This is a genomic window from Bacillus siamensis (genome assembly GCF_051628075.1).
GTDB lineage: Bacteria > Bacillota > Bacilli > Bacillales > Bacillaceae > Bacillus > Bacillus siamensis.
This window is the reverse complement of the sequence record NZ_CP155579.1, coordinates 744924-802594: the sequence shown is the minus strand read 5'-3', so window position 1 is coordinate 802594 and position 57671 is coordinate 744924. Positions and strand designations below refer to the sequence as shown.

At 47.3% G+C, this 57671-nt stretch carries 56 protein-coding genes and 2 pseudogenes (2 of these 58 cut by a window edge); 23 read left to right on the top strand and 35 right to left on the bottom strand.

Going from position 1 to position 57671, the window contains the following annotated elements:
• The 17 genes and pseudogenes from ABDB98_RS04085 to ABDB98_RS04005 form a co-directional block, all read right to left on the bottom strand.
• Positions 1-621 carry the start of an ABC transporter ATP-binding protein gene (locus ABDB98_RS04085; protein ID WP_438421446.1) on the bottom strand. Its footprint begins 1197 nt before the window's first position, so 621 of the gene's 1818 nt are visible here — the first part of the coding sequence; its start codon is at positions 619-621; its stop codon lies beyond the left edge, outside the window.
• Positions 602-2335, bottom strand: coding sequence for an ABC transporter ATP-binding protein (locus tag ABDB98_RS04080; protein WP_438421445.1), 1734 nt, complete (start codon positions 2333-2335; stop codon positions 602-604). The genes ABDB98_RS04085 and ABDB98_RS04080 overlap by 20 nt, the downstream gene beginning before the upstream one ends.
• Before the next feature lie 296 nt (positions 2336-2631).
• The gene (locus ABDB98_RS04075) at positions 2632-4959 is read right to left on the bottom strand and encodes a peptidase G2 autoproteolytic cleavage domain-containing protein (RefSeq protein WP_438421444.1); all 2328 of its coding nucleotides are present in this window, start codon (positions 4957-4959) and stop codon (positions 2632-2634) included.
• A gap of 197 nt (positions 4960-5156) precedes the next feature.
• Complete coding sequence (locus ABDB98_RS04070) at positions 5157-6743, bottom strand: alpha-glucoside-specific PTS transporter subunit IIBC (RefSeq protein WP_438421443.1); 1587 nt, start codon at positions 6741-6743, stop codon at positions 5157-5159.
• A gap of 16 nt (positions 6744-6759) precedes the next feature.
• Positions 6760-7521 (bottom strand): MurR/RpiR family transcriptional regulator, encoded by a 762-nt coding sequence (locus ABDB98_RS04065; RefSeq protein WP_016936741.1) that lies wholly within the window; start codon positions 7519-7521, stop codon positions 6760-6762.
• A 67-nt stretch (positions 7522-7588) separates the two neighbouring features.
• Positions 7589-8938, bottom strand: coding sequence for a maltose-6'-phosphate glucosidase (gene glvA, locus ABDB98_RS04060; protein ID WP_060963313.1), 1350 nt, complete (start codon positions 8936-8938; stop codon positions 7589-7591).
• A 171-nt stretch (positions 8939-9109) separates the two neighbouring features.
• Positions 9110-9292, bottom strand: a complete 183-nt coding sequence (locus tag ABDB98_RS04055; protein WP_438421442.1) for a small acid-soluble spore protein H — start codon at positions 9290-9292, stop codon at positions 9110-9112.
• Positions 9293-9357: 65 nt separating this feature from the next.
• The gene (locus ABDB98_RS04050) at positions 9358-11166 is read right to left on the bottom strand and encodes a sigma-54-dependent Fis family transcriptional regulator (protein ID WP_438421441.1); all 1809 of its coding nucleotides are present in this window, start codon (positions 11164-11166) and stop codon (positions 9358-9360) included.
• Between the two features lie 107 nt (positions 11167-11273).
• Positions 11274-12653 (bottom strand): dihydrolipoyl dehydrogenase, encoded by a 1380-nt coding sequence (lpdA, locus tag ABDB98_RS04045; protein ID WP_438421440.1) that lies wholly within the window; start codon positions 12651-12653, stop codon positions 11274-11276.
• Between the two features lie 14 nt (positions 12654-12667).
• On the bottom strand, positions 12668-13861 hold the full coding sequence (locus ABDB98_RS04040) for a dihydrolipoamide acetyltransferase family protein (RefSeq protein WP_438421439.1): 1194 nt from the start codon (positions 13859-13861) through the stop codon (positions 12668-12670).
• Between the two features lie 14 nt (positions 13862-13875).
• Positions 13876-14904 carry an alpha-ketoacid dehydrogenase subunit beta gene (locus ABDB98_RS04035; RefSeq protein ID WP_438421438.1) on the bottom strand — a complete coding sequence of 343 codons (1029 nt, stop codon included), beginning with the start codon at positions 14902-14904 and terminating at the stop codon, positions 13876-13878.
• Positions 14889-15909: pseudogene (locus tag ABDB98_RS04030) on the bottom strand (thiamine pyrophosphate-dependent dehydrogenase E1 component subunit alpha). The gene ABDB98_RS04035 and the pseudogene ABDB98_RS04030 overlap by 16 nt, the downstream one beginning before the upstream one ends.
• Positions 15910-16180: 271 nt before the next feature.
• Positions 16181-16633 (bottom strand): DUF6884 domain-containing protein, encoded by a 453-nt coding sequence (locus ABDB98_RS04025; protein ID WP_438421437.1) that lies wholly within the window; start codon positions 16631-16633, stop codon positions 16181-16183.
• 202 nt (positions 16634-16835) lie between these two features.
• Entirely contained in the window at positions 16836-17819 is a 984-nt protein-coding gene (locus tag ABDB98_RS04020) for a tRNA dihydrouridine synthase (protein WP_060965068.1), read from the bottom strand.
• Between the two features lie 567 nt (positions 17820-18386).
• On the bottom strand, positions 18387-18686 hold the full coding sequence (locus ABDB98_RS04015; protein ID WP_438421436.1) for a YfzA family protein: 300 nt from the start codon (positions 18684-18686) through the stop codon (positions 18387-18389).
• Between the two features lie 524 nt (positions 18687-19210).
• Complete coding sequence (gene rlmD, locus ABDB98_RS04010) at positions 19211-20611, bottom strand: 23S rRNA (uracil(1939)-C(5))-methyltransferase RlmD (RefSeq protein WP_060963320.1); 1401 nt, start codon at positions 20609-20611, stop codon at positions 19211-19213.
• 144 nt (positions 20612-20755) lie between these two features.
• Positions 20756-21619 carry a DNA-3-methyladenine glycosylase family protein gene (locus ABDB98_RS04005; protein ID WP_438421435.1) on the bottom strand — a complete coding sequence of 288 codons (864 nt, stop codon included), beginning with the start codon at positions 21617-21619 and terminating at the stop codon, positions 20756-20758.
• Between the two features lie 106 nt (positions 21620-21725).
• On the opposite strand from ABDB98_RS04005, the gene corA reads away from it, so the two are divergent.
• From corA to ABDB98_RS03990, 3 genes are all read left to right on the top strand, one after another.
• Positions 21726-22685, top strand: coding sequence for a magnesium/cobalt transporter CorA (corA, locus tag ABDB98_RS04000; protein WP_016936755.1), 960 nt, complete (start codon positions 21726-21728; stop codon positions 22683-22685).
• A 63-nt stretch (positions 22686-22748) separates the two neighbouring features.
• On the top strand, positions 22749-23396 hold the full coding sequence (locus ABDB98_RS03995; protein WP_438421434.1) for a hypothetical protein: 648 nt from the start codon (positions 22749-22751) through the stop codon (positions 23394-23396).
• A gap of 50 nt (positions 23397-23446) precedes the next feature.
• Positions 23447-24307, top strand: a complete 861-nt coding sequence (locus ABDB98_RS03990; RefSeq protein ID WP_438421433.1) for an NAD(P)-dependent oxidoreductase — start codon at positions 23447-23449, stop codon at positions 24305-24307.
• Between the two features lie 34 nt (positions 24308-24341).
• Here ABDB98_RS03990 and pdaA read toward each other — a convergent pair whose 3' ends face one another.
• Complete coding sequence (gene pdaA, locus ABDB98_RS03985) at positions 24342-25133, bottom strand: delta-lactam-biosynthetic de-N-acetylase (RefSeq protein WP_438421432.1); 792 nt, start codon at positions 25131-25133, stop codon at positions 24342-24344.
• 101 nt (positions 25134-25234) lie between these two features.
• The gene (locus tag ABDB98_RS03980; RefSeq protein ID WP_003155558.1) at positions 25235-25420 is read right to left on the bottom strand and encodes an SE1561 family protein; all 186 of its coding nucleotides are present in this window, start codon (positions 25418-25420) and stop codon (positions 25235-25237) included.
• Positions 25421-25565: 145 nt separating this feature from the next.
• Between ABDB98_RS03980 and yfkAB the strand changes: the two genes are divergently transcribed.
• The gene (gene yfkAB / locus ABDB98_RS03975) at positions 25566-26687 is read left to right on the top strand and encodes a radical SAM/CxCxxxxC motif protein YfkAB (RefSeq protein ID WP_438421431.1); all 1122 of its coding nucleotides are present in this window, start codon (positions 25566-25568) and stop codon (positions 26685-26687) included.
• 6 nt (positions 26688-26693) lie between these two features.
• Positions 26694-27527: a mechanosensitive ion channel family protein gene (locus ABDB98_RS03970; RefSeq protein WP_438421430.1), complete on the top strand. Its 834-nt coding sequence runs from the start codon at positions 26694-26696 to the stop codon at positions 27525-27527.
• Positions 27528-27555: 28 nt separating this feature from the next.
• Here the strand turns inward: ABDB98_RS03970 and ABDB98_RS03965 are convergent, their stop codons facing one another.
• Together ABDB98_RS03965 and cax are read right to left on the bottom strand one after the other, a co-directional pair.
• Positions 27556-28350 carry a YfkD family protein gene (locus ABDB98_RS03965; protein WP_438421429.1) on the bottom strand — a complete coding sequence of 265 codons (795 nt, stop codon included), beginning with the start codon at positions 28348-28350 and terminating at the stop codon, positions 27556-27558.
• 70 nt (positions 28351-28420) lie between these two features.
• Positions 28421-29476 (bottom strand): calcium/proton exchanger, encoded by a 1056-nt coding sequence (cax, locus tag ABDB98_RS03960; protein WP_438421428.1) that lies wholly within the window; start codon positions 29474-29476, stop codon positions 28421-28423.
• A gap of 160 nt (positions 29477-29636) precedes the next feature.
• Between cax and ABDB98_RS03955 the strand changes: the two genes are divergently transcribed.
• Positions 29637-30815 (top strand): MFS transporter, encoded by a 1179-nt coding sequence (locus ABDB98_RS03955; RefSeq protein WP_438421427.1) that lies wholly within the window; start codon positions 29637-29639, stop codon positions 30813-30815.
• 185 nt (positions 30816-31000) lie between these two features.
• Here the strand turns inward: ABDB98_RS03955 and ABDB98_RS03950 are convergent, their stop codons facing one another.
• From ABDB98_RS03950 to ABDB98_RS03940, 3 genes are read right to left on the bottom strand one after another with little or no spacing between them, the layout of a single operon-like run.
• The gene (locus ABDB98_RS03950) at positions 31001-31840 is read right to left on the bottom strand and encodes a YihY family inner membrane protein (RefSeq protein WP_438421426.1); all 840 of its coding nucleotides are present in this window, start codon (positions 31838-31840) and stop codon (positions 31001-31003) included.
• 11 nt (positions 31841-31851) lie between these two features.
• The gene (locus tag ABDB98_RS03945) at positions 31852-32178 is read right to left on the bottom strand and encodes a hypothetical protein (RefSeq protein WP_438421425.1); all 327 of its coding nucleotides are present in this window, start codon (positions 32176-32178) and stop codon (positions 31852-31854) included.
• Between the two features lie 13 nt (positions 32179-32191).
• Positions 32192-32665: a low molecular weight protein-tyrosine-phosphatase gene (locus tag ABDB98_RS03940; protein WP_438421424.1), complete on the bottom strand. Its 474-nt coding sequence runs from the start codon at positions 32663-32665 to the stop codon at positions 32192-32194.
• Positions 32666-32821: 156 nt separating this feature from the next.
• Here ABDB98_RS03940 and ABDB98_RS03935 point away from each other — a divergent pair, with 156 nt between their 5' ends.
• From ABDB98_RS03935 to ABDB98_RS03915, 5 genes are all read left to right on the top strand, one after another.
• Entirely contained in the window at positions 32822-33037 is a 216-nt protein-coding gene (locus tag ABDB98_RS03935) for a DUF1128 domain-containing protein (RefSeq protein ID WP_003155571.1), read from the top strand.
• A gap of 314 nt (positions 33038-33351) precedes the next feature.
• On the top strand, positions 33352-34545 hold the full coding sequence (locus ABDB98_RS03930; RefSeq protein WP_438421423.1) for an MFS transporter: 1194 nt from the start codon (positions 33352-33354) through the stop codon (positions 34543-34545).
• A gap of 27 nt (positions 34546-34572) precedes the next feature.
• Positions 34573-35334 carry a type I 3-dehydroquinate dehydratase gene (gene aroD, locus ABDB98_RS03925; protein ID WP_438421422.1) on the top strand — a complete coding sequence of 254 codons (762 nt, stop codon included), beginning with the start codon at positions 34573-34575 and terminating at the stop codon, positions 35332-35334.
• A gap of 64 nt (positions 35335-35398) precedes the next feature.
• Positions 35399-36283 (top strand): shikimate dehydrogenase, encoded by an 885-nt coding sequence (locus ABDB98_RS03920; protein WP_438421421.1) that lies wholly within the window; start codon positions 35399-35401, stop codon positions 36281-36283.
• A 137-nt stretch (positions 36284-36420) separates the two neighbouring features.
• Positions 36421-37452, top strand: a complete 1032-nt coding sequence (locus ABDB98_RS03915; protein ID WP_438421420.1) for a LacI family DNA-binding transcriptional regulator — start codon at positions 36421-36423, stop codon at positions 37450-37452.
• A 20-nt stretch (positions 37453-37472) separates the two neighbouring features.
• Here ABDB98_RS03915 and ABDB98_RS03910 read toward each other — a convergent pair whose 3' ends face one another.
• Positions 37473-37988 carry a type 1 glutamine amidotransferase domain-containing protein gene (locus ABDB98_RS03910; RefSeq protein WP_003155578.1) on the bottom strand — a complete coding sequence of 172 codons (516 nt, stop codon included), beginning with the start codon at positions 37986-37988 and terminating at the stop codon, positions 37473-37475.
• Positions 37989-38208: 220 nt separating this feature from the next.
• On the opposite strand from ABDB98_RS03910, the gene ABDB98_RS03905 reads away from it, so the two are divergent.
• The 3 genes from ABDB98_RS03905 to ABDB98_RS03895 all read left to right on the top strand — a co-directional run bounded on the left by ABDB98_RS03905 (position 38209) and on the right by ABDB98_RS03895 (position 44573).
• Positions 38209-42495 (top strand): multifunctional 2',3'-cyclic-nucleotide 2'-phosphodiesterase/3'-nucleotidase/5'-nucleotidase, encoded by a 4287-nt coding sequence (locus ABDB98_RS03905; RefSeq protein WP_438421419.1) that lies wholly within the window; start codon positions 38209-38211, stop codon positions 42493-42495.
• A gap of 180 nt (positions 42496-42675) precedes the next feature.
• Entirely contained in the window at positions 42676-43815 is a 1140-nt protein-coding gene (locus ABDB98_RS03900; protein WP_438421418.1) for a YibE/F family protein, read from the top strand.
• Positions 43812-44573: a YibE/F family protein gene (locus ABDB98_RS03895; RefSeq protein ID WP_060963337.1), complete on the top strand. Its 762-nt coding sequence runs from the start codon at positions 43812-43814 to the stop codon at positions 44571-44573. The genes ABDB98_RS03900 and ABDB98_RS03895 overlap by 4 nt, the downstream gene beginning before the upstream one ends.
• A 39-nt stretch (positions 44574-44612) precedes the next feature.
• Here ABDB98_RS03895 and ABDB98_RS03890 read toward each other — a convergent pair whose 3' ends face one another.
• The gene (locus tag ABDB98_RS03890) at positions 44613-45278 is read right to left on the bottom strand and encodes an NAD(P)H-dependent oxidoreductase (RefSeq protein WP_016936776.1); all 666 of its coding nucleotides are present in this window, start codon (positions 45276-45278) and stop codon (positions 44613-44615) included.
• A 133-nt stretch (positions 45279-45411) separates the two neighbouring features.
• Positions 45412-45540: pseudogene (locus ABDB98_RS03885) on the bottom strand (trehalose operon repressor); the annotation flags it as partial.
• 70 nt (positions 45541-45610) lie between these two features.
• Here ABDB98_RS03885 and ABDB98_RS03880 point away from each other — a divergent pair.
• The 3 genes from ABDB98_RS03880 to ABDB98_RS03870 are packed head-to-tail and all read left to right on the top strand — an operon-like array spanning position 45611 to position 46575.
• Entirely contained in the window at positions 45611-45871 is a 261-nt protein-coding gene (locus ABDB98_RS03880; RefSeq protein WP_007408496.1) for a spore germination protein, read from the top strand.
• 14 nt (positions 45872-45885) lie between these two features.
• Positions 45886-46128, top strand: a complete 243-nt coding sequence (locus ABDB98_RS03875) for a spore germination protein (RefSeq protein WP_003155595.1) — start codon at positions 45886-45888, stop codon at positions 46126-46128.
• A gap of 15 nt (positions 46129-46143) precedes the next feature.
• On the top strand, positions 46144-46575 hold the full coding sequence (locus ABDB98_RS03870; RefSeq protein WP_016936777.1) for an Hsp20/alpha crystallin family protein: 432 nt from the start codon (positions 46144-46146) through the stop codon (positions 46573-46575).
• Between the two features lie 9 nt (positions 46576-46584).
• Here ABDB98_RS03870 and ABDB98_RS03865 read toward each other — a convergent pair whose 3' ends face one another.
• Positions 46585-46962 carry a DUF1992 domain-containing protein gene (locus ABDB98_RS03865; protein ID WP_016936778.1) on the bottom strand — a complete coding sequence of 126 codons (378 nt, stop codon included), beginning with the start codon at positions 46960-46962 and terminating at the stop codon, positions 46585-46587.
• Positions 46963-47209: 247 nt separating this feature from the next.
• Here ABDB98_RS03865 and ABDB98_RS03860 point away from each other — a divergent pair, with 247 nt between their 5' ends.
• Complete coding sequence (locus ABDB98_RS03860; protein WP_438421417.1) at positions 47210-49147, top strand: LTA synthase family protein; 1938 nt, start codon at positions 47210-47212, stop codon at positions 49145-49147.
• 41 nt (positions 49148-49188) lie between these two features.
• On the opposite strand, the gene ABDB98_RS03855 is transcribed toward ABDB98_RS03860, so the two are convergent.
• Both ABDB98_RS03855 and nagE read right to left on the bottom strand, forming a co-directional pair.
• A complete protein-coding gene (locus tag ABDB98_RS03855; protein WP_007408492.1) occupies positions 49189-49632 on the bottom strand; it encodes a YfmQ family protein in 444 nt (147 codons plus the stop codon).
• A gap of 128 nt (positions 49633-49760) precedes the next feature.
• Positions 49761-51137 (bottom strand): N-acetylglucosamine-specific PTS transporter subunit IIBC, encoded by a 1377-nt coding sequence (gene nagE / locus ABDB98_RS03850; RefSeq protein ID WP_060963339.1) that lies wholly within the window; start codon positions 51135-51137, stop codon positions 49761-49763.
• 165 nt (positions 51138-51302) lie between these two features.
• Here nagE and map point away from each other — a divergent pair, with 165 nt between their 5' ends.
• The 4 genes from map (at position 51303) to ABDB98_RS03830 (ending at position 52971) form a co-directional block, all read left to right on the top strand.
• Positions 51303-52052: a type I methionyl aminopeptidase gene (map, locus tag ABDB98_RS03845; RefSeq protein WP_438421416.1), complete on the top strand. Its 750-nt coding sequence runs from the start codon at positions 51303-51305 to the stop codon at positions 52050-52052.
• Between the two features lie 56 nt (positions 52053-52108).
• Positions 52109-52420, top strand: coding sequence for a DUF3243 domain-containing protein (locus ABDB98_RS03840; RefSeq protein ID WP_003155607.1), 312 nt, complete (start codon positions 52109-52111; stop codon positions 52418-52420).
• 81 nt (positions 52421-52501) lie between these two features.
• Complete coding sequence (locus ABDB98_RS03835) at positions 52502-52657, top strand: hypothetical protein (protein ID WP_003155608.1); 156 nt, start codon at positions 52502-52504, stop codon at positions 52655-52657.
• Between the two features lie 179 nt (positions 52658-52836).
• On the top strand, positions 52837-52971 hold the full coding sequence (locus tag ABDB98_RS03830; RefSeq protein WP_003155609.1) for a YflJ family protein: 135 nt from the start codon (positions 52837-52839) through the stop codon (positions 52969-52971).
• Positions 52972-53011: 40 nt separating this feature from the next.
• Here ABDB98_RS03830 and ABDB98_RS03825 read toward each other — a convergent pair whose 3' ends face one another.
• Complete coding sequence (locus ABDB98_RS03825; RefSeq protein ID WP_438421415.1) at positions 53012-53671, bottom strand: MOSC domain-containing protein; 660 nt, start codon at positions 53669-53671, stop codon at positions 53012-53014.
• A 67-nt stretch (positions 53672-53738) separates the two neighbouring features.
• Between ABDB98_RS03825 and ABDB98_RS03820 the strand changes: the two genes are divergently transcribed.
• Complete coding sequence (locus ABDB98_RS03820; RefSeq protein ID WP_016936784.1) at positions 53739-54011, top strand: acylphosphatase; 273 nt, start codon at positions 53739-53741, stop codon at positions 54009-54011.
• On the opposite strand, the gene ABDB98_RS03815 is transcribed toward ABDB98_RS03820, so the two are convergent.
• The 4 genes from ABDB98_RS03815 to ABDB98_RS03800 form a co-directional block, all read right to left on the bottom strand.
• Positions 54005-55096, bottom strand: a complete 1092-nt coding sequence (locus ABDB98_RS03815) for a nitric oxide synthase oxygenase (protein WP_438421414.1) — start codon at positions 55094-55096, stop codon at positions 54005-54007. The two genes, ABDB98_RS03820 and ABDB98_RS03815, sit on opposite strands and share 7 nt — an antisense overlap.
• A 123-nt stretch (positions 55097-55219) precedes the next feature.
• Entirely contained in the window at positions 55220-56014 is a 795-nt protein-coding gene (locus tag ABDB98_RS03810; protein WP_438421413.1) for an MBL fold metallo-hydrolase, read from the bottom strand.
• A gap of 51 nt (positions 56015-56065) precedes the next feature.
• The gene (locus ABDB98_RS03805; RefSeq protein WP_047476462.1) at positions 56066-57364 is read right to left on the bottom strand and encodes a citrate:proton symporter; all 1299 of its coding nucleotides are present in this window, start codon (positions 57362-57364) and stop codon (positions 56066-56068) included.
• Between the two features lie 193 nt (positions 57365-57557).
• Positions 57558-57671, bottom strand: partial view of a tripartite tricarboxylate transporter substrate binding protein gene (locus tag ABDB98_RS03800; RefSeq protein WP_060963343.1) — the final stretch only. Its footprint extends 849 nt past the window's final position; only the last 114 of its 963 coding nucleotides appear in the window; its start codon lies beyond the right edge, outside the window; it ends in the stop codon at positions 57558-57560.

Below are 57671 nucleotides of genomic sequence, written 5' to 3'. Positions count from 1 at the left end.
GATCCATTTGATGCTTAAAAACATGATCGGAATGATCAAAAGCGTGATCAATGTTAAAAGCGGGCTCATGTACAGCATCACCGCGATTGTGCCTGCGAATGTAATGACGCTAGAGAGCACCTGAATAACGGATGTATTTAAAGTGGAGCTGACATTTTCAATATCATTGGTGACCCGGCTCATCAAGTCGCCGAGCCGCTGTTTATCAAAAAACGGAATCGGCAGCTCATGCAGATGGGTAAACAGCTCGCTCCGCATTTTAAACACGGTGCTTTGCGAGATATTGATCATCCAATAGTTTTGAAACCATAAGGACAACGATTGCACGAGGTAAATCCCAAACAGTATGAACAGCACCCCCGCCAATCCGTCCGTCGTCCGTCCGACGATGAAATGATCAATCGCTTTCCCGATGACGAACGGTCCGAGGAGGCCGAATATGGCGCTTATGACTACCATGATGATCACAAGAGTCAATAGCCCTTTTTTCTCTGCTACATACGACCAGATTCTGCGCAGCGTGCCTTTTGCATCTTTTGCTTTCGCACGTTTTCTGCCGCCTTCACTCGATTTGAGCGGTATTTTCGGATAACGGAAAGGTTTACGAATGTCTTTCTCCACTGTCAGCTCCCTCCTTTCCGAATTGGGATTCATAAATCTGCCGGTACAGATGAGACTCTGCCATCAGCTCTTGGTGCGTGCCTTTTGCCAGCAGTTCGCCGTCTTCAAGCAATAAGATGGTGTCAGCCTTCATTGCGGTCGTTATTTTTTGCGTGATAATCAGTGTCGTGCATTCATAGGATCTGATCGCTTTTAAAAGCTTTGCTTCCGTCTGAAGATCCAGCGCGCTCGTACTGTCGTCTAACAGCAGGAGGGACGGCTTTCTGATAAAAGCGCGCGCGATGGAAATGCGCTGCTTCTGCCCGCCTGACAAATTGACGCCCCGCTGTCCCAGCACCGTGTCGTATCCGTTTGACAGCTTCATAATCGTTTCATGGATTTGCGCGTCTTTGGCTGCTTCTATTACTTCATCTAGTGAAGCATCCTCCCGCCCCCAGGCGATATTTTCACGGATTGTGCCCGAAAACAGGAGCACTTCCTGCGGAACATAGCCGATTTCCCTGCGCAGCCCGTGAGCGGAGAATCCACCGATCGGTTTTCCGTCTATGAAAATACTGCCTGAATCAGCCGTGTACAGGCGCGGAATCAGCTGAAAGAGCGTTGATTTTCCTGAGCCAGTCGCGCCCATAATGGCAACCGTTTCTTTCGGGCTGGCAGAAAAGGAAACGTGATGCAGCGCGTCTTTTTCCATGTCCGGATAGCAGAAGGACACTTCGCGAAACTCAATTTCGCCTGCAAGCGCTTGTGCCGGGTCATGTCCCGTTCCCTCGCCGCCTTCAGTTTCCAGCACCTCGCCGATTCTTTCGCCGGAAGCCTTCGCCCGGGAAAATACCATAATGAGAAATGGCAGGACGGACAGCGCGCCTGTAATCCGCGTCGCATAGTTAATCACGGAAACGATATCTCCGACCTGCGCCCCTCCCTGGTCAATGCTTTTGGCGCCGAACCATAAGATAAACAAAATGCAGCTGTTCATCAGCAGCATTAAGATCGGCATGGCCGCTTCCACGAGACGAAAGGCGGATACTGTTTTTTCCATCAGCTTCGTATTCGATTTCAAAAAACGTTTCACTTCGTGGTTTGCACGGAGAAGCGCTTTAATCAGTTTGATCGCCGTCAGGTTTTCCTGCATGATCGTATTGACCTGGTCAAGCCGCTTTTGCACAGACCGAAACAGCGCGCCGCCTCTTTTCAGCACCCACAGCAAAAACAAAAGCAAAATCGGCACCGTGATCAGCAGAAAAAAACCGAGTTTCGCATTGACGGTCAGCGAGAGAATAATGCCGCCCGCGATCATTAACGGCGCCCGAAGCATAAACCGGAGACTCATGAAAAGCATATTTTGGACCTGCGTCACATCGTTTGTCAGCCGGGTGATAAACGATGTGGATGAGAATTGCGCAAACGTCGAATAGGAGAAGGACTGGATTTTTCGAAATAGCCCTTTTCGCGTATCATACGCATAGCTTTGGCTGATGTGGGCGGAGTAGAACGAATTTAAAATGCCCGATGCAAATGAAACAACCGTCAGTCCGATCATCACGCCGCCCCACAGCCAGACCGTTCCGAGCTCCTGCTTTAAAATTCCTTCGTCGATGATTTTCCCGATCAGCAGGGGCTGTATCAGCTCTACCGCAAGCTCGATGAGCATGAAAAACAGAGCGATTCCCGCCAACAGAGAATACGGTTTTACATATGATAAAGCCTTTGACATGTGTAAGCCTCCAAATTCTTTGTTCAGTATGTATGTATATTTATTTTATTTGTTTGTCTTAAATGAATAAAGGATTAACCCTTGAACCCGCACCTTTTATTATGTACTTTGTGAAGAAAAAACGGAAATCATTGAAGATCAAAATTGAAGGAATGAGGGATGCAGATATATGGAGGCTGTCTTATCTTTTCTTTTTACCAGCTCCTGAACCGGAGCCTTGATTTTAAACTGAATGAGCGGAGCCTTTAAAAAGGCGTCCGCTATTCAGGATGGTCATTTATGCTTTGTCATTTCATTTAACGAATGAAAACGAGAGCAACCCCGAATCCTTTATCGGCATCAAACTCTTTGATCACTTTCATGACCTGCCAGCGCTGGTTTGGAGCGTCGGATTTTGCTGCAATCCCGTTATGGGCATGAATAAAATCTCCCGCTTTCACAGTCTCATCGCATTTGACATATACCTGACCGATAAGCCCGACAATGTTCCACTCGTCTCTTTCTTGTCTTGAAGTGTAGTCTTCTTCAGGGCGAAAGTCCGGATTTTCTTTTGGCGCCATGACCGTATGGCCGTTCGCATCTTTCTGTTCTTCATAAACATAGCCGCCAAACTCATTCTTTACGTATCGTCCCGACCAGTGAAAACTCGACTCACCGAGAATCACTCCGGCAGTCTCGGAAATAACCCCAAGCATGAGATCACCCTTTTCAGCCGGTCTGATCTTATCACCTTCAAGTGTGACAAGTGTTCCCGTCGGAATTTTCTTCCCGCTCAGACTCTCAAAATACTCGGCGTAGTCAGAGAATGTCGAGGAACCTGTTACGCCTCCGGAAGCCTTAATTGTTCCTTCTTTTGCGTGAAGCTCAATTTTTCTGTTGGCTGATGACGGAGTGCTGCCGGCACCCCAGCCAAGTGCTACAGAATCTGAATTCGGGTTAATTGTATTGTACGAAGAAAGCACTGAAGATTGTGCCGCTCCGGCCGCTCTTCCCCGAACAGAACCAGCCACAAAATTATTGTTCCCTGTAGCATGAGATTCACGGGAGCCAATGACTCCGCTTCCTTTATGTTTAAATAAGAAATAAGGAGTGACTGCTCCTCCAATGTTAAAGTCAGTTTCATAACCTGAAAAATCACAATTGGATACATTAAGGTCTGGATCTGAGGAATAAATTCCAACTGTCCCGCTATTATTTTTTGGAGATCTCTGCCCCCAAACATTGCTAACAACAGACTCGTACATTCCGCTGCCGAATGCAACTCCTTTTTTTCCGGAGTCAATCAATGTGACACCATCCACCATCACTTTCCCTACTGAGTTATCCCCGCCGACAATATATAAGTCGTTGTCTGCAGTTTTAAATCCGCGGATGGTTATATTCTTTAGACTGATTAAGCGTCCTTTATAAAATACGCTGACTACCGAATTCCCCTTATAATCAATTGAACTGTCATCACAAATAGCATGGAAATTCACAACGCTCACACCATCATATCCGGAGATTTGCAACGCGTTTGGACCCGCCCCTTTGTATAGATCATTTGGTTTAGGGTTATATGAGATACAATTCGCGAGCTGCACATCATGTGCTGTCGCTGACTGAGGATCGCTTGCTGTGTGGTGACCGATATGGCGAATGCTATATCCAATGGCATTTTCGTATGCGCGACAATTAACAAGCTGTACTCTCTTCGCAGCCGGTGCATAACCGTGTGCTTTAATTTCAAAGCCTCGGACTCCTCCAATTGAGATACAACTATCAATCATTACGTCTTGAGAGCCGTCATCAATTTCAAAACAATTCGTGTTAGAAGTTCCGTCATTTAGCCCCATTGGATGGTAAGAGAGGCAATGACTGAAAGTCGTGTGTTTCCCAAAATGACAAGTAAAGTTATCATCGCCGGACCCTGTTGCTTCACAATGAGAAAACGTTACAAAGTTACAGCCGTTGGGCTGATAATAAGTGGGGTCGTCCATTTCTCCATGTCTGTTATAGTTCGGGCTTGTAGAATCAAAGCCGTGCAGGCCGGCGTTCTTCGCAAACTCATGCTCGACAAAAGAATAGTCAACATTCGCAAAAAGCAAACAGCTTGAAGTAGGGCCCTTCGGAATCTTCCAGCCGGCAGGACGCGTATCCTTGTTCCAGTCCAGCGTAAGATGGCCGACGTAAATATTTTCATTACCGTTCGTATAATCGCTGTTGGTCAGAACAGAATGGCCGACCGGTGTTTCGTCTAATAATTTAATGACCGTTCTTTTCTTGCCTGCTCCGACAAGCATTGTATTTGACGGCACAAACAATCCGGATGTTCTGAATACACCCGCAGGAACCGTTACGACATAACCTCCGTGGGCCATAGCATCATGAAATGCCTGCGTGTCATCTGTTACTCCGTCACCTTTAGCCCCAAAATCCATAACGTTTCGCTCTGTCACATGTTCAAATCTGTTTTCATACATTTTAAGTCTTTCATTTAAATTTTCATAAGTTGACGTGCCGTCGCTAAGAGCAGCACCGATTTTGCTGTCAATCGCTTCAAAGTTTTGAGCAATGCTTTCAACTTCAATCCCCTCAGTTTTATCGGGTTTGTAAAGTCCTAAAAACGTCGTATAGTTTGTCATGATCTTGCCTCCCATTTTTTAATTGCTATTTGAAATATCGCAGGAGTCATTCCGTTTTTGCATCTCCCACTTTCACTCCTGCATGTACAGGTGGCAAAAGGTATGACAAATTCATTCATACATTTTTTTCAAAACATAAAAAGAGCGCCGGATTAACAAGCGCTCTTCCCATTCTGCACATAGTCTGCTGCAGTATTTTAACCGTTCAATATTTTCTCGACACGCTCCCGCATTTGCGGAACGCCTAATCCGACAATGACCTGAAGCGCCTTGCCTTTTCTGACGACGCCGTGGGCTCCCAGCTCTCTGAAATCGGCATCACTTTTGACCTTTGATTCATCAGCGACAGTGACGCGGAGACGGGTGGCGCAATTGGTAACCTCTGTAATATTGTTCTTTCCGCCCAGCGCTTCAATATACAAAGCAGCTGTATCCCGCGGTGTTTCGTCTGCCGCCGCTGTTTCTTTTGAAGCCTGCTTCCGTTCTCTGTACTCTTTTTTCGAATAAAGCTTTGTTTCCTGTCCTTCCTCTTTCTCTCTGCCCGGGGTGGCGATGTTGAATTTGAGAATGAGGAAACGGAAGACGAAAAAGTAAATGGCGGTAAAGCACAAGCCGATGATGATCTGGTATACATACGTCAAACCGTGGCTTGGCGCCAGCGGAATCCAGTTCAAGGTCGCCGCTTCAATCAAACCGCCGCCCATATTTCCGACGACGCCGGCCATATACATGACGGTCGCCATGGAAGCGGCAAGCAAAGCATGAACCGCAAATAAAAACGGCGAGATAAAAAGGAATGTAAATTCAATCGGCTCCGTAATACCGGCGACAATGGACGTCAAGGTGACAGGGATCAAAAGGCCGGCGACGATTTTTTTCTTTTCCTTTGAAGCCGTAGCGTAAAAGGCGAGCGCGATTCCCGGAATACCGAAGATTTTCGAGTTGCCGTGAAGCGCGAAGCCCCCCTGCGGGAACAATTCTTTCAGCGGTTTGACGCTTTGGGAGTATTCTCCGAGATGCTGGGCCCAATAGGTGACGATACCGCCTTCAGCTACAGCCGGCCCGTAAACAAACGGTGAGTAAATAAAATGATGCAGACCCGTCGGAATTAAAATCCGCTCCAGGAACGTGTAAATCCACACGCCGACCGCCCCGGAAGAAACGAGAAAGCTTTGCAGCGATCCGATTCCGGACTGAACCATCGGCCATACGTAGGCCACCGCAAGTGAAATCGGTATCATAATGAAAAAAGAAATAATGACAATGTACGAAGATCCTTGGAAAATCCCCAGGAAATCCGGCAGTTTTTTATCAAAATAGCGATTGTGCAAGTAAACGACAATAGATGAAATAAAGATGGCGCCGATAATATTCGTATCAAGCGTTTTGATGCCGGCGATCATCGTCAGCCCGCTCGTTCCGCCGGCTTCCTGGTTCATATCGACATGAAAAGCCCCGCCCCAAACCGTCAGAATCGCATTGATAAAGTAATTGAATGTAAGATAAACTGTAAGCGCTTCCAAACAAGCCCGCGCCTGCGCTTTTTTCGCTAAAGCGACAGGGATGCCGATCGCAAACAGGAGCGGCATTTGATTAAAGACGGTCCAGCCGCCTTGTTCAATGACGTACCAGCATTGATACCAAAGCCCGTCAGGATCAGCCAGCGGCCCCATCAGCGTTTTATTTTTAAAGAGCGTACTCAGACCGACAATAATACCGGAAAATGCAAATAACAAAACAGGCACAAACATCGCGCTGCCGAAGCGCTGGACTTTTTGCATCATTTCACGTGACCCCCCGCTATTTATCAAAATTTTCAAGCTCTTTATAATCAACATATGCACGGAATAACGCTTCGCCCACCAGAAAAAACGGGGCAAATGCGACGATTTCCGTTTTATCGCTTAACGTCACCGGCTTGCTGGTCGCATAAAGATTATACGGCGTCGTCTGCGCCAGTACGTTGTTTTTCAGATTGGTGATTGAAATGAACGGAACTCCCTTTGCGGACAAGGTCCTTGCCTGCGGAATTAATTCGGGTGTTTCCCCGGATAAAGAAATAATGATGAATACGTCATCAACCGTAAAATCATCACACATGATATCAAACTCTGTGATGTCTTGTATTAAAATCAAATACTTCCGCCGGGATACAAACATCCGCTGCAGCTCGCGGGCGCACACCCTTTGAGCCGTGCCCGATCCGTAAACGAAAATCCGTTTTGCTTCATCTATCAGCCGGCACATCTCCGTCATATCTTTTGACTTTACGTATTTTACGTTGGCTTCAATATCATCCAGCAGCTTTTCAAATGTCATATTCTCGCCTTCTTCAGGCTGATCCTCCCATTTCAGAAAAACCCGGAATTCACTGTAGCCGCTGAAGCCGAGCTTTTGGGCGAGCCGCAGGATCGAAGACCGAGAGACATTGCAGGCTTTCGCCATGTCATTGATACCGAGATGGTAGCACGTATGCTTATTGTTCAATATATATTTTAAAATATAAAAATCGTTGTCATTTAATTTCGCGTAATGCTGATTCACCAGTTCTTCAAGACTCATCCCAAAATCCCCCCGTTTTCTTTCTATTATATAGAATAACAGATGAAGAAAACGGGGAAGATTGTCATCAGGAAATATGAGACGGACTTACATCAAGCTCAGGCCAGTAATCCTTATTAGCCTCCATCAGATCTTCAAGAATCAGTCTTGCCACACGGGCATTCGGCACTGTTTTTGACAGGATCAGCGCCTGCCACAGCTTTTGAAATGACCGCTCTTCCCATGCTTCAGCCGTCAGTTTTTCGACAGATACCTGCTGTTCCATCAGGCCTTTTTGAAATTGCGGAATATTCCCGACGGAGAGCGGTTCAGGTCCGTTTGAACCTACGAGACAAGGAATCTCAACCATGGCTGATGGATCAAAATTTGCGATCGCGCCGTTATTTTCAACGATTAACAGCATTCTCTCCCCGGTATTGTAAGCGATGGCCCGGGCAAGATCGACGATATAGGATGCATGATCGTCAATTGTAATTTCACTGTTTTCCGATGACTGCTCGCGCGTAATCATATCACATTGGCTGAAAATGAAAGCTTCGCGCCCTTCCATGACTTCGTTGGCTCTCGTATGATTCGGATTTGATTTTTTCACCATATCATCCGGGAATAAGTAATATTGCAGATATGTGTTCGGAAGCGTATCCGGATCGGCCGCCTGAACGTCGCGCGCCTTTTTGAAGGTGTCATTCCAGCTTGCTTCGGTCTGTTCGGCCTCCGTCTTCGGAACGTAGCCGTATTCACGGACATGCTCTTTCAGCTTCGGCATTAAATCATTGCCCTCTCGATCCGTGATGGACGTCCACCAGCCAAAGTGGTTCAAGCCGTAATAACGGACCTTCATTTCTTTTCTTGACGATAATCCGAGGATGTTCGCCATGCGATCCTCAATTCCGACCGGCATGTCGCAGATGTTCAATATTTTTGAATTCGGTCTGAGGCGCCGTGTCGCTTCGGCCACAATCGCCGCAGGATTGGAGTAATTCAGCATCCATGCGTCAGGCGAGTACGTTTCCATATAATCAAGGATTTCCAGAACGCCGCCGATAGACCGCATGCCGTATGCAATTCCGCCCGGCCCGCATGTTTCCTGCCCGACGACACCGTACTTCAGCGGGATTTGTTCATCCAGCGCGCGCATCGCATATTTCCCGACGCGGATATGCGCCATGACGAAATCAACATCCGTAAAAGCCGTTTCCGGGTCATCAGTCGCCAAAAATTCAATGTCCGGCGCTTTTTCTTTTATGAATACCTCACACGCACCCGCAATCCGCTCCTGCCTTTCTTTATCATTGTCATAAAGTTTCAGCTTTCTGATCGGAAACTCTTCCAGGTGATTCAAAAGCATTAATACAATTCCGGGGGTAAATGTGCTGCCGCCGCCTGCAATAACGATTGAGAATGATTTGTCTGTCATGTGAAGCCCTCCTCTGATAACGTTTACATTTTATTTATATCATGAGAACGGCTTCTCTGTACCGGGTTTGTGGGAGTTAGATCATTTAATCATTTTTAGTTATTTTTCTCAAAAAGCGGGAAAGTTCTCACAGGAACAAAAAAGGCCTGCTGTGATCAGCAGACCTGTGTCTCAAAAATGCTCTTGTAAATCAGAAAGCTGCACTTCCTGCTCAAATTGAGGATTTCCGATCGGAAAAATCCTGGCCGTTTCCTTGTTCTCGTTGACATGCTGAATATAAATCGGGACGCCTTCATATGTCACATACGCCATGGCAGCGGATTCAGCAATGTCTTTCGCACGCTGTGTGTTCACGTCTCAAACCTCCTTTGGGCCTCACACATAACGTGTCCGGCAGCCAAGAGAAGTATGCTTGTTTCTTACAATTGTCCGGCGGTGAGTTTGAATTTTTTGAGGCGTTTGTAAAACGTGCTCCGCGGAATTCCCGCCATTTTGGCGGCCAGCGTGACATTTCCCTTTGCCGATTCAAGCGCGTTTACGATGATGTTTTTCTGAATGTGCTCCCGGATGGAAACAGGGGGCGCTTCTTCTTGGCTAAAAGACTGAAACTCTTCTGTGAGGCCTGACGCTTCAAGCAGAGATGGGAGAGGGCGCCCTGACAGTCTTCCGTCCGGGAACATGACGGACAGACGTTCAAACACATTAAACAATTCTCTGATATTCCCCGGCCATTTGCGGTTCTTTAAGATGTCTAAAAAATCATCAGGAAGCTCTCCCGGCCAGCAGCGGTTCCGCTGAAATTCAAAGAAGAGGCCGGGAATGTCTTCGGTGCGTTCTCTTAATGGCGGGAGATGGATCGGACAGACGTGAAGCCGGTAAAATAAATCCTCTCTCAGCTTTTTGCTTTCGACAAGCTGTTTCAGATCAGTGTGGGCGGCGGTGATGATTCTGATGTCAACGGGAATTTCTTTCGTCCCGCCGATCGGAGTGACCTTCCGTTCCTGCAGCACCCGTAACAGAGCGACCTGCATGGAGTGTGATATTTCTCCGATTTCATCGAGGAAAAGCGTGCCTTTATCAGCTTTTTGCAATGCGCCGATCTGTCCTTTCCGTTTGGCTCCGGTGAAGGCGCCTTCCGTGTAGCCGAATAGTTCGCTTTCAATCAGCTTCTCGGGGACCGCTCCGCAGTTCACTGCGATAAACGGGCCGTTTTTTCGGGAGCTGTTGTTATGAATCGCCCGGGCGGCAACCTCCTTTCCCGTACCGGTTTCTCCGGTCAGACAGACGGTTGCGTCCGTTCGGGCGACAAGCTCCAGCTGCTGCAGCATATGTCGGGATGACGGGCTTTCGCCTGCCGCGCCATGAAATATAAAAGACGGTTTTTCTTCTCGTTTGGTTACATAAAAGCATGTGAAGCCGTTCTCCTCCCGTTTCGCCTGCTTCATCTGAAAGCCCTGTTCTTCAAGCTCTTGCAGCGTATGCCCGGTAAAATGCTGAACGGGTCGGCTTGCCGCGATAATCCGATTGATCTCATTGCAAAGCACGATCGGTTCATGAGACTTGGTGAGTTCCGCGAATTTGCCGATCATGTCAAGTTCTGTCATCTTCATCTTTAAGGCGAGCTCCCGTTCCGCCGTATAAGCGATGGAGGAAGCAATTCCGAGCATAAATGGCTGAGCGCGGGCGGCAGGGCAGGAAATATCAATGACACCGGCCAGCCGCCCGTCTTCATAACGGATCGGAGCGGCGGAACAGCTCCACTGATGGGAAGCGAGTGAATAATGTTCAGAGCCGTGTATCATGACCGGCTCATTCGTATAAAGGGCCGTCCCGATCGCATTCGTGCCGACTGCCGTCTCCGTCCAGCGGGCGCCTTTTAAGAAATTGATGCGGTTCGCTTCATGAATGGTGTGCGGGTGGCCTTTAACAGAATGGACAACGCCGTCGGCATCAATCAGGAGAACCATCATTTCCATTTCCCGCATCGCCGTCTTTATTTTTTCTGTATGCGGCGACGAGGCTGCCAAAAATAGAGCATGCTTCTCGGCCTGCCTTTCTAAATGATCTGCCGGCATTACCTTTGGCCCCTTTTCCAGATAAGGGTTGACGTCGGCTTTTTTACAGCGGTGCCATGAGGCTGCGATCCTCTTCTGAATACGGGATTCATCAAGCACGCCTTCTTTTACAAAGCGCTTCCAGGTTTTAAAATCATTCCGAATGACATTCATCGTATCCGCTCCCCCCTGTTCAGACCATCTTTTCATATATTGTAGGGGAAAAGTAAAGCGCTTTCAATAAAAAATACCCCTTCTCAGTCTGAGAAAGGGTATTCCGGCTATACGGAATGCACCGCAAGTCCGGTGACATTCAGCAGAGCTTCCTGAAGCGTTTCCGAAAGAGTCGGATGCGCGGCGATCAATTGCTCTGACATATCCGCCGTCATTTCACTGTTCATCAGCATGACCGCCTGGCCGATCAATTCTGTTACGTCCGGCCCGATCATTGACACGCCGACGATTTCTCCGAATTCCGGTTCGGCAATGATTTTCATTTTGCCGCCGTGCTGATGTTTAATTAACGCTTTTCCGTTAGCGGAAAATGAGCATTCTCCGATTTTCACGTCTCCGTATGTCTCTCTCGCCTGCGTTTCCGTCAGTCCGACAGCGGCCATTTCCGGCGATGTATAAATGCAGCGGGGCACCGCCCGCATATCGACTTTACTGTCTTTTCCCGTGGCATGTGAAGCGGCGGTGATGCCTTCATGAATAGCGGCATGCGCCAGCTGCATTCCTCCGGCCGCGTCGCCGCATGCATATATATGCGGCACATTTGTCTGCATATGGTCATTGACTTCAATGCCGCGCGGAGAATACCGGATGCCTGCCTGCTCCATGTTCAGCTTTTGCAAACGCGGTTTTCTGCCGATTGCAACCAGAATGTGATCAGCATTGGCCTCAATTTCTTTGCCGTCTTGTGTCCACACGGCGGTTTTCCTTTCTCTGTCAATCCGCTGGAGGGCGGCTTTCGTCTGAATATCAACCCCGCTCTCTCTTAAAGAGTCTTCAAAAGCGGCCGCGATTTCTCCGTCTTCTGCCGGGAGCAGCCTGTCAGCCGATTCAATCACCGTTACTTTCGTTTTAAACCGGCTGAATAAAGATGCAAACTCGCAGCCGATTACACCTCCTCCGACAATGAGAAGAGAAGAAGGGATTTTCTGTAAAGAAAGCGCATCTTTGCTGTCGATCACCCAATTGCCGTCAAAAGGGGCAAACTGCAGCTCCGCCGGTTTAGATCCGGATGCAATCAATATCCGGTCCGCTTCCAGAATGTCTTTTGCGCCTTCTTCTTCTTCAATCAGCAATGTCTGATCTGTGAGAAATGAAGCAGTCCCGCGGATGACCTTAATCTGATTTGCTTTCATTAAGTATTGAATTCCCTGCACGAGCTGGCTGACGATTTGCCGTTTGCGCCCCTGCATGCGGGCCCAATTGAGTGTAATGTTTTGCGGGAGTTCGATGCCGAATGTATCTGCGTGCCTGATTTTATCAAGCACATTTGCGCTTTCCAAAAGCGACTTTGTCGGGATGCACCCTTCATTGAGACACGTGCCCCCGAGCGGTCCTTTGTCTATCAGAACGACTTCTGCTCCCCTCCGCGCGGCAGTCACGGCAGCTGCATATCCGGCCGGCCCGCCGCCGATAATGGCTAGTTTCATTTCTTCACCTCTCTCTATAAAATCAATCCGGCAGGCTCTTCAAGCAGCGTTTTGACCGTTTTCAGGAAGTCCGCAGCCGGGGCGCCGTCACATACTCTGTGATCAAAAGTAAGGCTCAGCGGCAGGATCGTGCTTTTGACAAGCTCATCTCCTTTGAACGCCGGCGTTTCATAGCTTGCGCCCACTCCGAGAATACCGGCTTCAGGCGGGTTTAGGATCGGGGTGAAATGCTCCACTCCGTAACCTCCGAGATTCGTAATAGAAAATGTCGATCCGCGAAGGTCATCGCCGGAAGCATTGCCTTCCCGCGCCCGCCGTGCAGATGTGCTGATGTGATCCGCAAGCTCAAGAAATGAAAGCTTTTCCGCATCCCGGATCACCGGCACGACAAGGCCGTTATCGAGTGAAACCGCCATCCCGAGATGGATATATGGATAGGTGATAACCCGCTCCTCTTGATAAGAGCTGTTCAGTTCAGGATGCTGTTTCAGCGCAAGCACCGCCGCCCGGGATACGAAATGTGTGACTGTCAGCTTAACTCCGCTCCGCTTTTTCGCACTGTCAGCGAGCTGCCGCTGCCATTTCAACAGCTCTGTAATGTCGGCTTTCATGGTCAGCGTCAGCTGGGCGCTGTTTTGCAGGCTTTTGTGCATTCGGTCTGCAATCACTTTTCTCATCGCTGAAGCCGGTTTTCCCTCCGGCTGTGCCGTCTGAACCGAAGACTGCGGTTCAGCTTCCGTCTTCATGGCCTTGATGACGTCAGCTTTTACAATTCGGCCTCCGGGACCCGTCCCGTTCAGCGTATCAACTTTCAATCCGGCTTTCTCGGCCATTTTTCGGGCAACGGGAGATATTTTCACGCGGTGTTTACGCTTTTGCCCGGCTTTGGGAACGGGAATATTTTCAGGTTCAGCTTGCGGTTTCTCTTCATTTTCAGGTGCCGGTGTCTCTTTTTCCCGCACTTCTTCGCCGTTTTCCCCGATATAACAGATGGCCGTTCCCGGCGGGACTCCCTCTCCCTCTTTGACTTTAATATGAAGAAGCGTGCCGCTTTCAGGCGCTTCAATGTCCATTTCTATTTTTTCAGAGTTGATGCTGGCGATGCTTTCTCCCTTTTCAACCGGGTCGCCGACTTTTTTATTCCAGACGGATACTTCACCTTTCTTCATCGCCATTCCAAGCTTCGGCATCACTACTTTTACAGCCATTCTTTATCCCTCCTTTAATACGCCAAAGGTTCTCCTAAAAGCTCAAGCGTCTCATTTACGATACGTGCCGGCGTCGGAAGATAGATATCTTCTAAGACCGGCGAAAACGGAACAGGCGTATGCGGAGCCGTGATTCGTTTTATCGGTGCGTCCAGCAGGTCAAAGCCTTTATCCGCAGCAAGCGCCGCGATGTCTGTCGCAATGCTGCAGCGCGGATTGGCTTCATCAATAATGATCAGCCTGTTTGTTTTTTCAAGTGACACAAGGATAGCCTCTTCATCAAGCGGTGACAGACTGCGGGGGTCAAGCACCTCTGCTTCGATCCCTTTTTTCGACAGCTCTTCCGCGGCTTCCAGCGCCGTATTCACCTGCTTGCCGACTGCAAAAAGTGTCACATCGCCGCCTTGGCGTTTAATATCGGCTTTGCCGAGCGGAATCGTATAATATCCTTCAGGCACCTCGCCTGTCATGCTGTAGGACGTTTTGTCTTCAAAAAAGAACACCGGATCATTGTCCTCAATCGCAGCCAGAAGAAGTCCTTTTGCATCATACGGATTTGAAGGAACGACGGTTTTCAGGCCGGGAATGCTCGTAAACAGAGCATACATGGCTTGAGAATGCTGGGCGGCCGCTCTGAAACCCGCTCCGTAAGTCGTTCGCACTGTAATCGGCACTTGGGCTTTCCCGCCGAACATATAGCGGAATTTCGCCCCCTGATTAAGCACCTGATCAAAACAGGTTCCGATAAAGTCATTGAACATCAGCTCGGCAATCGGTCTGAGTCCGGTGGAGGCCGCAGCCATGGCCGCTCCCATGTAACCCGCTTCAGAAATCGGCGTATCAAGCACCCTGCTTCTCCCGAATTCCTGAACAAGCCCCTTCGTCACACCAAGCACGCCGCCCCATGCTTCATCATTCTGCAAATGGTCGACATCCGCGCCTCCGGCCACATCTTCACCGATTAACAGCACATTTTCATCTCTTTGCATCGCAAGTCTCATCGCTTCATTGATTGCGTCGGACATGCTCACGATTCTTGCCATTTCAACATTCCCCCTTTTTTAATAGCTCACATACACATCAGTCAGAAGCTCAGATTCGCTCGGATACGGGCTTTTCTCACTGAAAGAAACCGCTTTTTCAACCGCTTGTTTCACATTGTTTTCAATATCGGCGAGCTTTTGTTCCGCCATCTTTTCCTGAAGCAGATATGCTTTAAAAGCGCTGATTGCATCACGGTCTAAGTGAACCGTCTTTTCCTCTTTCGGCTTATACGTCTGGGCGTCTCCTTCGAAGTGGCCGTAATTTCTGTAAGTCATGCATTCAATTAATGACGGCCCTCCCCCGTTTCTCGCCCGCGTGACCGCTTCTTCTGCGGCTTCATAAACGGCCAGCACGTCTTTTCCGTCCACAGTTACGCCGGGCATCCGGTAAGCCGCCGCTCTGTCGGCAATAGAATCACAGGCCGACGCATACGAAAACGGCGTCGCTTCTCCGTAGCCGTTGTTTTCCGCGATAAACACGACAGGAAGATTCCATACAGCCGCCAGATTGAGCCCCTCATGAAACGTGCCTTGGTTGTTTGCGCCGTCCCCGAAGAAGCAAACGCTTACATTATTAGTCCCTTTATATTTAGCCGTCAGCGCTGATCCGCAGGCAAGCGTAAAGCCTCCGCCTACAATTCCGTTTGCGCCGAGCATGCCTTTATCCAGATCCGCAATGTGCATAGAACCGCCCTTGCCTTTACACAGTCCGGTCGCTTTCCCGAATATTTCCGCCATCATACCATCCAGATCACAGCCTTTGGCGATACAATGGCCATGTCCTCTGTGTGTGCTTGTAATGCTGTCTCCATCATTCAAATGAGCGCACACCCCTGCAGCTACCGCTTCCTCACCGGCATACAAATGGACGAATCCTGGAAGCACTCCCTGCGCGAACAGTTCATGGACTTTGTCTTCAAAGCCCCTGATTTCCAGCATCTTTTGGTACATCCACAGCGCTTTCTCCTCAGTTAATGACAAGCCTTCTCGTTTTAACAATTCCATTTTTTGTGCGCCTCCTTCTATTTAGGGTTCATATTTATAAATGCAAGAAGTGTGCCAGCTTTTAAAGCCCGTAAAATCAATGTTTTTATTTTATACTGTGAGACAGTTTGATACAGGTGTCTCATTTTGTCTCGATCTATATCCATTTGTCTCGTTTCAGGTATACAAAAAAGACCGGATATCACCCGGTCTTTGACAATGATCGACGTATTTATTTCCTCGGAAATCTTTTAAAAGCTTCATACTTCTGCACTGCTTGTCTGAATGGCTGTTACAGTTCATGCTTTTCTTCTGCAGCCTTATTCAGCGCTTGAAGCATGTAGCCAATGCCTTTGTACGATGACAGAGGCCAGCTGACATGCTGATGCTCTCCGATGACGGCTTTTAGGACGCTTCGGTATTTTTTCCCGCCAAGCATGACAATTTCAACAGTGTCAGAAAAGCCTTTTTCACAAAATTGGCGCTGCAGCTCCTCCGCTGTCATGATCTCCGGATGACCGGTTCCAAAAGTGACATCGTAATTTTCAGGAACCATATCATCCGGACGAAGGAATCCGTGCTTTGCCGACAAAATCACCCACTCATCGAAAAAAGCTTCCGCGTATCGCTCGCATGCTTGATGAAATGGGCTGAGATAGGCGTCCTCCGCCTTTACCGGCCCTGTATCCGGATTGATGTCCCAGATTTTTTTCTTGCCGCAGGGGATGATGCACAGTCGTTTCATTTTTCTTTCCCCCTTTATGCAGTTTCTCATATCAATGTACCATTATCTGCTGATTTACGCATGATAAAACGTCAGACAGAAGCCCTTGGAGAACGGGACATAGATCTGCTTTCTGTAATCAGGGTGCAGGCGGGGGAAAGGCTGCACACAAAAAGACCCGGAATTCATACTGAAATCCGGGCCGGATGAGGAATTGTATATGTCACTCTTGCTCCATCCCATCAAGATACTTTCTCTCAAAGTCATCGAGCAATGCACGCACTTCATCTGTTGACTTTGTATTCATGCATTGATTTCTTAATTCACTTGCTCCCCGGAATCCGCGGAGATAAATCTTAAAAAAGCGAGGGAGCGGTTTGTATGCTCTAGCTTCTTCTTTTGAATATTCATCATGAAGATCCAGATGCAGTCTCAAAAGATCAAGCAATTCCTTACTGCTATGCTCTTTCGGCTCCTTTTCAAAGGCGAATGGATTTGTAAAAATGCCTCGTCCAATCATAATCCCGTCAACACCGTATTGTTCGGCAAGCTTTAACCCGGTTTCCCGGTCAGGAATATCCCCGTTGATCGTCAAAAGGGTATCTGGCGCTATCTCGTCACGAAGTTTCTTGATTTCCGGGATCAGCTCCCAATGCGCATCTACTTTACTCATTTCCGCCCTGGTGCGCAGATGAATGGAAAGGTTAGCAATATCCTGTTTCAATACGTGTGTCAGCCAGCCGCGCCATTCGTCTACATCCGTGTAGCCAAGTCTGGTCTTCACACTTACCGGCAGTCCTCCCGCTTTCGCTGCCTGTATTAATTCGGCTGCAACTTCAGGACGGCAGATCAGGCCGCTTCCCTTTCCGTTCCCCGCCACATTAGGTACAGGACAGCCCATATTGATATCCAGCCCTTTAAACCCTAATTCCGCCATCCCAATACTCATTTGGCGAAAGTTTTCAGGCTTATCTCCCCATATGTGGGCTACCATCGGCTGTTCATCCTCTGTGAAAGTCAAACGGCCGCGCACACTATCCTTCCCATCCGGGTGACAATAGCTTTCTGAGTTTGTAAACTCTGTAAAAAACACATCAGGCCTGCCAGCTTCACTCACAACATGGCGAAAAACAACATCCGTCACATCTTCCATTGGCGCCAATACAAAAAATGGCCGCGGCAATTCACGCCAGAAATTATCTATCATAACAAATTCATATCCTTTCATTAGGGAATACGGCTGCATCATTTATTAAAAAACTGACCATGCTTTCCTTTTACACTTATAGCACGCGAAAGCATTTCTTATCAAACGATAGTAAATTTTGAACATTTCACTTTTTACAATTGAAAAAGTGAAAAAGCAAACTGACGCAGAACACATGAATTGAGTTAACGTAATAGTCTATCGCTATAGTTATCCCCATACCGTTCATTTCTGATCAACTCAGTCAACTCCTTAACCTTTAATAGGTTCTAAGAGAAAAAGTGTGATGATTAACTGCACCTTATTTATATTGTGGTTTATTAATAGTAGCGCTGACCTTCATCTTTCGCAGCGGTCTTACTTATGAACTTTTTGGATAAAAAGGATTCCAACCTAAATAGAATATCATATGAGTTCTCCCGATTACCAATGCAAAATAATTGTCAAAATATCTGCATAAAAAATAAATAATTACTTTTATAAGACACTGCCAGAAATCACCTATATATGTTTGGATAAGGTTTCGATTCGGTAACCCTGATCCAAAACCAAAAAATAGACTGCTGACTAAGTGCCGCAGTCTTCATTTCGAATATCCTTTTTTATACCTGTGATGATTTGTATAACAGTGAAAACCCCTAGGAAAACAGTGACAATATTAAACCATGGATTCTCATAGAATGAAAGATAGTTTTGAAAGAAATCCAGTTCAACTATATTTGCTGGGAATCCATTCATTTCTCTATACTTAGGACCCCATCCCGTTAATTCTACAAAGTTAAAATAAAGCTGTGAAACTAAAAATGCCAAGACCGTGAGAAACCAACTTCTTTTATATAACGGTCGTTTTTTGTTTACTTTATCCATTTAACCAATTTCCTTTTCTGCAATATTTTACTAAGTATCCATCTAAAATCATTATATTATGAAGCAGCAGATGTGCCAACTTCTTTTCTCACTACCTTCATAAGTCTGTATGTGAACTGCTTTCATTCCAACCTTCAATGATTATCATCGAACGATAAGTGTTAGAGTTTTAACTGTTATAAAATTCTTTTTTGAAACGATCAATTTTTATTATTGGCTGCCGATATAACGGATTTGAGAAACTGGATAGAGTTATGCCGGCACTTTCGGAGCAGTAAAATCTCTTCCCTCTTACGATGTACTCTTTTCCTAAATCAGACCTTCCAACCCGAAGTCCACCGTTCGAGTTGTAATAGACTTTTCCTGCATACTTTTCTGCTCGACATTAGCTGTTTTCATTCGCTTATCTCACGTTTTTTCAACTCTTTTCGTCAGTTAAAATAAGTATCCGCACATGAAAAAGATCCGGAAATCGGCAATGTTCATTCTGCCGAAATCCAGATCTGATGAGAAATTGTTTATTTTTAGTGAGACGATTTCAATACAAGCTTCGCCACAGCTTCCACATGAGCCGTCTGCGGAAACATATCCACAGGCTGAATATATTCGACGCGATAGTCTTTCGACAGCGCCTGCAAGTCTTTGGCCAGTGTGGAAGGATTGCAGGAAACGTAGACGAAGCGTTTCGGTTTTACTTTTTTGATGGTGTCTAAAAATGTTCTGTCACAGCCGGTTCTCGGCGGGTCGACGATGACCACGTCAGGGCGGAAACCTTCTTTCGTCCATTTCGGGAGCCAGTGTTCGGCTGTTCCTGTGACATATGCCGCGTTTTTGATGCCGTGTTTTTTAGCGTTCTTCTTCGCATCATCAATTGATTCTTTAATGACATCCATGCCGCGGATCTCTTTTGCGCCGCTTGAGACCCACATGCCGATCGTACCGACGCCGCAATATGCGTCAACGACTTTCTCTGTTCCGGTCAGCTGCGCCGCTTTTTTCACTTCGTCATACAGCTTGACCGTCTGCTCAGGGTTGAGCTGGAAGAAAGCGCGGGCGCTCAGTTCAAATGACACGTCGCCGAGCACCTCTTGAATGGCATGGCTTCCGGCCAGCGCTTTTGTTTTGTCACCGAAAATGACGGATGTGCGCGCGCCGTTGATGTTTTGAATAATCGATTTCACTTCCGGCAGACGATTTTGAATGGCTTTGACGATTTCGTCTTTATTCGGCAGTGTCTCCTTCGCAGTGACAAGCACAACCTGCACTTCGCCTGTTTCAAAACCGACTCTCGTCACGATGGTGCGGACATCGCCTTTTTTGGTCCGTTCGTTATAAACAGATACGTTGTGTTTTTCCAAAATGCGGCGGACGATACCCGTTGTTTTGTTTGTCGCCGGATGCTGGACAATGCATTCCTTGATCGGAACAATTTTATGGGAGTCAAGTCCGTATAAGCCGGCAATGATGCTGCCGCTTTGCGAGCGTCCGACTTGGAACTGGCTTTTGTTCCGGTAATTCCACGGGTTGTCCATTCCGATCGTTTCTTTAATGTTCATTTCTTCGGCATTGAATCTCGTATGACGTTCCAAAGACTGAATGACGATATCGCGTTTTTCGCGAAGCTGCTGGGTGTATGCCAGATGCTGAAGCTGACAGCCGCCGCATTGGTCATAGACCGGACATGGCGGTGTGACGCGGTGTTCAGACGGCTTGCGGATTTTTTTGACGCGTGCTTCTGAAAATTTCGGCTGCACATTTGTCGCTTCAGCAACGACTTCTTCGCCGGGCAGAGCGCCGGGAACAAAGACAACCTTTTTCTTAAAATAACCGACGCCCTCTCCATTAATGCCGAGGCGTTTGATGGTCAGCGGAAATGTCTGTCCGATTTTCAATTCGGCAGGCGCCTTTTTTTGATGTTGATTCACGTTTTTTTCTCTCCGTTTCTATATAAAGCCTTCCTCATGGGAAAACGGCTGATTTGAAATACCGCATCTTTTCAGTATAACATGCAGCCGGCGGTTCCTTCATGTTTTTCATTGGAAGTTTCCAAAAAATGATCAAAGCGGTTTTCATTCAATACTTCTCCACAAATATAAGGACGCATAGCTTAAATACGGCGCCCATTCGCTGCTTACCTGGAGCATCATGTCTTTTGACGGTTTATCCTCAAGGGCGAAGCGGCGTTTGACGGCGTTTTGCAGGCCGATGTCCGCCAAAGGAAACAGATTCGGGCGGCCGAGGCCGAACATGAGGACGTTTTGGACGGTCCACGGTCCGATGCCTCTGATGGTGATCAGCTTTTTCATAATGTCTTCATCCGATAGATGGGACAGTTCCGCCAGATTGAGCGCTCCGTCTGCAATCATCCGTGAAATGTCAATCGCATATTCCGCTTTTCTCATACTGAACTGGAGCTCCCTCAAGTCCTGATAATCAAGCGCCGCAATCGTTTTCGGCTCTGGATAGCACCAGACGCCGTCTTTTTGTTCACCGAAGGCATGGACGAACCGTTCCGTTAACGTAAAAGCGAAGGACAGGTTGAGCTGCTGGTGGATGATGCATTTCATGAGACAGTTGTAGACGCCATATTCTAAGACGAGCGGGGTTCCCGCATGCTCCTCAAAAAGCGCAGACAGATTTGTTTTTGAGAAATGATCAAGCACCGGCTGAAGCGGCTGTTCCCACTGAAAAATGTGTTTGATCCGTTCAATCATCTCCGCGCGGTCACTTTCTCCGCTGACGAGAAAAACCGGGTCTGCGGCGGTGCCTTCCGCTTGAACCGTGATGACGGACAGTTTGCCGCCCCGTGTTCTGAGCGGCACTTTGATTGATCTTGCTTTAAGATCGACCGCATTCAGCGGATCGAGTGACAGCCTTTCAAGCACTTTATCAAAATGATACGGCGGCGTGACCGAAACCGTTTCCTCCCACATATGCTCCACCCCTTTTTGTCCAAGTATATCATGAAGCGGCCCGGCGGCAATTCGTATACTTTTCTTCATAACGCCGCATGATATAATGGCAGGCGGAGGGTTGTTTATGATACATATAACCGCAATCACAACACATAATGAGATATTAGATAATATCCCCCTATCACGTACAGAACAACCGGACATCGCATGGTACTGGGTTGATTTTTTCGGCGCCGAGAATGATGAAACCGAGCTGCTGCGGGATTATTTTCATTTTCATCCGCTTGCGATCGAGGATTGCTTTCAGCACATGCAGCGGCCGAAAATCGACCACTATGACGGCTACCGTTTTTATGTGCTCCACGCTTTAAACCCGGACACACTGGAAATGGAAGAGGTGGACATCTTTCAGTCCGACCGTTTCATCGTCAGCTTCCATTTGCACGAATCGCCCGGCGTCTCAAGGGTGAGAGAACGGTTTTTCGCTTCTCCGGGGTTAGCCAAAAAAGGGCCCGGACATATCACTTATATGATTATGGATCAGCTTGTCGATGAATATTTCCCTGTGCTGTACAAAATTGAAGACCGGCTGAATGAAATTGAAGACAGCAGAACACATAAATCTTACGGCACTTTAATGAATGAAGTGTTTGAATTGCGGACTGATCTTTTGAACCTGAGACGGACGATCATTCCGATGCGCGATTTAATGTACCGGATTTTGAGCCTTGATCATGTAAAAGAAAGCCGTGAAACGAAGGCGTATTTCAGCGATATTTATGACCACCTGTTAAAACTGGCTGAGCTGATCGAGTCAAACCGTGATATGACGTCAGATCTGCGGGACAGCTACGTGACGCTGAATTCAAACCGGATGAACGCCATTATGATGACGTTAACCATCGTCTCGACCATCTTTATACCGCTGACGTTCATCGCGGGGGTGTACGGTATGAATTTTGATAACATGCCTGAGCTTCACTGGAAATACGGATATTTTATCGTTTTGGGCGTTATGGCCGTTCTTGTGGCTGCCATGCTGTTTTGGTTCGCCCGCAAAGGCTGGTTTAATATTTTCAAGTAAGAACGGCTGCCGGCTGTTCTTTTTTTTGAGAAAACATGATATGTTGGAAAAAAACGTAAAGAGGTGTGCGCCGTTATCATGCTTTCTCACAAAACCATTTCTTCTGTCCTCCTGCTTTTTTGTGTCATGTCCATTGCCCCGCTGTATAACGGCTGTACGATGTCTGATTACATCTTTGAATCGCTCGGCTTTTCTCCCTGGTCTGAAGACGGAGCCCATATCTCCGTCATTCCCGGGGTCGTCCTTTACTTTGCGGCGTTAATCTGGTGTGCCGCCGCGTTCAGACGGACGCTTCCCGCGGCGGGGCTGTTTTTGACCTTTCTCAGTATGGGGGCCGCTTCCGGTATCAGTCCCGCCACCGAATATGCCGCTTTTTCCTTAAAACAATTCGCGCCCGAAAAAGACGCTGTCGAATATTTGAAGCACCGCAGTGAATGCAGCCATTTCATTGAGGGAAAAAGAGCGAGCATGAGCTGTACGCTTTATGTCAATCACTACGGAAAAGGGGAACAAGCCATTTCTGTCACACCGGATTTATCTGAGGACATAAAAGGCGTCACATTCAAATCAAAAACGTTCACAGTAAAGCCCCGTTCAAAAACAATCATCAAGACGCGGTTTACCGGGTTTTATAAAGGAAAAGCCGCTTCAGACTCCGGATGGTCTTCAGAACCTGAATTAAAAGTGGCAAGCCTGAACACAGCAGAATAAACACGTTGCCTATATAATGATGGAAAACACGTAATTGGAGGGATTGTTAAATGAAGATCGCCATCGTCGGACTCGGCAATATGGGACGCCCCATCGCCGACAATATCATGAAAGCCGGATACAGTCTGACTGTATATAACCGGACGAAGGAAAAAGCGGCTGATCTGCTGGAAAAAGGGGCTGAATATGCCGAAACGTCCCGCCAGGCAGCTGAACATGCGGACATTGTACTTTCAATACTGTCAGACGATGAAGCCGTAACAGGCGTGACGTTCGGAGCTGACGGCATTATTGCCGGGTTATCTGAAAACGGCATTCATATTTCAATGAGCACCATCAGTACAGCGCTGTCAGAACAGCTTTCCGCCGCACATTCGGGCAGAGGCCAATCCTTTATTGCCGCTCCCGTCCTCGGCCGGCCCGATGCCGCTGAGAAGGCCGAGCTTCGTATCATCACAGCCGGACCGGCAGAAGCGAAGAAAAAGGCTGAGCCTTTGCTAAAAAGCCTGAGCCAGCAGATATTTGACGTCGGTGAAGAAACAAAGACCGCAAATGCCGCGAAAATCAGCATCAATTTCTTGCTCGTTTCTATGCTGGAGGCGCTATCTGAATCATTCTTAATGATGGAGAAGTACGGTTTAGAACGGAAACAATTTTTAGAAATCGCCAGCGCGCTCTTTGGCTCTCCTGTCTATCAAAATTACGGCACCATTATGGCTGATGAGGCATTTGAGCCGGCCGGTTTCAAAATGTCTTTAGGGCTGAAGGATACCAATCTGGCGCTCACCGCCGCGGAACAGGTTTCCGCCAAGCTCCCTCTTGCCGAGCTGGCCAAGAGCCATTTTGAAAGCGGGATCGAACAAGGATTCGGGGATCTGGATTGGGCCGCTTTGATTAAATGTCTGAAATAACAAAACACCTCTCCGTTATCAGGAGAGGTGTTTTTTACAGACGCGGCAGCTTCATTTCTTTCTCAAACATCAGATCATCAATGCTTTTAAACGTGTAGCCTTCTTTTTTCAAATCAGTAATTGCATCGTCCAGAGCTTCTGAATTGTCCTTTGAAACGGTGTGGAGAAGATAGATCGCGCCGGGATGCGCCTGTTTTATCATGTGATCATAGGCGTATTTTTTCCCTTTCTGCTCGTTAACCTTCCAATCGACAAATGCGACGGACCAGAAAACGGTTTGGTAGCCGAGGCGCTTCGTTTCTTTCAGGACATATTCGCTGAACACGCCGCGCGGCGGACGGAGATACAGATTGTCCCGCTTTCCGGTAATGTTGTAAACAGCTTCCGTGACGGAATCGAGTTCATCTTGAATCTGATCGCCCGTTTTTGTCGTCAGATCAGGATGATGAAGAGAATGATTGCCGATAATATGGCCTTCCTTTGACATCCGTTTAATCAAATCAGGCTGCTCTTTCACAAAATGGCCTGTGACAAAAAAAGTGCCTGTGACATGATGTTTCTTTAAAACATCAAGCACTTTCGGGGTATACCCATTTTCATATCCGTTATCAAACGTTAAATAAATGGTCTTTTCTTTCGTGTTGCCTAAATAAAAGGCATCGTATTTTTTGACAAGATTGTCCAGCTGTCTGCCGGCATCCGGCGGCTGATGATTGACGCTGCGTTTAAATCCCCAGTTTATCCGTTCATTCGGCACGGCCTCTGCACTGTTTATGCCTCCCGCAAGTAAAACAGCCATGCAGCAAATTGAACAAAACCATTTCATGCCCAGCACTCCTTCTGCATTTTTCCTTATTTTGCAGTAGGCCCTGCCCTTTTATACAGCCGCATTATGGAAAGAGAAAAACCCCGGCGGCCTGCCGGGGTTTATTCCCAATCCTTTTTGAAGCGTTCGTATTTTGCTTCCAGATCATCAAGCATGCCGATGAGCCGGTCTATATCTTCAACGTCCGTTGATTCAGGGTCTAATGAATCAATGACATTCATAAACATATCGAGTCTGTTCTTCAAGTAATCGAGCTGCTGATCTTTGCTGTTTACTGCGTTCCCCATACTTCCACTCCATTCATTTTTTATAATGGTAGCGTATTTTTTGCCGTTTTTCAATGGTTCCGCTACTTGCGATCTTGGCAGATCAGGTCTAAAATTAACACTTGGCAGACGTTAGTATGCCCATTTATAAAGGAGTTAGATAGTCATGACACAAAACACAGCACTGCGTCCGATCACACCGGAGTACGATCCTTGGGAAGCGTACATGGATGTCGACCAGTATGGAGATATGAAACTGACGAACGTTGAATTTACAACGACGACCTTGTGCAATATGAGATGCGAGCACTGCGCGGTCGGGTACACGCTTCAGCCGAAAGACCCGAATGCGCTGCCGATTGACCTTTTATTAAAGCGGCTTGAAGAAATTCCGCTGTTACGCTCGATCAGCATTACAGGCGGCGAACCGATGCTTTCGCTGAAATCGGTAAAGGAATATGTCGTCCCGCTTTTGAAATATGCGCATGAACGCGGCGTGCGCACACAGATCAATTCAAACCTGACGCTTGATATCGGGCGCTACGAACGGATTATTCCTTATTTGGACGTCCTTCATATTTCCCACAACTGGGGAACGGTCGAGGACTTTGCCGACATCGGATTTGCGATGATGGAGAAGAAACCGACATTTGAACAGCGGGCGCGCTATTTTGACAAAATGATTGAAAACAGCCGCACGCTGGTCGAAGCGGGTGTAATGGTTTCAGCGGAAACGATGCTGAATAAACGCACGCTGCCGCATATTGAACATATTCACCGGCAGATTACAGAAGAAATGAAATGCCAGCGCCACGAAGTCCATCCGATGTATCCGAGTGATTTCGCCAGCGCGCTTGAATCACTCAGCCTGAAGGACATGAGACAGGCCATTCATCATCTGCTCGATATTCGCGATGAAGAAACATGGATGCTGTTCGGCACTCTCCCGTTTTACGCATGCAGCCCTGATGAAGAAGATCAGAAGCTCCTCCGCCGCCTGCGGGAAGCGAAAAACGTTACGGTGCGAAACGATCCTGACGGCCGCTCCCGCCTGAATGTCAACATCTTTGACGGAAATATCATTGTCACGGATTTCGGGGATACACCGCCGCTCGGCAATATTAAAACAGACAGCCTTCCTAAAGCGTATGACAAGTGGAGACAGACGAAGCTGAGCAAAGAGCTGAACTGCCGCTGTACAAACGTCCGGTGCCTCGGACCGAACGTCCTTGTCAAAAACAGTTATTATCAGGAGACAGATTTTTCATTACGAAAAGCCAGAGGTTAACAGAAGATGGAAACGACAATTACGGATATTTTGAAAAGCAAAGTGGTTGAGATCATCATCGTCGCTCTCGTGCTTTACGCCGGTGTCTTTCTGATCAACCGCTTTGTACAGGTGTTATTTAAACGCACAGATTTCTTGGAGGAACGGAAAGGGAAAACGATTGAGAGCCTCGTCCGCTCTATCACCCAGTATACGGCGACGATCGGATTTATCTTTTACGTCATTTCTTTATTCGTTCATGATTTCGGCAGAATTTTAGCCGGGGCGGGCGTTGCCGGTATCGTCATCGGTTTCGGCGCCCAGTCTTTAATCAAGGATATTTTGGCCGGTATCTTTTTAATATACGAACGTCAGCTGCATAAGGGCGATTACGTGACGATTAATAATCTCTTCAACGGTACAGTGGAAGAAATCGGACTCCGTTCCCTGCAGATCCGTGAGTGGACCGGCAAACTGCTTACCATTTCAAATGGTGAGGTGAGACAGCTTCAAAACTATAACATTGATTTTATGCGGATTACCGAGTCTGTCGTGATCAGTTATAAGGAAGATCCTGAGCGGGTATATGCCGTCTTAGAAAAAGCCTGTGACATGCTCAATGATGAGCTTCGCGATTCACTGAAGCGGGATGAATTTCTCAATGCGACAGAACCGTTTCAAGTGCATGGAATTATGAGCCTGAACAAATTGACGAGAGGCATAGAATTTACCGTCAAAGGCATGGTTCAAGACAAAGAATATTTCTCGGCGAGCCTTGCGGTGAGACGCGTTCTTGCCCGGGAACTGTACAACAACAATGTGCAATTGCTTGAGGAAATGAATTATACTCAAAAAAGCTGATTCCCAAACCGGAATCAGCTTTTTTTATTTATCTCGGCTGCGCTGTCATTTGAAAACCGAATGTAACATGATCCTGCACCGGAATCCAAGCGCCGATTCCTTGCGAGGTCACATTTTTGACGACAAGTTTCCGCTTGCTGCCTTTCAGCACCAAATACACTTCGCCGTATGTTACTTTTCCTTTTTCACTAACGGCCGGGGCATAGGCGTGTAAATAGCCGAGCCGTTGCGGAGAAATTTTATAAATCTGATCGCGTTTTGTGCCGGCGCCGATGACCGTTTCAAACGCGAGCGGCAGTTTTGTTTTCTTCATCGCTTTTTGCATCATCATGCTTTTCACATCTTCTGCGTTCGGCACTTTCGCTGTGAGCCCGCCTTTGATTTTGTATTGCTGTTCTTGGGCGTATGAGATTTCCGCGGCTTGCTGCCCGCCCCGGTTATCCGCTCTGTTCGTGTTGATTTTTTTATATTCCCAGTTGGCGACCGTTTCGTTCGATTGATAGCCGAGCGCCCATTTCCCGAGAAATATTGTCGCCCGGTATCCGATGGCAAGCGGTGAACCGGAAACCGAAGATTCATTCAGCATCTTTATCAGATGCGGATTTTCGATGTTGATCTCTGATGTATCTAACAATTCCTTTGCCAGTTTGCTCGGCTGAAGCATCGGCTGGTCCTGTGAAGCATTCGGATACGTATTTTCCTTGGAAATGCTGACGACAGAGTTGGGAACCTTAAACGGTTTCTTTGCACCGGCAGACGGCGCTGCAAAAAAACTAAAGGATAACAGCAGAATCAATGTGGCATGAAACAGCTTTTTCATCATATCACTCTTTCTATAGCATTTTCCTTTAGTCTTTTCCTCCGTAATCGTTGTTATCCGCATTTTTTACAGGTTAAAGCAGGAAAAAGCCGATCGCCATGATGACATAAGCGGCAAGGAGAGTAGCCCCCTCAAACCAGTTCGAATCACCGTCATTTGAAATCATCGTCATCAAAAGGACGGATGATATCATCGCGACAAGCTCAGGCAATGTGAATACCAGCGGCATATTCACCGGGAAAAAGACGGAACAGATCACGAGCACCGGAGCGACAAACATGGCGATCTGCAAAGTCGAGCCGACCGCGATTTCAACGGCGACATCCATTTTGTCTTTGTACGCCATAATGATGGCCGACGCATGCTCTGCGGCATTTCCGACGATTGCGACGATAATCACCCCGATAAACAATTCGCTCCAGCCGAACTGTTCAGCCACCGCATGAAACGTATGGACAAGATTTTCAGATATGTAGGCGACAATAATGGTTGCGATAAATAAGACGGCTGTCGCTCTTTTCCCCGACCACTCAGGCTGCTCCTCTTCTTCCTTGGCACCCGGCTGGTTCGGCTGATAAACACCGCGGTGGGTGACGAGCTTGAAGTAAAGAGCCGCCACATATAAAAGGATCATGATGATGCTGATGCCGACACTCAAATCAAGCTTGCTTTTTTCCCCCATATCCATGGAAAACACTTCGGGAATGACAAAAGCTACGATAATGGCAAATATCAGCAGGCCTGAATTATGCCGGGCATCATGAATATTGAATTCCTGCCGCTTGTATTTCAAACCGCCGATAAAAAACGACAATCCCGCGACAAGCAGAAGGTTGCCCAGCACTGAACCTGTCAGTGAAGCAAGCACGATGCCCGTCAGCCCTTCCTTTAAGGCAAATAGCGATATAATCAGCTCTACCGCATTTCCGAACGTGGCATTCAGCAGCCCCCCGACCCGCGGACCCGCGATAATGGCCAGAGATTCAGTCGCTCTCCCCATAAAACTTGCAAGCGCGATAATCGTCAAGCAATAAATCATAAACAAAACAGCTGACGGCCAGTGCATCAGGCTTCCGATAACTGAAAGCGGCACTCCCGCCGCAGCGGTAAAGAAAAAAATCCGATTCATATTCTGCCTGGCTCCTTTTTTCGAATGAGTCTTTTTATATCCTTCTCAAAAACTCCCTCAATTACACTTCCGGAGAAATCCCAATTGGCATTTTCAGGTTGCCGGACACGAAAAATCCGTGTACGATCAAGAAAGATACTGAAGAAGGAGAAAATACGCGATGTCACGACTGCACTTCTTTATTTTGGTTCTGCTTGTTTCCATCTCCGGTTTTTCCCAAGGCATGCTTCTGCCGGTCATTTCCGTCATTTTTGAAACGAACGGAGAATCAGCCGCTATAAACGGCCTGCACGCAACCGGCCTGTATATCGGCGTGCTTCTGGCGTCGCCGTTTATGGAGGCCCCGCTGCGCAAGCTCGGATTCAAACCTCTGATGGTCATGGGCGGATTTCTTGTTATCATCAGCTTATTCAGTTTTATTTGGCTTCAATCCATCTGGTTATGGTTTTTTCTTCGGCTGCTGATCGGAATCGGGGATCATATGCTGCATTTCTCAACCCAAACATGGGTGACTTCAAAATCAACGCCCCAAAACAGAGGAAGAAACATTTCGCTGTACGGGCTGTCCTTCGGGCTTGGTTTCGCTGTCGGTCCGTTTATGGTCCCTCTCGTAAAAACAAGTCCGTCCCTTCCGTTTATCGTCTCCGGCTGTATCAGTCTCGCCGCCTGGCTGTTTGTATTTGTCTTACGTAATGAACATCCGGCGCAAGGTCCGGATGAAACATCCGGGGACAACAGCGCAAAACGGTTTTACCGCGCCCTGCTTTTCGGCTGGGTCGCTTTTCTTCCGGCATTCGGCTACGGTTTTTTAGAAACGGCGCTGAACGGAAGCTTCCCCGTGTACGCCCTGCGCTTAGGCATATCCGTTGATGCCGTCGCATTGATATTGCCCGCTTTCGCCATCGGAAGTATTGTATTCCAGTTTCCGCTTGGTTTACTAAGCGATCGGTTCGGGAGAAAACGTGTCCTGCTCGTCATTTTACTGACGGGCGCCCTCTGCTTTTTGACGGCCGGATTGTTTCCGTCGCCTTCTGTCATCGGCGGCTGCTTTTTCATGGCAGGGATGGCGGTCGGCAGTATGTTTTCCCTCGGCATCAGCTATATGAGCGACCTGCTGCCGTCCCATCTTCTTCCGGCGGGCAATCTGCTCTGCGGGATTTCGTTCAGCCTCGGCAGCATGATCGGGCCGGTGGCGGGCGGCTGGTATATGCAGCGGTTTGAAAGCGCCAATTTGTTTTACTTTATTACGGTGATCCTGGTCTGTATTTGGTTTGCGCTCGTCTTCGGGAAAACAAAGCACAGCGCCGCTTCCGAATCCCATTCTTTTCCCGCCTCATAAAAAGCCGCCTGATTTAGGCCAGGCGGCTTTTTTCTAATGGTATCCGTTCTGCCCGTTGGCGCTTCCGCTTGTTTTATTCTTCGGGCCGTTTTTTGAGTTTTGTTTATTATGGCTTCCGCCTTTTTTCGTATGCTTGGTCATAGCCGATTCCCCTCCGTTTTTCAGCTTGAACGTCATCCGTTCCTCTATAGCTTGCTCCCGCGGTACGGATTTTCATCAGGAAGCTTTTTACGTTTATGTAAAAGCGCGTTGATTTCTCCTCCTAAAATCAGCAGAGTTCCCGTAAGGTAAAACCAGATCATAAGGACGATAATTCCCCCGATGCTCCCGTATGTGGCGCTGTAGTTGGCAAAGGTGCCGACGTAAAATGAGAACAGCATACTGACGATAATCCAGCCGGCTGCCGCAAATACGGCTCCCGGCAGCACAAAACGGAGGGAAAGCCTTTTATTCGGCGCGAAAATGTAAAGCGCGGTAAAGACGATTAAAAGGATAAGCGGACTGATACCCCAGCGGACAACCGACCACACCTGCAAAAACAAGCCGGGGGCGCCGATGACATCTGCGGCCAGCAGTCCGATTTCTCTGCCGAATACCGGCAGAAGCAGTGCGATTAAAATCGTAACCACCATCGCGATGGTTAAAAAAATTGAGGTCAGGCGAATGATGATAAATGAGCGGTTTTCCTCGACTTCGTAGGCATGGTTAAATGCTCTGACAATTGCGTTCATACCGTTGGAAGCCGACCAGATGACGGCGATAATCCCGAATGACAAAAGTCCGCCGCTGCGTTTGTTCAGCGTTTGCTCCGTAATGGATTTCACCATAGACATTGCGCTGTCGGGCGCGTATTGATCGACTGCGCCGAGCACGTCTTCTGCCGATATGGGAAGATAGGCGGTGAGCGTCAGCATGAAAATTATTAACGGAAACAATGACAGAAGAAAAAAATACGCCAGCTCCGCCGATTTACTTTGTCCTTCATGCAGAGAAAATCTTGCAAACAGCTCCTTTATAAAACTCATGACATCCCACCTCAATGATCGTTTTTCGAAAAATGCTCCTTCGTCTCTTTTAACAGGTCAATGACCTGCGGCGTCGTCTGCTTCAGCCTGGTGATCTGCCCGTTTAAAAAACTCAGATCGTCCGATACGGTATTGGCGATGCTTTTTACTTGGTCCAGTTTTGCAGAAGCCTCCTGTTTCAAGGCTTCGGGATTATTCCGGTAAAATGCCGCACGCCGCCTGCACGCGTCCATGTTCCGGAAACATGCCTCTCTTGTCGGCTTATGTAATAAAGAAAGTGCTCCGCCGGCGGCAGCGCCGATCAGAATCGCTTTTGTCATGATGCGTGTCTGCTTCATCGGTCAATCCCCCTTATAAATGATGGTCTTTCTTTATTGTTTCCAGCAAATGACGGCACCCGGACTCGATCAGAGCGTACACTTCGCTGAAATTCCCGGTATAATACGGATCGGGCACGTCCGCAAGATCCGACTCCGGTACATAATCAAGCAGCCTTGCGATACGCGGCACCGCTTTTTTATAGCCGGCCATGCTGCGCAGATGCCCAATATTTTCAGCATCCATCGCAATGACGTAATCAAAATCGGTCAGATCAGACTCACGGACCTGTCTCGCCGTAATGCCGCTTGCGCTGATCCCTTTCTCTTTAAGGATCTTCTCCGTTCCCTCATGCGGCGGATTTCCCGCATGCCAGGCGCCGATTCCCGCTGAATCAATGTTAATCTGCCCGTTCAGCCCGTTTTTCTTCACCATATCAGAAAATACCGCCTCTGCCATAGGCGAACGGCAAATATTTCCCAGACAGACAAACAGCACATGTATCATATCGATAACCCTCCCTATTCTTTCCCCCCATTTTGAGGATCAAAAACCTTATCATCATCTTAGCAATTTTTCTGCGGCTGTGGAAATAAGCTTTTATTCTAAATGAATTCTGTTAGAATAAAGGGTACGAAAACGGTCATGAAAGGATGCATGAATTTGCCGAGCCAACAAACAGAAACGTTAAACAAAATGATTGAAGACATTTCGCAGAAGCTCAACATGCTCAATGTCGGCGTCATCAGAGCGGAAGATTTCAGTGATGAAAAAATAGAAGATCTTACATACCTTCATCAAATGGTCATGAAAAAAGCATCATTCAGCCCGAGTGAAATGCAGGCCATTGCTGAGGAACTCGCCTCTCTCAGAAAATAAACCCGTGTCAGCCCCGCCAAAAAACGGCGGGGCTTTTTTGATTTAAAAAAGTAAAAAATAAAAGTTCATCGGTTTGACACATATAAAAAGAAGGGGTATAGTAACTGCGAACTTTGGCAGAACGAAATATGCGGTCTTCTAATTTATTTTTTAGTATAACGATATACTTACTGTCTTATCAACGTTAATCAAGTATACCTGCAGCCGTTTTATCAAACCAGTTTTTTAAAGAAAGGCAGTGGTTCAATAAAGGGGAATGGTTCTGTGCGTTCATCAATAATTTAACTTTAATAACCGCATTAGGGGATGTCATCATGAAAAACATATACACCAAAATGGCAGCGGGTCTTTATATCAACTATTTCCTGCTGGGCATGATCAATATTATGATCGCATCGAATATGGAAGCATTATCAAAACAGCTTCATACATCAGCAGCCGGAGTCAGCTATTTGGTCTCCGCCATCGGCATCGGGAAGCTGATCTCGCTTCTTTTTGCCGGAAAGCTCTCAGATACATTCGGGAGACGGCCGTTTATCGTGGCGGGCGCATTTCTGTATCTGATTTTCTTAATCGGAATTCCGCTTTCGACAAACTATACGGAAGCGTTTATCTTCGCTATTTTCGCAGGGATCGCCAATTCATTTTTGGATTCCGGCACATATCCGGCGCTTATTGAAGGATTTCCGAAAAACGCAAGCTCTGCAACCGTGTTAATTAAAGCGTTTGTATCCATCGGCGCGACGGTGCTTCCGTTTTTTATCGTATTTATTGCGGACAGGCATTTGTTTTACGGATGGACGTTTTTCGTGCCCGGCATCATTTTCTTCCTGAACGGCTTTTTCCTGTTGAAAGTTCCGTTTCCGAATCATAAACAAAAAGATGATGGCGGCCGGGCGGATGCCTCTCCGTCTGATGACACGTTCAGATCACAGCCGTCGATATGGCGCGAAGGCCTTGCGATTATTTTGTTAGGCTTTTCATCAACAGCGCTGTTTATGCTCGTTCAAGTATGGCTTCCTAAGTTCGGTCAATCCGTTTTGGGCATGCCCGAAGTGCAAGCCGTCAAATTGTTGAGCTATTACAGCATCGGGGCGCTTGTGTCCGTGTTATTGCTGGCTGTGCTGTTAAACAGAGTGATTCAGCCGATTACGGTAATGGTGCTGTACCCGGTGATCGCGGCAATCGCGCTGCTAGCTCTGATTTTCATTCAGCAGCCGGCCGTATCGGTCATCAGTTCCTTCGTCATCGGACTTTCAACTGCGGGCATTCTGCAATTGGCGATGACGGTTATGGCTGTTTTATTCCCTAAAAATAAAGGAGCCATCACATCTTTTGTTAATATAGCATCAAGCTTATCTTTTATTGTCATTCCGCTTATTACGGGAGCGATATCCAAAACGGCCGGCCTGACCCCTGTTTTTCTGCTTGATATCGGAATTGCGGCTGTCAGCGCCCTCCTCGCATTGTTTATCGGTATCCGTTTTAAGCAATTGATGAAAGCCTGACTATTTTTTAAAGGGAGAGAACCTATCATGCAATCTATTACAATCAGAAACACGGTCATCGGCGAAGGACTTCCGAAGATCATTGTGCCGCTGATGGCAGGCGGAGAGAAAGAGCTCCTTGAAGAAATTGAAGCCGTCAACAGGCTTAACCCGGATATCATTGAGTGGCGGGCGGATGTATATGAACACGTTGAGAGCCCGGACGCCGTAAAAGGCATGCTTGAAAAGGTGCGGAAAGCCGCAGGCGCAACACCGCTGCTTTTTACATTCAGAACCCATAGAGAAGGCGGAAATAAAGTTATTGACGTCCGCCTTTACATTGAATTGCTTAAAACCGTAATCGAAACAAGACACATTGACCTTGTAGATGTTGAATTGTTTACGGGAGAAGCTGAAGTCAAATCAATTGTGAAATCTGCTGAAGACAACGGCGTATATGTCGTCATGTCCAATCATGATTTTCATCAGACACCGAAAAAAGAAGAAATCATCTCCCGGCTGCGGAAAATGCAGGCGTACGGCGCGCACATCCCGAAAATCGCGGTGATGCCGCAAAACACTGAAGATGTTTTCGTCTTATTGGATGCCACACATACGATGAAAACACAATACGCAGACCGGCCGATCATCACGATGTCAATGGCGGGAACGGGCCTGATCAGCCGGCTGGCCGGGGAAGTCTTCGGCTCGGCGTGTACGTTCGGCGCGGGCAAAGAAGCATCTGCGCCCGGACAGATTCCCGTTGCTGAATTGCGAAGTGTACTCAGCATTTTAAATAAAAATATGTAACCAGCGTTTTTCTTCCCTCAAGCGGAATGAAAAACAGACGAATGGACTAACGGAGGAATACATCATGAAGAAAGATTTAGGACGGATTAACGGAAAAACGCAGCTTATCGGATTATTCGCGACGCCGATCGGACACTCTTTATCTCCGGCGATGCACAACCTGGCGTTTAAAAAATTAGGGCTGAACTACGCTTACCTCGCATTTGAAGTCGGCCATGAACAGCTTGAAGATGTGGTGACGGGAATGCGCGCCTTAAACGTCAGGGGCTTCAATGTCTCGATGCCGAACAAGATGAACATTCTCCCTTACCTCGATGAACTCGCGGATTCAGCGAAATTCACCGGCGCGGTGAATACAGTGGTGAATGAGAACGGAAAATTGATCGGACACTCCACTGACGGTATGGGATACGTCCGCAACCTAAAAGAACACGGCATCGACATCACAGGCAAAAAAATGACGCTGGTCGGTTCCGGCGGAGCCGCTACTCCGATTGCGATTCAATCCGCATTGGAAGGCCTCGGCGAAATCTCAATTTTCGCCCGCAATGACGCGTTTTTTGAAAAAGCGGAAGAGAATGTCCGCATCATCAATGAAGAAATGAAGGGCTCTTCTTGTAAAGCGAATCTTTTCCCGCTCGAAGATCAAGATGCGCTGCGTGCTGAAATCGCTTCTAGCGATATTTTCACAAACGGAACGGGTGTCGGCATGAAACCGCTTGAAGGCTTGAGCGTCATTGAAGACACATCCATGCTCCGTCCGGATTTGATTGTGACAGACGTCGTTTACACCCCCGTTACGTCGAAATTGCTTGAACAGGCTCAAGCGGCCGGCTGCAAAACCATTAACGGCCTCGGCATGATGCTTTGGCAGGGCGCCAAGGCGTTTGAATATTGGACAGGCCGTGAAATGCCGGTTCAGTATATTAAAGAGCAGATGTTTGAATAATCTATTGTGATAGAAAGCGCCGAAGGACAATCCGTCTTCCGGCGCTTTATCTTTTTCTCCCCCTCTCTCTTTCTTCTCACGCGCCAAAACGCTTATAATGGAGGTAACGAATAATAACCAAGTGAGGAATGCGACGTATGAAACAGCAAAAAAAACGCCGGGTGACATTGCAGCAGGTCGCTGAGCATGCCGGCGTCTCAACATCCACCGCCTCATTAATCGTCCGCAATAATCCGCGTATTTCCGAAGCGACCCGTGAGAAAGTGCTGCAATCCATGCGGGAGCTTGGGTACGTATATGATCGGGTCGCCGCGAATTTACGATCACAGACGTCCACAACGGTAGGATTGATTATCACTGACATTTCCAATACGTTTTTCTCAGAGTTTCTGATCGGCGTGCAGAATACACTCGAGGAAGTCGGATTAACAGTGCTCTTAGGCACGACATTTGATTCCGTCGCCAAACAGGAGCAGCTGATCTCGACCATGCTGGAACACAGGGTCGGCGGATTGATTTTATGCCCGGTTTCAGGCGCGGCCGAGGAAACCCTTTCCCGCCTTGAGCAGCTTGATATTCCGGTCGTGCTCGCCGTCAGGGAGATTGCCGATGCGGACTGTGATTTTGTCGGAGCTGACTATGAGGAAGGCACCTATAAGGCAGTGCGCCATCTCATTGAAAAAGGGCATCAGGAGATTGCGTTTCTGGGCGGTGTGAAGCACTCATCAACATGGACGAAACGGATGAAAGGGTTTAAAAAAGCGCTCCGTGAAGCGGATCTTGAAGTGAAAAGTGAATTTGTGATTGACAGCGCGCCGACCCGCGAGGCAGGCTATGAAGCTGTGATGAAGCTGCTCCGCCGGCCTGAGCGCCCGGCCGCGATTTTCTGCTTCAGTGATTTGGTCGCGTTCGGCGTCATGCAAGGGATCAGAAAAGCAGGACTCATCCCGGGCGAAGATATTGATATTGTCGGCTTTGACAACGTGCCGGAAGCTGAAATTTCTTATCCCCCGCTTACAACCGTTGCTTCTTTTCCGCGGCAGTCGGGAAAAGAAGCGGCTCAATTGCTGCATCATAAAATCGCCAATTCCCAGCACAAAAAACAGCGCATTATTCTGGCGCCCGAGCTGGTCATTCGTGAATCTTCACAAAAAAAGCGGAACGCCTGATACGGCGCTCCGCTTTTATATTATGCAAGCAGTTTTAATGATTCGCGGTTGAATGCCGGAATGTCATCTGGTGTGCGGCTTGTGACCAGCTGGTTCTGGCAGACGACGACTTCTTCATCCACCACATTTGCGCCCGCGTTTTCCATGTCAATACGGATGGATGTAAACCCTGTCGCTTTGCGCCCGTCCAATGCTTTCGCGTTGATGAGAAGCTGAGGGCCGTGGCAGATGGCGAAAACCGGTTTTTTATCATCCATAAATGCTTTGGCAAATTGGACGAAACGGTCATCCGCACGCAGCATGTCAGGTGAGAATCCGCCCGGGATCAGCAATGCGTCAAAGTCTTTCGGATTCACATCATCGATGGACGCATCCACTTTCACTTCCGCTTCCCCTTGTTTGCCTTTGACTGTTTTTCCTTTTTCCTGTTCGATCACTGTTAATTCATGACCCGCATCTTTAAAAGCTTTCGCAGGTTCTGTATACTCGACGTCCTCAAAATAATCCGTTAATACAACTGCAATTTTTTTACCCATAGTTACTACCTCCTGCTTGATGAAGTCTACATAAATCCATGTACCCCAGCCACACTAACATCAAACATAAAAGACGCATTTGCCGCCCATTCGTTTTACATAGGTCATTATCCTCATTTTTCTTCTTTTTACAAGAATCATCATGAAATCTATATAAACTTTCACAAAATATTCTTACAATGGTACTGCATGACAAAATTTGTTGAAAGGTGGAGAACAGGTGAGAATACAGAAATGCAGCGTCAATAGGACACTCCGTATTCTGCTGCCCCTAGTTATGATACTTAGTCTAATCCTCCCAATAACACCCATTAAAGCAGAAGAAAACAAATCCTCCAGTGTGAATCTCAGCATTTTAGCGACAACTGACGTTCACGCCAATATGATGGACTACGATTACTACAGCGACAAACCGACAACGGAATTCGGGCTGGCCCGAACGGCTCAGCTCATTGCGAAGCACAGAAGCGAAAATCCGAATACGCTGCTTGTCGATAACGGAGACCTGATTCAAGGGAATCCCCTCGGTGAATACGCAGTAAAATATCAGAAAAACGATATCATTTCAGGCGCAAAGACCCATCCGATCATTGAAGTGATGAATAGTCTGCACTATGACGCAGGAACACTCGGCAATCATGAATTTAATTACGGGCTGGATTTTCTGGACGGGACGATGAAAGGCGCTGATTATCCGATCGTTAACGCCAATGTGAAAACATTGAGCGGTGAAAACCGTTATACGCCTTATGTCATAAAAGATAAAACCGTCACGGATGAAAACGGCGGAAAACACCAGCTGAAAGTCGGCTACATCGGCTTTGTCCCTCCCCAAATCATGACGTGGGATAAAAAAAATCTTGAAGGACGCGTTCAAGTCGAGGACATTGTGGAATCCGCGAAGAAAACCGTTCCGAAAATGAAAGCTGAAGGTGCCGATATCGTCATCGCCCTCGCCCACAGCGGCATCGAAAAAAAAGCACAGTCCTCCCGTGCGGAAAATGCCGTTTTTGATCTGGCAACGAAAGTCAGCGGAATTGACGCGATCGTATCGGGCCATCAGCACGGTCTGTTCCCCGATGCCGAATACAAAGGCGCTGATCAATTCGACGTCGATAAAGGCACGATTAACGGCATCCCCGTTGTCATGTCAAGCAGCTGGGGCAAATATGCGGGCGTCATCGACCTCCGGCTTGCAAAAACAGACGGCGCATGGCATGTGGAAGATGGAAAAGGCAGGATCGAGCCGATTGCCGGCAATGTGACTTCGGAAAACGAAACCGTCGTCAATACCGTCAAAAAAGCGCATGAAAGCACACTGCAATACATCAGAGAACCCGTCGGCCAGACAAAAGCCGATATCAACAGTTTTTTTGCCCAAGTCAAAGATGATCCGTCCATTCAAATCGTGACGGATGCGCAAAAATGGTACGCCGAAAATAAGATGAAGGATACGGAATATAAAGATCTGCCAATCCTCTCGGCGGGCGCTCCGTTTAAAGCCGGCGGGCGGAACGGTTCAAACTACTATACAAACATTTCCGCAGGTGACCTCGCCATCAAAAATATCGGCGATTTATACCTGTATGACAACACGGTTCAGATCGTCAAGCTGAACGGCAGCGAAGTGAAAGACTGGCTTGAAATGTCCGCAGGGCAATTTAATCAGATCAATCAGGCAAAAGGCGGCAGCCAAGCGCTTTTAAATGACGCCTACCGCTCATACAATTTTGATGTCATTGACGGCGTCACCTATCAGGTCGATGTCACTAAACCGGCGAAATACAACGAAAACGGAACAGTCATTCATCCCGATGCAAGCCGGATCGTCAACCTTTCTTATCAAGGAAAACCCGTCAGCGCCAAGCAGGAATTTCTGATTGTCACAAATAATTACCGCGCTTCAGGAGGCGGAGGATTTCCTCACTTAAGCAATGATAAAATCGTATACTCATCAGCCGATGAAAACAGGCAGGTCTTAATGGATTACATCATCCAGCAGAAAACAATTAATCCGCAGGCTGATCATAACTGGTCCATCCTTCCGGTCAAAGGGACGAACCTGACATTTGAATCCTCCTTGGCCGCAAAGCCGTTTGCCGACCGCGCAGATGACGTCGCCTATATCGGAGAATCACAAAACGCCGGCTACGGACAGTACAAGCTCCAGTTCAAAGATGATGAACCGGGCACAGATCCGCCGAAAGATGACGCATGGAAGCTCACCGTTATGCATACAAACGACACGCACGCGCACCTTGATAACGCGGCGAGGCGAATGACGAAAATCAAAGAAATCAGAAGCGAAACCGACCGCAGCATTCTGCTTGATGCGGGAGACGTTTTCTCAGGCGATCTTTATTTTACGAAGTGGCAGGGGCTGGCTGATTTAAAATTGATGAACAGCATGGGCTACGACGCAATGACCTTCGGAAATCATGAATTTGATAAAGGCCCGGGTGCTCTCGCCAGCTTCCTGAGCGGGAACGGAAGCGCGGCTGACCCGTCGGGAAAATACAATTTCCAAGCGCCTGACTTCCCGCTCGTCAGCTCAAATGTCGATGTGTCCAAAGAGTCAAAACTCAGACCATTCATGAAAAAAGCAGACACCTTTACGGCAGGGAAAAAGAAAAAAGCAGGCATCTATCCATACATTCTGCTTGATGTAAACGGAGAAAAAGTTGCCGTATTCGGCTTAACGACGGAAGATACGTCCGTCACATCAAGCCCGGGTAAAAGCATTGTCTTTAATGATGCCTTCCAATCCGCACAAGGTACGGTAAAAGAAATACAGAACAAGGAACATGTCAATAAAATTATCGCCCTGACCCATATCGGGCATCAGCGTGATCTCGATCTCGCCAAAAAAGTAAAAGGCATTGACTTAATCGTCGGCGGACATACGCATACGCTTGTAGATAAAATGGAAATTGTCAAAAACGAAGAGCCGACCATCGTCGCCCAGGCAAAAGAATACGGCGAATATTTAGGCCGGGTGGATGTCGTATTTGACAAAAACGGGGTCGTCCTGCCGGAACAATCCTCACTTCAAGCGCTGCCGGTGAATGAGCAGACGAAAGAAGACCCTGATCTGAAAAAAGAGCTTGATCCGTTTAAAAAAGAGCTCATCTCCGTTAAAAATGAAAAAGTCGGCTCCACGAAAGTTGCGCTTGACGGCCGGCGCGAGCATGTCCGCTCCAAAGAAACCAATCTCGGAAACTTCATCGCGGACGGCATGCTGCAAAAAGCGAAGGAAGCCGCCGGCGCCCAGATTGCGATCACAAACGGGGGCGGCATCCGCGCAGGCATTGATAAAGGAGACATCACACTCGGCGATGTGCTGAATGTGATGCCGTTCGGCAACACGCTTTACGTCGCGGATTTAACCGGAAAACAGATCAAACAAGCCTTGGAACAAGGGTTGAGCGGAATTGAGGCTCAAGGCGGCGCCTTCCCTCAAGTTGCCGGTTTCACATACACGTTTACACTGAATAAAAAGCCGGGACATCGCGTTCTTGAAGCTGCGGCCGTGCAGGATGACGGCAGCTTAAAGCCGATTTCCGATAAGAAAACATACAGAGTCGCCACCAGTGACTTTGTCGGAGAAGGCGGAGACGGATATTCCGTCTTTAACGAAGCGTCCCGTAAAGAAGACCTTGGCTTTGTCGACTATGAGGTCTTCATCGAGCAGCTTGAAAAAGCGGGAAAAGCAGTTGAGCCGAAAGTTGACGGGCGCGCACAAGAAGTGTACCTGCCGACGAAACAAAAAAACGGCTCGTGGACGCTTGAAGATGACAGCGCATTTGCCGCCTATGCCAAAAACGCCAACACACCGATCGTGTATTACGATAAAAATGACGGCGTCAAAAAGCCGATTGACCTCAGCGTAACCAAAAAACAGATCGGCCTGTTAAAGGACAGAACACTTGATTCTTCCCTTACGATTCTGCATAACAAGTTCAGCATGAAAATGCCGATGACAAACGTGACTGCCGCTGATACACGATTCAGCGTGTCCCCGAAAGAAAAAGTAAGCGGGGCGCTTTCAAACGTATACGACTTTACAATGAAGCAGAAAAACAAAGACATCAAAACATTCAAAGCGCCTGTAAAGCTTACCATGCGCATTGAGAATACGAAGAAGGCGAAACAGCCGGGCATTTATCACATAGACCGGAAAAAGAACGCCTATACAAAAACAGACAACGGATCGGTTTCACACGATCTCGTCACGGGCTATACCAATCATTTCAGTGAATACGCCATATTAAACGCAAACACGAAGAGCGCGCCGCCGACAAGCGGAGATCACGGCGCCGGAAAACAGCCAAACGGACAAAACCCTTCATCCGGCCAAGCGCAGGACGGAGTATCGCCGGGCGGCCTGCTTCCTGATACAGCCACAGCGATGTATTCCATCCTCCTTGCCGGGTTTCTCATCAGCGCGCTCGGAACGGCACTGTATCTGTATCAAAGAAGAAAAGCAAAAAAAGTGAATGAAGCATAAAAAGGCCGCTTTTCTCGGCCGGTTCATCCCAAAAGCTCTCCTGATCTGATGTCAGGGGAGCTTTTCCCGTCCGCCTTCTGAATCGACAGCGGTACGGCCGAATGATAAAATATGAGCGTTATTTATGCAGCTGCTGCATAGCTTGACACTTCACGGCGGGGCCTGTTTGGAGGACTTTTTTTGAAAATAACAAAAAACAAACGCAACTGCATGACTTACAAAATAAAGCTGTTTTACGTGATAACAGCGCTTTGCTGTATCAGCTCGCTCATTTTCGTCAATTACAACGCTTCTTTTTATGAGCGCCCGATTGCCAAAGTGACGAAAACAACATTGGAACACCAGTCTGATGTGCAGGACATGCACAAAAACAAAGATAAGATTTTCAATCAGACGATTACAGCCAAACTTGAAAACGGCAGTCAAAAAGGAAAGCTCATTCATTTGTCCAATCAGTATTCCTCATCCGGAGCGAATGATCAAAAGTATCAGCCCGGCGATGAAGTATTCGTGTCAATTGATAAAGGGAAAACATCAAGTAAGGATATATCCGGAAGCATTATAGATAAAAAACGGGATAAACAGCTTTTGCTGATCGCTTGGATTTTCATATTCACCTTACTGATCGTCGGCAAAAAACAAGGCTTCTTTTCGATCATCAGCCTGATGTTTAACGCTGTTTTATTGTCTTATGCATTAGATTTGTACCGAAAGCACCCGAATATCGGGCTGATTTTCATCTGCGGTATCTGTATTCTCATCTTTACTGTCATTTCATTGCTGCTTGTCAGCGGTTTTCATGCGAAAACATATGCCGCCATAGCCGCGACGCTCGCAGGCACTTTTGTCTCCCTGCTCATTACGTATTTGGTGATGGCGGCAACCGGAGAAAAAGGGCTCAGATATGAAGAAATGCAGTATTTAACCCGCCCTTATCACACGGTGTTCATGGCCGGGGTATTTATCGGATCACTGGGAGCGGTCATGGATGTGGCCATTACCATGACGTCATCTGTCTTTGGATTATATGAAGAAAACAAGAGTATCTCATTACAAGCACTCAAACGTTCCGGAATGGAGATCGGTAAAGACATCATGGGGGCGATGACCAACATTCTGTTTTTTGCCTATATCAGCGGCTCTATACCGATGATGCTTTTGTATTTGAAAAATGATTCCCCGATAGGATTCACTCTTTCTATGAACATTTCCTTGGAAATAGCCAGAGCATTGGCCGGGGGAATCGGAATTGTATTAACCATCCCCGCCAGTCTGTATGCTTCTGTCTTTTTTATTAAACGAAAGAAGGCAAGCTCATGAATGTCATCGTAATTCTTGCGGCGATTTTATTTCTATTGATGGTTCTCATCGGCGGTAAAAAGGGAGCGAGGTCTTTTATTGCGCTATTTTTAAATTTCGGCGTTCTCTTTCTCACCATCATTTTAATGACAGACCCGCATATCAATCCGATTGTTTTAACATTGCTCTCTTCCGCCGCGATTTGCAGCATTACACTTTTTTATATTAACGGGGGTAACGTCAAAACCGTAACCGCCTTTATTGCTGCCATGCTGACGATCGTATTAATGCTGTTTTTTATTCTGGCCGTCACGAAACAGACTTCGATTCAAGGGTTTGGTGAAGAAGAACTGGGTGATATCGGCATATTCACACTTTTTGTCGGGGTGGATTTTGTGAAGGTTACCGCGGCTATGATCATTATGGGCACGATAGGGGCCATTACCGATGTCGCGATCTCCATTACATCACCCATGAGAGAGATTTACAGCTATAATCCGTCCATGAGCCGAAAAGATCTGTACAAATTCGGTTTAAGCATCGGAAGAGATATTTTAGGAACGAATACAAATACGCTATTCTTTGCTTTTTTCGGCAGCTATTTGGCTTTAATTATCTGGTTTAAAGACTTATCATACTCTGCTGAAAAAATAGTGAACTCAAAAGTCTTCAGCGCGGAAGCCGTCACCATTCTTTGCGCCGGCGTCGGGATCGGCATCATCATTCCCGTTACGTCCTGGATCACCGCCTGTTTTTTAGCGAAACAGACGAAACGTTAAAAGCTGCCGGGAAACTCCCGGCAGCTTTTTTTATTGATCTTATACCCACTTTACAACGTCTTTTGCGGCAGATCTTGTTTTCGGACGCGGTTCTCTGACACGGTAACCGAATGCGGCCATGACAGAGATGTCGAAACTTCCATTTTCCAGAAGTCCTTCTTCTTCAAGAATCCGGTGGATTTCTTTGTAGTTGAAGCCTTCTACAGGGCAGGAGTCGATTCCGATCTGCGCCGCGGCTGTCATCATATTGCCAAGGGCGATGTATGTCTGTTTTGAAGCCCAGTCAAACAGCGCGCGATCTGATTCAAGCAGATTGAAATCATTTTTCTGGAAATCTTCTGTTTTGCTGATATAGCCTTCATACATATCTTCCGGCATTTTTTTGACTTCCTTCAAGTGGTTTTTGACATAATCGGCGTCAAAACGGATATCCTTTGCCGTCCGGGCAAGCAGAAGTACGAAGTGGCTTGCAGTCGGCAGCTGCTTTTGCGCGCCCCATGTGAACTCGCGGAGTTTTTCACGAAGCTCCGGGTTTTGAACGACGACAAATTTCCAAGGCTCCAAACCGAGTGAGCTTGGGGACAGTCTTCCCGTTTCTAAAATGAATTCAAAATCGCTTTCTGAAATTTTTTTCTCAGGATCAAATTCCTTTGTGGCGTGTCTGAATTGATACGCTTCGATGATCTGCTGTTTTTTATCTGACATTCATGATCTCTCCTTTTTATCTCGTTATGTACTATTGTAGCCATTATTTTTGAAAGTACCAGTACGCACATTTTTGTTGGATAGTATTCATTTTGATACTGACAAAAAAACGGGCTGCCGCGGCAGTCCGTTTTTATTTTTCTCTTCTCGCAAAGCCGACGAAACGGAATGTATCGAGCCTGTGCCGGCTTTCTGTGTACTGAAAGAGGCTGGTGCCCTCCAAAAAGATACGGTTTTTCACGACCGCCATATGGCTGAATCCGGGCGGAATTCACAACAGGAGCGCAAAAAGCATACAGTACTGTACAACTAAGTTAAAGAGGTGTGAAGAGATGCCATCCACTGTTATCAACCTGTACTATCTGAAGATTAACAGTATTTCTGGCAACGGATCTATTACGATTGGGGAAGCGGCATACAACAGTCCCACCACAAACAACAAATCACAAGGACTGAACTCTTCATTCGGCGATACGTCACCTATAGAATCGATGATGGAGAACTTGTTAAATGATCCTGATGTAAACGACCAGACAGCCATCGGAACCGCAGATACCGCAAATATTACGCCGGTGCCGCCCATTATAGATTAAAGGGGTTTTTATGAATGCCTTACCAAATTAACGTCGTCAATATAAAAGTAAACGGAGCCACCCAAAACGGAAACGTCGATATCGGTCAGACCGTACAAAACAGCCACACCGCCAACAGCAAATTTGTCGGCGCGAACTTTTCTTTAGGAGACTTTTCACCGGCCGCCGGATGTTTGAATTCGGGCCATCTTGACCCTGATGTGAGCGACCAGGATCAGATCGCCAACCCGTCAATGCCGATCGCAAATCAAATATAAGGGGGGTTTGCTGAAGTGGATATCGAAAAAATGAGAAAGTGGCTTGAGATTACGAACGAGCACAAGCCCAGCGACTTTTGGACCAATGTCCTGAAACGGAAATCTCCCGAAGAGTTTTTCTCCTTACAAAAAAACACCCTGGTTTATGATATCTATCAGGATGAACAGCACACATTTGTCATTGTGGAAATGCCCGGCGTTTACGAAGAAGAATTGACATTGAGGCTGGTGTCAAGAACGCGGCTGCATATAAAAGGAAATATCACGCCCCTTTTTCCAAAGGACATGGGGATCTGCCAAAATCGGTATTACGGAGAAATTGATGAGACGATTGAACTTCCTGAACCGGCTGAGCCCCATCTGCTGCAGGCGCAGTGCATGAACGGCCTGCTACACATTTCCTATCCGCGCCTTATGGAATACATTCCTTTTCAGCAGAAAATATAAGGAACCGGTTTACGGACGGTTCAGGCGTCTGTACACTTTCTCCTTATAATGAGAAGATGCGGGTTCTGAGAACATGTCTCTCTCCTCCGTCAGCTTGTCGAGTCTGACTTGTTTTTCCGTCCGTTTGTTCCGCAGGTGATCCAGCTCCGTTTCATTGCGGCACTTGGCGATCAAATAATCGAGCGTCATCAGCTCTTTCTTCAGCGCGCCCTCATCCTCGGCGATCCCGGCATTTTTCAACATGCGGTAGCCCATTCTGAGCGACTCCGGAAGATGTGCGGCATCGTCTTTCGGCAGGGGCTTTCCCATGCCTTTGATGCCGGCGAATTCTCCATCCTTAATGGCGCGCTTGATTTTATCTTCAGCCACGATATGGGCAATATCCATCACTTGTTACCTCCTTTTTTCAATTAAACCGGATCATATCCATACAAAAATCCATATCCCATTTTGTTCCATTCGAATTTTTCATAGCCGGCATTCAACAGATAAACTGCCGTTGCGACAGTGTTTTTCGCCCTTTTTCCGATGAGCCTTTTCCACCTTTTCTATTTGCTGGTTTCATGGTATATTGATTACGTTCGTTTTTTCTATCGTTCCGTGTAAACCGTGATCGGAAAAAAGGAGTGTAACAATGAAAACATTTATAAAAGAAAGAGGACTTGCCTTCTTCTTGATAGCGGTCGTGTTATTGTGGGTGAAAACATATGCTGCTTATATTTTAAACTTTAACCTCGGCATAGACAACACGATCCAGAAAATATTGCTTTTTGTGAATCCGCTGAGCTCCGGCCTGTTCTTTCTTGGATTTGGACTTCTTTTCAAGAAAAAATTACAGCAGACAGCCATTATTGTGATTCATTTTTTATTGTCTTTTTTGCTTTATGCAAACATCGTCTATTATAGATTCTTTAATGATTTCATTACCATCCCGGTCATGATGCAGGCAAAAACAAACGGCGGCCAGCTCGGAGACAGCGCGTTCTCATTAATGAGATGGACAGACGTCTTCTACTTCCTGGATACCGTCATTTTGATTATTTTGGCCTTTAAGATGAAAAAACCGGCTGAAAAACCGGCGAAGAAATCATTCAGAATCGTTTTGGCTTCCGCCGTGCTTGTGTTCCTGATCAACCTCGCCGTAGCGGAAACCGACCGTCCTGAGCTTTTGACACGCTCATTTGACCGTAACTATCTGGTGAAATACTTGGGCACGTACAACTTTACGATTTACGATGCCGTGCAGAATGTGAAGTCAAACAGCCAGCGCGCGCTTGCCGATTCAAGCGATGTAACGGATGTGGAAAACTATATGAAGGCCAATTATGACGTGCCGAACAACGTCTACTTCGGTAAAGCCGAAGGAAAAAACGTCATCTACGTCTCATTAGAGTCTCTGCAGTCCTTCATCATTGATTACAAAATTAACGGCAAGGAAGTGACGCCGTTTTTAAACAAACTGGCGCATGACAATCAAACATTCTACTTTGATAACTTTTTCCACCAAACGGGACAAGGTAAAACATCAGATGCGGAATTTATGATGGAGAACTCTCTGTACCCGCTCTCGCAAGGTTCAGTTTTCGTCAATAAAGCGCAAAACACGCTGCAGTCCGTTCCTGCGATTTTAAAAGGCAAAAACTACACGTCTGCCGCTTTCCACGGAAATACGCAGACGTTCTGGAACCGTAACGAAATGTACAAAGCGGAAGGCATCGATAAGTTTTTCGATTCTGCTTATTATGACATGAGCGAAGAGAATACGAAAAACTACGGCATGAAAGACAAACCGTATTTCAAAGAATCCATGCCGCTCTTAAAGAGCCTGCCGCAGCCGTTCTATACGAAGTTCATTACGCTGTCAAACCACTTCCCGTTCGGGATGGATAAAGAAGACACAGACTTCCCGGCAGGAGACTTTGGCGATTCGGTCGTCAATAACTACTTCCAGTCCGCGAACTATCTGGATGAATCAATCGAACAGTTCTTTCATGACCTGAAAAAAGACGGCCTGTATGATAAATCGATTATTGTGATGTACGGAGATCACTACGGCATCTCTGAAAACCATAATAAAGCGATGGCGAAAGTGCTTGGCAAAGATGAGATCAATGAATACGAGAATGCCCAGCTTCAGCGGGTTCCGCTCTTTATCCACGCTCCGGGCGTGAAAGGCGGCCGCAATCATAAATTTGCCGGCGATGTCGATGTCGCGCCGACCGTTCTCCATCTGCTCGGCGTCGATACGAAAGATTATCTCATGTCAGGTTCAGATATCTTATCGAAAGAGCACAGAGAAGTGATTCCGTTCCGTAACGGCGACTTCATCTCACCGAACTACACGAAAGTATCCGGCAAGTATTACGATACGAAAACCGGAAGACTTTTAGATGATTCAGAAGTCGACAAAAAAGAAGACTCACTCGTCAAGACTGAGCTTGAAATGTCTGATAAGATCATCAACGGAGATCTGCTTCGCTTCTATCAGCCGAAAGGCTTCAAGAAAGTGGATCCTTCACAATTCGATTATACAAAGCGTGAAGATTCTTCAGCAGATGATCAAAAAGAATAAACAAAAGCCAGATCATATCAATGATCTGGCTTTTTTATCGTTCAGCTCCCGGCAGCGGCCATAGAGCGCTTTTGCAGGCTGTCGGAAAGAACCGAATAAGCGACGACTTTCTTTTTCTGCTGTTTGACGACATCTACATGATCTTCGTAGCTGTATACAAACACCGTCACATCTTTTTTCCCTTTTCTCGTCTTAATGACAAGCGGGTCGGCTCCGTTCTGCGGATGAAGATACCGTTCTTCATCACCTGGGTATATATAATGCCGTTCGATAAATACGGCCTCGTTAAAATCATCAATCACCCGGCGTTTGTCTTCGCCTTCCAGACGTTTTCCGCCGAGGGATACGGCAGCGGACGCGTCACTGAGCTTCGAATGGGTTTCAAATTTTCGGAGAATCCATTCCACCGCTCCGGTAGGAAGGCATGTCAGCACAATCTTAATCAGGCTTATGACAACAATTGAAACAACTGCAATCCACGTCACCTTACATCATCTCCATACTTGTTCTACATGAATCTTACCACAGGAGGAAACGTTGTTTTTTGTCCATTATGTGAAACTTGATATATGTTCAAAAAAACCCGGATCACATAGATGATCCGGGCTTCGTTCTACTTCTGACCGTCATGGCGGACGGCCTCTCTCAGCTCTTCTGCGACAAACTCGACGTTCGGCCCGATAATGACCTGCGCCGTTTTATTCCCCGTTTTGATAACCCCTTTTGCTCCCGCTTTTTTAAGTGCCGTCTCATTAATGAGGGATGTATCCTGAACGGTCAGTCTGAGGCGGGTCGCACAGTGGTCAATCGTTTCGAGATTTTGTCTGCCGCCGAGCCCCTTGAGCATGGCATGTTCTTCAACCGAACCGGCCGTATCCTCACTAAGAACTTCTTCCTCTTCCTCATCATCTTCCCGTCCCGGCGTCTTCAAGTTTAACGATTTGATGAGCACGTAGAAGACGGCAAAATAGATCACCGCATAACAAAGCCCGACAACGAGCAGCAAAAGCGGTTTTTCCGCAATACCGTAGCTGAGAAGATAATCTATCGCCCCCGCTGAGAACGAAAAGCCTGATCTGATGCCGAGAATATTGACGATAAATAAAGAGAACCCGGTTAATAAAGCATGAACCCCGTACAGAAGCGGTGATAAAAACATAAATGCAAATTCAATCGGTTCTGTAATTCCGGTAATAAATGCCGTCAGCGCAAGACCGATCATCATCCCGGCCGTCGCTTTGCGCTTGCTTGGCTTAGCTGCGGCAATCATTGCCAGACAAGCGGCCGGAAGCCCGAACATCATAATCGGGAAGAACCCCGTCATATAAGTCCCGGCCGTCGGATCCTTCGCAAAGAAGCGGGCCAGATCTCCCGTTTTTCCGTGAAAATCGCCAAATTGGAACCAAAAAATATTATTCAGCACATGATGAAGACCGAATGGAATCAAAAGCCGGTTAAAAATCCCGAAAATTCCGGCACCGATGCCCCCAAGCCCGATCATCCATTCCCCGAATGACGTAATCACCGACTGAATCGGCGGCCACACAAAGCCGAAAATCCCGGCTAAAATAATGGTAATCAGTGCCGTTACAATCGGAACGAGCCTTCGTCCGCTGAAAAATCCGAGATATTCAGGCAGCTTCGTATCCTTAAAGCGATTATACGTGTATCCCGCAATTAACCCCGCGATAATCCCTCCGAAAACGGCCATATTATTTGTCGAATTGATTGATTTTACAGCCGCGTCCAGCATAATATAGGAAATTGCTCCCGACAGAGCGGCGGCCCCATTGCTGTCTTTTGAAATCCCGATCGCGATTCCGATCGCAAAAATCAGCGGCAAATGATCAAATACCGCTGTCCCCGCCGCATAAATGAACGGAATATTTAATAAATCCTCTCTGCCGATGGCCAAAATAATACCCACGGCGGGCAGAACGGCAATCGGAAGCATAAAGGATTTTCCGAGTTTTTGCAAAAATTGAAGCATTTTACCCATCCCCCTTCTTTTTTCTTAAATATATCACATAAGTTATCTAGTGATCTATACCAATTTTCCCTTCATTTATGCACATAAGGCTTGTTGGTTTTCTATTTATAAAGCAGTTGTGGTAAGCTTGAATCAGATGATTAAACATAGAAAGCGGGAATGACAATGATTGTAACGAACGATCAAGAATTAGAAGGTCTTAAAAAAATCGGCGGAATCGTCGCCCTGGCGCGTGAAGAAATGAAGAAAAAGGCAGAGCCCGGCATGAGCACGAAAGATCTTGACCTGATCGGAAAGGCGGTGCTTGACGAACACGGAGCCGCTTCCGCTCCGGAGAAGGAATACGATTTCCCCGGCGTGACATGCATCAGCGTAAATGACGAAGTCGCTCACGGCATTCCGAGCGCCTCTAAAATCCTAAAAGCCGGGGATCTTGTAAATATCGATATTTCGGCGGAGTTCGGCGGTTTTTATTCCGATACGGGAATTTCATTTGTACTCGGAGAAGGCGATGAACGTCTGCAAAAGCTTTGCAACTGTGCACAATCCGCGTTTCAAAAGGGACTGGATCAGGCAAAAGCCGGAAAACGCCAAAACCAGATCGGCAGAGCCGTCTACCATGAAGCCCGCTCCAACGGATTTACCGTCATTAAAACGCTGACGGGCCACGGAATCGGCAGAAACCTCCATGAAGCGCCGAACCACATCATGAATTACTACGATCCGTTTGATAACGCGCTGTTTAAAAACGGCACCGTGATCGCGCTTGAGCCGTTTATTTCCACGAAGGCTGAAACCATTGTTGAAGCGGGAGACGGCTGGACATATAAAACACCGGATAAAAGCCTTGTCGCCCAAGTGGAGCACACCATCGTCATCACAAAAGACAAACCGATTATTTTAACGGCATTGTAATGTTTCATCTCCCTCCCAAACAGGTATACAACAACTAACCCGAAGGAGGGAGACGCATGAAAAAAGATAAAGAAAAAATCAAAATCGAAAACGAAATACACGCCATGCACGGCGTAACGAAACAGCAGATTTTAGAGGATTTCGAGGAATTTAAAGCGTACCTTCACCAGAAAATATCCGCCGGAAAGAAACTAGGCCTGGATGACAGCAAAATCATCAAAAGCGCCGCCATCCTCGGGGACTATCTCGCCAAGCACGAGGAGCCCCGCAATGCGGAAGAAAAACTTTTACAAGAGCTGTGGGATATTGCGGATGACAATGAAAAACAGCATTTGGCCCAGCTTCTCGTCAAACTTGCCGGACACTGATACAGTGCCCGGCTTTTTATGTTTCGTGACAAGAGATGTGCTACACTGGACATATGTCTGTGAAAGGAGCCATTTTTCAACATGTGGTTTATTATCTTCGGGTTTATTTTCTTTATTGAAAGCATCATTCTTACCGTTTACGGGGTGAAGAAAAAGAAGGGGATGCTGATTTATTTCGGCGTCGTATTCGGAATTATGACACTCGGCACGGTGCTGTTAAAATTAACCGGCCATTAAGCATGAAAAGACCGCCCTTTACATATATATGTAAGAAAGCTTTACATCTCTGAATCGAAAGGCTCAGTTTTTGCTTTACCCCTTTTCAGCGTCTTTTTATAGATGTTACAATGCCAAAAGTTTGGCAAAAACTGAAGAAACTCTCCCCTGAGGGAGAACGGAGAAAGGAGTTTTCTGACATGCATTATGGCAGTAAAGGCTGGTATGTAGAAGAATTAAAGAAAAAAGGAATTACCCACTATGAAGGAAGAAAGCTTCAAAGCTTCAAAAAGTATTTCCTTGCCAATCTGCTGGAAACAAAGAAACAAGCATAACGTCAATCAGCCGTGCTGTCAGTGCAGCACGGCTTTTTTTCTATACATTCAAGAGCCGGTCTCTTTTTTTAAGGAAAGACTCCCTCCAGCTTTCTGACAGCGCTTCTTCCCGCAGCACTTCTTCAATGGCCGACAGATTGCCTGAATCACGGTATTTCACTTCATTCGCATACCAGACGGAAATGCTTTCTTTGCCTCGCGACAAACGCTTGAGGACCGGATGCGGATCGACATATCCTTCTTCAAGCACCCTGAAATAAAAGCCGGTAAATCCCGTCTGCTGTACACGAAGCACCATATCTTTGATGCCGTATTTGAGGGCGAGTTTGACGCAGGGCTGGCGCGGCTGGCTTACTTGCACGACGGCTTCGCACAGCTGAAACACGTCTCCGATCCATACGTCCTGTTCGGCCAGCCCTTTGACCGTTACATTCTCTCCGAACGCTGCGGCGGGCAGCTTTCTCGCAAGCGTTGTTTCCCAATATGAATAATGCTCGGCGGGATACACGCACACCGCTTTATCAGCGCCGCCGTGATTCTTCAGATCGGCTTGTCCGTCCCCCGCAAAATGGGTTTTATACAGCATGACGGGAGAATCCGCAGGCTGCTTGACGATGCCGGAATTGATTTGTCTGCCGGCAAATTCGTGAATTGCCGGCATTCCGAGATTGATAGATAAGACAGAATAGTCTTGCGTCATCCCGTTCACATCCTTTGCGAAATATCATATCTTTCCTTTATCATAGTAGGAAAAAGGTGGTTTTTCCATGCTTCAATATCATATGTTTGCAGACGGCCGGGTTCAAGGCGTCGGTTTTCGTTACTTCGTCCAGATGGAAGCAGACAGACATAAGATTACCGGCTGGGTCAAAAACCGCGATGACGGCCGGGTTGAAATCCTTGCCGAAGGCCCTGAAGAGTCGTTAAAACACTTTGCCGAAGCCGTCAGAAAAGGCAGCCCCTTCTCAAATGTAACAGGCGTAACCATCGAAGAATCACGCCATCTGAAAGGGTACCGCACCTTTTCCATCAGTTACTGATAAGGCTTGTCCTGATAAAAATAATTCGGCTTCACAATCGTATTGTCGTATGATTTATGGAAAATGTGGGTGGAAGCCGGCGAGATCGGCGGAATCAGCCAGGTCCAGTCTCCCGTCAGCTTTCTGCCCGCGTCTTGTTCCTGCTCTTCAAAACGCTTAAATTGATTTGCCGCCGTATGATGATCGACAATGCTGACACCGTGTTTTTTGTATGAATAGAGCACTGCCTTATTCAGTTCTACAAGCACCTGATCTTTCCACAGGTCGGTATTCAGGCTGGATGAAACCCCTATGGCTGACGCGATTTTTCTGAGCAGATCATACCGTTTTTCATCAGCGAGATTCCTTGCGCCGATTTCGGTTCCCATATACCAGCCGTTAAAAGGCGCCGCGTTGTACGACAATCCGCCGATTTCAAGCCTCATATCGGCGATAATCGGAACCCCGTACCATTTGATATTCAAATCGGCAAACTCTACTATATCAGGATGGGAGATCGGCACCTCTTTCACGAGAGCCTGAGGCAGGTCGTACCAGACCGGCTGCTCGTCCCCTTTCATCCGGAACAGCAGCGGCAAAATATCAAAATCAGTCCGCTTTCCGCGCCAGCCGAGCTTTTCGCAGACAGCCGTCAGCTCATACGATGCCGGATCGCCGATTCTTCCTTTTTCAGTCTCATATCCCGCATAGCGGATGAGCTGATGATTCCAGATTTCCACCTGTTTCTCCCCATTCTTCTCAGGAGGGAAAATCGTAATTGTCGGTTTAATTTTTCCGCCGTTCGTTGCGATTTCGATATGTTCAAATAAAGCGTCGCGCACCTCTTCTTTCGTATTCACGCCGCGCCGGTCAATGACGTTCAGCGATTGCCAGAACAGACGCCCGATACAGCGGTTGCTGTTGCGCCATGCCATTTTCGCCCCGTGTTCAAGCTCTTCCGCCGTATGGACGTAACTGCCCGTCCGATCTATCTCATCTTTTATCGCGTGAAGACGCGCATTGATTTGCGATTCCATGCCGAGTTCCTGATAGCAGACCTCAATAAAATCCTTCGCCTCATCCCAGAGTAATTCCGTATGTTTCAAAAAACTCTCTCCTTCAATTTACATCTGCTTCCCATTGTATCGTTTTTAAGGGTGAACACAATGGTTTTTTTGTCTCATACTGGAAAGTGCAAAGAAAAAACACCTGTGATTTTCGCAGGTGTTTCACAAAACGGAATGCAGTTTTTCAGCCAGTGTAAGCAAATCATCACGGTAGTTTTTTCCCGACATCGGAATCCCGTGACCCGTCAAAAGCGCTTCCGGCTCCAGTTCAGCCAGTTTTTGAACGGATGCTGCCGCAGTCTGCGTATCCGCTGTGAAATAGGCGGGCGGCCCGTGAAGCTCTTGCTTTTGAATGACAACGTCCGCAAGGGATTCCTGCTCAACAGTGATCACGGCATCACCGGCAATCAAAACGCGGTCTTTCTCCCGGAATAATGAAATATGGCCGGGGGTGTGGCCGGGCGTATGAATCCATTTCCAATCTTCAAGCAATGGAACGGCGCCGTCTGAAGGCAGCGCCTGAACGGACGGAATGCGGATCGTATGGCGGGGAAACAGCGGGGACAGCTTTGCGACAAGCCCTTTTTTCGCATCGGGCCTGGCAGGCGGGTAATCCGCTTTTCCCGTGACGTACGGGAGCTCCTGTTCATGAATATAAACCGGTACATCCCAAAGTTTAAGCAGCTCTTCCATCGCACCGACATGGTCAAAATGGCCGTGCGTCAAAATGACCGCCTTCAGCTGATACCCCTCGCCGAACCGGCGTTTCATTTCATCTGTAATCATTTCTGCCGATTGCGGCATTCCCGCGTCAACCAGAATGATTTCCCCCGGAGCTGAGGGATTTTCGATAAAGTAAACATTCGCAATCTGCACGGTCAGTCCGTAAACGCCGTCCGCCGCTTTAAAACCGACGCCGCTTTTAACCGAAAAAAGCGGCATAAACGGATCACTCATCATGGCACCTCCTCTGATGCCTTTAGTGTGCGACGAACAGGCTGTTTTATGTTAAAAAATCGTGATCGCGCCGATAAGGAGTGCAAAGGCAGTCATGACGATAACGGCGAGAACCGCCCATTTCATCGCAAATTTCTGATGCTCATCAATGGTTACCCCGGCAAGCCCGACTAATAAATGCGTCGACGGCACGAGCGGGCTTAACATATGAATCGGCTGGCCAATAATTGAAGCGCGGGCGATTTCCACCTTATCAACACCATACGCCACGGCGGTTTCGGACAAAATGGGCAGTACGCCGTAAAAATAGGCGTCATTGGGCATCAGAAATGTAAAAATACCGCTCGTTAAGGCAACAATCGCCGGGATAAATCCCCCCAGCTGCTCCGGAATAAGCGAAACGAGAGAGATGGCCATTTCATCAACCATCTTCGTCCCCGTTAAAATTCCGGTAAACACGCCTGCGGCAAAAATCATCGACCCGATCGCCAGCACATTGCTCGAATGGGCTGAAATGCGCTCCCTTTGATCGTTAAGCTTCGGATAATTGACAATCAGCGCGATACAAAACGCGATGATGAACAGCACGGTTAAATTCACTTTTCCTGATACTAAAAACCCGACTAAAGAAAGCGTTAACAGTAAATTGAACCACCACAGTTTCGGCCGCTTCCATTCATCTTCCACAGCCGCAGCCGTTTCATTTGTATGGGACGGCTGCTTTAATTCGATCACCCCGAGCCGTTTCCTTTCCATCCTTCCGAGTACATAAGCGACCGCAATCATACACACCATGCCGCTCGCAATGACAGGCAGCATCGGTCCCGTCAGCTCCGCCGGGTCCACGCCGAGCGCGCTCGCCGCACGCGGCGTCGCGCCGCCCCATGGAATCGTGTTCATAATCCCCATGCCGACCCCGGCGATTCCCGCTAAAATAATCGGACGGATTCCGAGCATGATATATAAAGGCAGCATTGCGCTAGTTGTAATCATATACGTCGTCGAACCGTCTCCGTCCAGCGCGACAAGCATGGTCAGCACGGCTGTTCCGACAACAATTTTGAGCGGATCGCCCTTGACCAGTTTTAAAATACGCGCAACCATCGGATCGAATAAACCGGTATCAATCATAATGCCGAAATAAAGAATCGCAAACATAATCATGACTGCAATCGGCGCCACCTGTTCAATACCGGAGATCATCATCCCGCCGACCCGATTAAATGAAAAGCCGGCAATCAGCGCAAATACGATCGGCGTCAATACGAGCGCCGTTAACACCGAAAGCCGTTTTGTCATAATCAGCACCATAAAAACAACCATCATAAGAAAGCCTAAGATTGCTAACACAGTATGTCCCCCTTATTATGAATACGCTTACATTTTAAAGGCCCGATTCCCCTTTATCCGCCTTTTTGCTATATTATGAGAATTACATATTGAAGTAAATATTTTGGATTTTAAAGATTTTTAATTTTTTATAACCTTTTCGTTCATTTTGTTCATTTATAAATAAAAAGGATTCCGCATGTATGCGGAATCTTTATTTTTCGCTGCTCATCATTTCTTTATAAAACTCGGTCTGCTCTTCTAAAAAGTGTTTTGCGCCGCTGCTGTTTTTATAAAAACTCTCCCAATCCCGTTTTTTCATCATTTG

Excerpts from the sequence above, each read along its gene's own strand:
- ABDB98_RS04070 (WP_438421443.1), bottom strand. The coding sequence starts at position 6,743 with ATGATGCAAAAAGTCCAGCGCTTCGGCAGCGCGATGTTTGTGCCTGTT.
- ABDB98_RS03945 (WP_438421425.1), bottom strand. The coding sequence starts at position 32,178 with ATGAAGCAGACACGCATCATGACAAAAGCGATTCTGATCGGCGCTGCC.
- ABDB98_RS04075 (WP_438421444.1), bottom strand. The coding sequence starts at position 4,959 with ATGACAAACTATACGACGTTTTTAGGACTTTACAAACCCGATAAAACT.
- ABDB98_RS03875 (WP_003155595.1), top strand. The coding sequence starts at position 45,886 with ATGCCTTACCAAATTAACGTCGTCAATATAAAAGTAAACGGAGCCACC.
- ABDB98_RS04050 (WP_438421441.1), bottom strand. The coding sequence starts at position 11,166 with ATGAATGTCATTCGGAATGATTTTAAAACCTGGAAGCGCTTTGTAAAA.
- corA (WP_016936755.1), top strand. The coding sequence starts at position 21,726 with ATGATACATATAACCGCAATCACAACACATAATGAGATATTAGATAAT.
- ABDB98_RS04025 (WP_438421437.1), bottom strand. The coding sequence starts at position 16,633 with ATGAAACGACTGTGCATCATCCCCTGCGGCAAGAAAAAAATCTGGGAC.
- ABDB98_RS03950 (WP_438421426.1), bottom strand. The coding sequence starts at position 31,840 with ATGAGTTTTATAAAGGAGCTGTTTGCAAGATTTTCTCTGCATGAAGGA.
- ABDB98_RS03955 (WP_438421427.1), top strand. The coding sequence starts at position 29,637 with ATGTCACGACTGCACTTCTTTATTTTGGTTCTGCTTGTTTCCATCTCC.
- ABDB98_RS03910 (WP_003155578.1), bottom strand. The coding sequence starts at position 37,988 with ATGGGTAAAAAAATTGCAGTTGTATTAACGGATTATTTTGAGGACGTC.
- ABDB98_RS03865 (WP_016936778.1), bottom strand. The coding sequence starts at position 46,962 with ATGGATATTGCCCATATCGTGGCTGAAGATAAAATCAAGCGCGCCATT.
- ABDB98_RS03835 (WP_003155608.1), top strand. The coding sequence starts at position 52,502 with ATGTGGTTTATTATCTTCGGGTTTATTTTCTTTATTGAAAGCATCATT.
- cax (WP_438421428.1), bottom strand. The coding sequence starts at position 29,476 with ATGAATCGGATTTTTTTCTTTACCGCTGCGGCGGGAGTGCCGCTTTCA.
- ABDB98_RS04065 (WP_016936741.1), bottom strand. The coding sequence starts at position 7,521 with ATGAGTCTTGAAGAACTGGTGAATCAGCATTACGCGAAATTAAATGAC.
- ABDB98_RS04035 (WP_438421438.1), bottom strand. The coding sequence starts at position 14,904 with ATGGCAAGAATCGTGAGCATGTCCGACGCAATCAATGAAGCGATGAGA.
- aroD (WP_438421422.1), top strand. The coding sequence starts at position 34,573 with ATGCAATCTATTACAATCAGAAACACGGTCATCGGCGAAGGACTTCCG.
- lpdA (WP_438421440.1), bottom strand. The coding sequence starts at position 12,653 with ATGAAACTAGCCATTATCGGCGGCGGGCCGGCCGGATATGCAGCTGCC.
- ABDB98_RS03860 (WP_438421417.1), top strand. The coding sequence starts at position 47,210 with ATGAAAACATTTATAAAAGAAAGAGGACTTGCCTTCTTCTTGATAGCG.
- nagE (WP_060963339.1), bottom strand. The coding sequence starts at position 51,137 with ATGCTTCAATTTTTGCAAAAACTCGGAAAATCCTTTATGCTTCCGATT.
- ABDB98_RS03920 (WP_438421421.1), top strand. The coding sequence starts at position 35,399 with ATGAAGAAAGATTTAGGACGGATTAACGGAAAAACGCAGCTTATCGGA.
- ABDB98_RS03965 (WP_438421429.1), bottom strand. The coding sequence starts at position 28,350 with ATGATGAAAAAGCTGTTTCATGCCACATTGATTCTGCTGTTATCCTTT.
- yfkAB (WP_438421431.1), top strand. The coding sequence starts at position 25,566 with ATGACACAAAACACAGCACTGCGTCCGATCACACCGGAGTACGATCCT.
- ABDB98_RS04040 (WP_438421439.1), bottom strand. The coding sequence starts at position 13,861 with ATGGCTGTAAAAGTAGTGATGCCGAAGCTTGGAATGGCGATGAAGAAA.
- ABDB98_RS03810 (WP_438421413.1), bottom strand. The coding sequence starts at position 56,014 with ATGAGTGATCCGTTTATGCCGCTTTTTTCGGTTAAAAGCGGCGTCGGT.
- ABDB98_RS03890 (WP_016936776.1), bottom strand. The coding sequence starts at position 45,278 with ATGTCAGATAAAAAACAGCAGATCATCGAAGCGTATCAATTCAGACAC.
- ABDB98_RS03940 (WP_438421424.1), bottom strand. The coding sequence starts at position 32,665 with ATGATACATGTGCTGTTTGTCTGTCTGGGAAATATTTGCCGTTCGCCT.
- ABDB98_RS03880 (WP_007408496.1), top strand. The coding sequence starts at position 45,611 with ATGCCATCCACTGTTATCAACCTGTACTATCTGAAGATTAACAGTATT.
- ABDB98_RS03820 (WP_016936784.1), top strand. The coding sequence starts at position 53,739 with ATGCTTCAATATCATATGTTTGCAGACGGCCGGGTTCAAGGCGTCGGT.
- ABDB98_RS04005 (WP_438421435.1), bottom strand. The coding sequence starts at position 21,619 with ATGTGGGAGGAAACGGTTTCGGTCACGCCGCCGTATCATTTTGATAAA.
- ABDB98_RS03830 (WP_003155609.1), top strand. The coding sequence starts at position 52,837 with ATGCATTATGGCAGTAAAGGCTGGTATGTAGAAGAATTAAAGAAAAAA.
- ABDB98_RS03990 (WP_438421433.1), top strand. The coding sequence starts at position 23,447 with ATGAAGATCGCCATCGTCGGACTCGGCAATATGGGACGCCCCATCGCC.
- map (WP_438421416.1), top strand. The coding sequence starts at position 51,303 with ATGATTGTAACGAACGATCAAGAATTAGAAGGTCTTAAAAAAATCGGC.
- pdaA (WP_438421432.1), bottom strand. The coding sequence starts at position 25,133 with ATGAAATGGTTTTGTTCAATTTGCTGCATGGCTGTTTTACTTGCGGGA.
- ABDB98_RS03915 (WP_438421420.1), top strand. The coding sequence starts at position 36,421 with ATGAAACAGCAAAAAAAACGCCGGGTGACATTGCAGCAGGTCGCTGAG.
- ABDB98_RS03825 (WP_438421415.1), bottom strand. The coding sequence starts at position 53,671 with ATGACGCAAGACTATTCTGTCTTATCTATCAATCTCGGAATGCCGGCA.
- glvA (WP_060963313.1), bottom strand. The coding sequence starts at position 8,938 with ATGACAGACAAATCATTCTCAATCGTTATTGCAGGCGGCGGCAGCACA.
- ABDB98_RS04015 (WP_438421436.1), bottom strand. The coding sequence starts at position 18,686 with ATGGATAAAGTAAACAAAAAACGACCGTTATATAAAAGAAGTTGGTTT.
- ABDB98_RS04020 (WP_060965068.1), bottom strand. The coding sequence starts at position 17,819 with ATGATAGATAATTTCTGGCGTGAATTGCCGCGGCCATTTTTTGTATTG.
- ABDB98_RS03970 (WP_438421430.1), top strand. The coding sequence starts at position 26,694 with ATGGAAACGACAATTACGGATATTTTGAAAAGCAAAGTGGTTGAGATC.
- ABDB98_RS03840 (WP_003155607.1), top strand. The coding sequence starts at position 52,109 with ATGAAAAAAGATAAAGAAAAAATCAAAATCGAAAACGAAATACACGCC.
- ABDB98_RS03930 (WP_438421423.1), top strand. The coding sequence starts at position 33,352 with ATGAAAAACATATACACCAAAATGGCAGCGGGTCTTTATATCAACTAT.
- ABDB98_RS04080 (WP_438421445.1), bottom strand. The coding sequence starts at position 2,335 with ATGTCAAAGGCTTTATCATATGTAAAACCGTATTCTCTGTTGGCGGGA.
- ABDB98_RS03980 (WP_003155558.1), bottom strand. The coding sequence starts at position 25,420 with ATGGGGAACGCAGTAAACAGCAAAGATCAGCAGCTCGATTACTTGAAG.
- ABDB98_RS03895 (WP_060963337.1), top strand. The coding sequence starts at position 43,812 with ATGAATGTCATCGTAATTCTTGCGGCGATTTTATTTCTATTGATGGTT.